The 57671-nt window shown below is 68.8% G+C and carries 48 protein-coding genes (2 of these 48 running past the window's edge); 11 read left to right on the top strand and 37 right to left on the bottom strand.

The genetic code is table 11. The features are described from left to right. From ACK4SG_RS12060 to ACK4SG_RS12050, 3 genes are all read right to left on the bottom strand, one after another. On the bottom strand, positions 1-230 hold the beginning of the coding sequence (locus ACK4SG_RS12060; RefSeq protein WP_409602083.1) for an acetylornithine transaminase. It extends 997 nt beyond the left edge of the window; the window shows 230 of its 1227 coding nt (coding positions 1-230); its start codon is at positions 228-230; its stop codon lies beyond the left edge, outside the window. Further along, positions 230-661, bottom strand: a complete 432-nt coding sequence (locus tag ACK4SG_RS12055) for a VOC family protein (protein WP_072756572.1) — start codon at positions 659-661, stop codon at positions 230-232. Before ACK4SG_RS12055 ends, ACK4SG_RS12060 begins: the two co-directional genes overlap by 1 nt. Before the next feature lie 121 nt (positions 662-782). Then, complete coding sequence (locus tag ACK4SG_RS12050) at positions 783-1604, bottom strand: SDR family oxidoreductase (RefSeq protein ID WP_273388298.1); 822 nt, start codon at positions 1602-1604, stop codon at positions 783-785. A 59-nt stretch (positions 1605-1663) separates the two neighbouring features. On the opposite strand from ACK4SG_RS12050, the gene ACK4SG_RS12045 reads away from it, so the two are divergent. After that, positions 1664-3589, top strand: coding sequence for a bifunctional DedA family/phosphatase PAP2 family protein (locus ACK4SG_RS12045; RefSeq protein ID WP_409602066.1), 1926 nt, complete (start codon positions 1664-1666; stop codon positions 3587-3589). A 36-nt stretch (positions 3590-3625) separates the two neighbouring features. Here ACK4SG_RS12045 and mpl read toward each other — a convergent pair whose 3' ends face one another. Together mpl and ACK4SG_RS12035 are read right to left on the bottom strand one after the other, a co-directional pair. Further along, on the bottom strand, positions 3626-4987 hold the full coding sequence (mpl, locus tag ACK4SG_RS12040) for a UDP-N-acetylmuramate:L-alanyl-gamma-D-glutamyl-meso-diaminopimelate ligase (protein WP_409602064.1): 1362 nt from the start codon (positions 4985-4987) through the stop codon (positions 3626-3628). Positions 4988-5103: 116 nt separating this feature from the next. Beyond that, entirely contained in the window at positions 5104-5682 is a 579-nt protein-coding gene (locus ACK4SG_RS12035; RefSeq protein WP_409602062.1) for an adenylate kinase, read from the bottom strand. A gap of 121 nt (positions 5683-5803) precedes the next feature. Between ACK4SG_RS12035 and ACK4SG_RS12030 the strand changes: the two genes are divergently transcribed. The 3 genes from ACK4SG_RS12030 to ACK4SG_RS12020 all read left to right on the top strand — a co-directional run bounded on the left by ACK4SG_RS12030 (position 5804) and on the right by ACK4SG_RS12020 (position 8237). After that, positions 5804-7057, top strand: a complete 1254-nt coding sequence (locus ACK4SG_RS12030; RefSeq protein ID WP_409602060.1) for a 6-phosphofructokinase — start codon at positions 5804-5806, stop codon at positions 7055-7057. Between the two features lie 58 nt (positions 7058-7115). Further along, positions 7116-7922, top strand: coding sequence for a CsgG/HfaB family protein (locus ACK4SG_RS12025; protein WP_409602058.1), 807 nt, complete (start codon positions 7116-7118; stop codon positions 7920-7922). A gap of 90 nt (positions 7923-8012) precedes the next feature. Then, positions 8013-8237 (top strand): DUF167 domain-containing protein, encoded by a 225-nt coding sequence (locus tag ACK4SG_RS12020; protein WP_409602056.1) that lies wholly within the window; start codon positions 8013-8015, stop codon positions 8235-8237. 6 nt (positions 8238-8243) lie between these two features. Here the strand turns inward: ACK4SG_RS12020 and ACK4SG_RS12015 are convergent, their stop codons facing one another. Then, positions 8244-8750, bottom strand: coding sequence for a hypothetical protein (locus ACK4SG_RS12015; protein WP_409602054.1), 507 nt, complete (start codon positions 8748-8750; stop codon positions 8244-8246). A 249-nt stretch (positions 8751-8999) separates the two neighbouring features. Between ACK4SG_RS12015 and ACK4SG_RS12010 the strand changes: the two genes are divergently transcribed. Continuing rightward, complete coding sequence (locus ACK4SG_RS12010) at positions 9000-11123, top strand: sodium-translocating pyrophosphatase (RefSeq protein WP_409602052.1); 2124 nt, start codon at positions 9000-9002, stop codon at positions 11121-11123. A gap of 218 nt (positions 11124-11341) precedes the next feature. Continuing rightward, positions 11342-12355, top strand: coding sequence for a diguanylate cyclase (locus tag ACK4SG_RS12005; protein ID WP_409602050.1), 1014 nt, complete (start codon positions 11342-11344; stop codon positions 12353-12355). A 348-nt stretch (positions 12356-12703) separates the two neighbouring features. On the opposite strand, the gene sucD is transcribed toward ACK4SG_RS12005, so the two are convergent. Further along, positions 12704-13579 carry a succinate--CoA ligase subunit alpha gene (gene sucD, locus ACK4SG_RS12000; RefSeq protein WP_374556775.1) on the bottom strand — a complete coding sequence of 292 codons (876 nt, stop codon included), beginning with the start codon at positions 13577-13579 and terminating at the stop codon, positions 12704-12706. A 159-nt stretch (positions 13580-13738) separates the two neighbouring features. Then, positions 13739-14908 carry an ADP-forming succinate--CoA ligase subunit beta gene (gene sucC / locus ACK4SG_RS11995; RefSeq protein WP_409602047.1) on the bottom strand — a complete coding sequence of 390 codons (1170 nt, stop codon included), beginning with the start codon at positions 14906-14908 and terminating at the stop codon, positions 13739-13741. 131 nt (positions 14909-15039) lie between these two features. Between sucC and ACK4SG_RS11990 the strand changes: the two genes are divergently transcribed. Beyond that, positions 15040-16662 carry a sensor histidine kinase gene (locus ACK4SG_RS11990; protein WP_409602045.1) on the top strand — a complete coding sequence of 541 codons (1623 nt, stop codon included), beginning with the start codon at positions 15040-15042 and terminating at the stop codon, positions 16660-16662. 371 nt (positions 16663-17033) lie between these two features. Here the strand turns inward: ACK4SG_RS11990 and ACK4SG_RS11985 are convergent, their stop codons facing one another. From ACK4SG_RS11985 to gap, 11 genes are all read right to left on the bottom strand, one after another. Then, positions 17034-17927: a TrmH family RNA methyltransferase gene (locus tag ACK4SG_RS11985; protein ID WP_409602043.1), complete on the bottom strand. Its 894-nt coding sequence runs from the start codon at positions 17925-17927 to the stop codon at positions 17034-17036. Beyond that, positions 17920-21054, bottom strand: a complete 3135-nt coding sequence (locus tag ACK4SG_RS11980) for an efflux RND transporter permease subunit (RefSeq protein WP_409602041.1) — start codon at positions 21052-21054, stop codon at positions 17920-17922. The genes ACK4SG_RS11985 and ACK4SG_RS11980 overlap by 8 nt, the downstream gene beginning before the upstream one ends. A gap of 4 nt (positions 21055-21058) precedes the next feature. Beyond that, the gene (locus ACK4SG_RS11975) at positions 21059-22132 is read right to left on the bottom strand and encodes an efflux RND transporter periplasmic adaptor subunit (RefSeq protein WP_409602039.1); all 1074 of its coding nucleotides are present in this window, start codon (positions 22130-22132) and stop codon (positions 21059-21061) included. 120 nt (positions 22133-22252) lie between these two features. Next, positions 22253-22618, bottom strand: a complete 366-nt coding sequence (locus ACK4SG_RS11970) for a hypothetical protein (protein WP_409602037.1) — start codon at positions 22616-22618, stop codon at positions 22253-22255. Positions 22619-22725: 107 nt separating this feature from the next. After that, positions 22726-23730, bottom strand: a complete 1005-nt coding sequence (locus ACK4SG_RS11965; protein ID WP_409602035.1) for a class I fructose-bisphosphate aldolase — start codon at positions 23728-23730, stop codon at positions 22726-22728. Between the two features lie 69 nt (positions 23731-23799). Next, entirely contained in the window at positions 23800-25281 is a 1482-nt protein-coding gene (pyk, locus tag ACK4SG_RS11960) for a pyruvate kinase (RefSeq protein WP_409602033.1), read from the bottom strand. 89 nt (positions 25282-25370) lie between these two features. Continuing rightward, entirely contained in the window at positions 25371-26549 is a 1179-nt protein-coding gene (locus ACK4SG_RS11955; RefSeq protein ID WP_409602031.1) for a phosphoglycerate kinase, read from the bottom strand. Between the two features lie 222 nt (positions 26550-26771). Further along, positions 26772-28133 carry a DUF3999 domain-containing protein gene (locus ACK4SG_RS11950; RefSeq protein ID WP_409602028.1) on the bottom strand — a complete coding sequence of 454 codons (1362 nt, stop codon included), beginning with the start codon at positions 28131-28133 and terminating at the stop codon, positions 26772-26774. Continuing rightward, positions 28130-30826 (bottom strand): DUF2339 domain-containing protein, encoded by a 2697-nt coding sequence (locus ACK4SG_RS11945; RefSeq protein WP_409602026.1) that lies wholly within the window; start codon positions 30824-30826, stop codon positions 28130-28132. The genes ACK4SG_RS11950 and ACK4SG_RS11945 overlap by 4 nt, the downstream gene beginning before the upstream one ends. Positions 30827-30920: 94 nt before the next feature. Beyond that, positions 30921-32600 (bottom strand): diguanylate cyclase, encoded by a 1680-nt coding sequence (locus tag ACK4SG_RS11940; protein WP_409602024.1) that lies wholly within the window; start codon positions 32598-32600, stop codon positions 30921-30923. Between the two features lie 212 nt (positions 32601-32812). Beyond that, on the bottom strand, positions 32813-33817 hold the full coding sequence (gene gap, locus ACK4SG_RS11935) for a type I glyceraldehyde-3-phosphate dehydrogenase (RefSeq protein ID WP_409602022.1): 1005 nt from the start codon (positions 33815-33817) through the stop codon (positions 32813-32815). Between the two features lie 161 nt (positions 33818-33978). Here gap and ACK4SG_RS11930 point away from each other — a divergent pair, with 161 nt between their 5' ends. Next, complete coding sequence (locus ACK4SG_RS11930) at positions 33979-34611, top strand: OmpW/AlkL family protein (RefSeq protein WP_409602020.1); 633 nt, start codon at positions 33979-33981, stop codon at positions 34609-34611. A 43-nt stretch (positions 34612-34654) separates the two neighbouring features. Beyond that, a complete protein-coding gene (locus ACK4SG_RS11925) occupies positions 34655-35560 on the top strand; it encodes a S1/P1 nuclease (RefSeq protein ID WP_409602018.1) in 906 nt (301 codons plus the stop codon). Between the two features lie 6 nt (positions 35561-35566). On the opposite strand, the gene ACK4SG_RS11920 is transcribed toward ACK4SG_RS11925, so the two are convergent. The 17 genes from ACK4SG_RS11920 to ACK4SG_RS11840 all read right to left on the bottom strand — a co-directional run bounded on the left by ACK4SG_RS11920 (position 35567) and on the right by ACK4SG_RS11840 (position 53308). Further along, a complete protein-coding gene (locus tag ACK4SG_RS11920; RefSeq protein WP_409602016.1) occupies positions 35567-36010 on the bottom strand; it encodes a copper chaperone PCu(A)C in 444 nt (147 codons plus the stop codon). A 23-nt stretch (positions 36011-36033) separates the two neighbouring features. After that, a complete protein-coding gene (locus ACK4SG_RS11915) occupies positions 36034-36180 on the bottom strand; it encodes a hypothetical protein (RefSeq protein WP_409602014.1) in 147 nt (48 codons plus the stop codon). 204 nt (positions 36181-36384) lie between these two features. Continuing rightward, positions 36385-36798 (bottom strand): DUF2946 family protein, encoded by a 414-nt coding sequence (locus tag ACK4SG_RS11910; RefSeq protein ID WP_409602012.1) that lies wholly within the window; start codon positions 36796-36798, stop codon positions 36385-36387. A 25-nt stretch (positions 36799-36823) separates the two neighbouring features. After that, positions 36824-38809, bottom strand: coding sequence for a transketolase (gene tkt / locus ACK4SG_RS11905; RefSeq protein WP_409602011.1), 1986 nt, complete (start codon positions 38807-38809; stop codon positions 36824-36826). A gap of 82 nt (positions 38810-38891) precedes the next feature. Beyond that, entirely contained in the window at positions 38892-39851 is a 960-nt protein-coding gene (locus tag ACK4SG_RS11900) for an alpha/beta hydrolase family esterase (RefSeq protein WP_409602009.1), read from the bottom strand. Between the two features lie 105 nt (positions 39852-39956). After that, positions 39957-41297 carry a dicarboxylate/amino acid:cation symporter gene (locus ACK4SG_RS11895; RefSeq protein WP_409602007.1) on the bottom strand — a complete coding sequence of 447 codons (1341 nt, stop codon included), beginning with the start codon at positions 41295-41297 and terminating at the stop codon, positions 39957-39959. A gap of 48 nt (positions 41298-41345) precedes the next feature. Beyond that, positions 41346-42989, bottom strand: a complete 1644-nt coding sequence (locus tag ACK4SG_RS11890; RefSeq protein ID WP_409602004.1) for a BatD family protein — start codon at positions 42987-42989, stop codon at positions 41346-41348. Beyond that, positions 42986-44764, bottom strand: coding sequence for a tetratricopeptide repeat protein (locus ACK4SG_RS11885; protein WP_409602002.1), 1779 nt, complete (start codon positions 44762-44764; stop codon positions 42986-42988). The genes ACK4SG_RS11890 and ACK4SG_RS11885 overlap by 4 nt, the downstream gene beginning before the upstream one ends. Continuing rightward, positions 44761-45786, bottom strand: coding sequence for a vWA domain-containing protein (locus tag ACK4SG_RS11880; protein ID WP_409602000.1), 1026 nt, complete (start codon positions 45784-45786; stop codon positions 44761-44763). The genes ACK4SG_RS11885 and ACK4SG_RS11880 overlap by 4 nt, the downstream gene beginning before the upstream one ends. Next, complete coding sequence (locus ACK4SG_RS11875) at positions 45783-46241, bottom strand: DUF4381 domain-containing protein (protein WP_409602081.1); 459 nt, start codon at positions 46239-46241, stop codon at positions 45783-45785. Before ACK4SG_RS11875 ends, ACK4SG_RS11880 begins: the two co-directional genes overlap by 4 nt. After that, positions 46241-47185, bottom strand: coding sequence for a DUF58 domain-containing protein (locus ACK4SG_RS11870; RefSeq protein ID WP_409601998.1), 945 nt, complete (start codon positions 47183-47185; stop codon positions 46241-46243). The genes ACK4SG_RS11875 and ACK4SG_RS11870 overlap by 1 nt, the downstream gene beginning before the upstream one ends. A gap of 23 nt (positions 47186-47208) precedes the next feature. Next, positions 47209-48207: an AAA family ATPase gene (locus tag ACK4SG_RS11865; RefSeq protein WP_409602079.1), complete on the bottom strand. Its 999-nt coding sequence runs from the start codon at positions 48205-48207 to the stop codon at positions 47209-47211. Between the two features lie 174 nt (positions 48208-48381). Beyond that, a complete protein-coding gene (locus ACK4SG_RS11860) occupies positions 48382-50403 on the bottom strand; it encodes a type IV pilus secretin PilQ (protein WP_409601996.1) in 2022 nt (673 codons plus the stop codon). Positions 50404-50419: 16 nt separating this feature from the next. Continuing rightward, positions 50420-50950, bottom strand: coding sequence for a pilus assembly protein PilP (locus ACK4SG_RS11855; RefSeq protein ID WP_409601994.1), 531 nt, complete (start codon positions 50948-50950; stop codon positions 50420-50422). Further along, positions 50947-51624 (bottom strand): type 4a pilus biogenesis protein PilO, encoded by a 678-nt coding sequence (locus ACK4SG_RS11850; RefSeq protein ID WP_409601992.1) that lies wholly within the window; start codon positions 51622-51624, stop codon positions 50947-50949. The genes ACK4SG_RS11855 and ACK4SG_RS11850 overlap by 4 nt, the downstream gene beginning before the upstream one ends. Next, entirely contained in the window at positions 51621-52250 is a 630-nt protein-coding gene (locus ACK4SG_RS11845) for a PilN domain-containing protein (protein WP_409601990.1), read from the bottom strand. Before ACK4SG_RS11845 ends, ACK4SG_RS11850 begins: the two co-directional genes overlap by 4 nt. Continuing rightward, positions 52250-53308, bottom strand: a complete 1059-nt coding sequence (locus tag ACK4SG_RS11840) for a pilus assembly protein PilM (protein ID WP_409601988.1) — start codon at positions 53306-53308, stop codon at positions 52250-52252. Before ACK4SG_RS11840 ends, ACK4SG_RS11845 begins: the two co-directional genes overlap by 1 nt. 242 nt (positions 53309-53550) lie before the next feature. On the opposite strand from ACK4SG_RS11840, the gene ACK4SG_RS11835 reads away from it, so the two are divergent. Together ACK4SG_RS11835 and ACK4SG_RS11830 are read left to right on the top strand one after the other, a co-directional pair. Then, a complete protein-coding gene (locus ACK4SG_RS11835; protein ID WP_409601986.1) occupies positions 53551-56043 on the top strand; it encodes a penicillin-binding protein 1A in 2493 nt (830 codons plus the stop codon). Positions 56044-56125: 82 nt separating this feature from the next. Further along, the gene (locus ACK4SG_RS11830; RefSeq protein WP_409601984.1) at positions 56126-56758 is read left to right on the top strand and encodes a hypothetical protein; all 633 of its coding nucleotides are present in this window, start codon (positions 56126-56128) and stop codon (positions 56756-56758) included. Between the two features lie 128 nt (positions 56759-56886). Here ACK4SG_RS11830 and ACK4SG_RS11825 read toward each other — a convergent pair whose 3' ends face one another. Further along, positions 56887-57671 carry the 3' portion of a citrate synthase gene (locus ACK4SG_RS11825; protein WP_409601982.1) on the bottom strand. It continues 505 nt past the right edge of the window, so only the last 785 of its 1290 coding nucleotides appear in the window; its start codon lies off the right edge, out of view; its stop codon occupies positions 56887-56889.

The raw sequence follows: 57671 nt of genomic DNA, 5'->3' as shown, positions 1-57671 counted from the left end.
CTGGTGTGCCACAACCGGCCGGCCTGCTCGACCAGCGCGGCGGTGAGCTCGGGATCGCAATGCCCCAGGCTGCACACCGCGATGCCGGCGGCGAAATCCACGTAATCGCGACCGTTGCTATCCCAGACGCGGGCACCCTGCCCGCGCTCGAGGATCATCGCACGCTGCCGGTAGACTGGCAGCAGCACCTCGCGCCCCAATGCAAGCAGGTCTTGCGTTGCCACGCGCATCACCAGGTGCCAGTGTTCGGCATCGACGCCCACGGCTCCTGCGGCGGCAAGTGGCCGTCCTGGAGCAGCTCGATCGAGATCAGATCGGGCGAGCGCACGAACGCCATGTGGCCATCGCGCGGCGGGCGATTGATGGTATAGCCCATGTCCAACAGGCGCTGGCAGACGGCATAGATGTCCGCAACGCGGAACGCAAGATGGCCGAAGTTACGGGCACTGCCGTAATCCTCGGTATTGCCCTGCGCATCTGGCCAGTTGTAGGTGAGCTCGATCTCGGCGTCCGGGCTTTCATCGGCGGCCAGAAACACCAGGGTGTAGCGGCCCTGCGGATTCTCCATCCGGCGCGTCTCACGCAGCCCTAAGCCCTCGCAATAGAACCGCAGCGAGGCTTCCAGATCACGGACACGCACCATCGTGTGCAGATATTTCATACCAACGCTCCATGGGGGAAGGGAGAAGGCATTTCGATCCAATCAAGGCAACCCCAACGCCGGCCCGCGCGGGCGACGCGTTCGCGCCTTTGCACGCATTCCTGACACCGAAGCGGGGGCTTCAAGCATCGACGTAAAGATCCGGCAGCAATGGCTGGCTGGGGTCCACCGCGTAGTGCGTGAAATCGGTGACACCGGCTTGGCGCAGCACGTCCTCGTCAATCAGGAACTGCCCGCTGAACCCGGCCGCCGGCCGGGTCAGCACCGCATGGGCGGCATCGGCCATGATCTCCGGATGACGCGCATTGGCCCGGCTGACGCCGGGGATCATGTTCAACGCGTCGGTGGCGATCAAGGTGCGCGGCCACAGTGCATTCACCGCCACCCCCTGCGGGCCAAACTCGGCGGCCAGACCAAGGGTGACGAAGCTCATGCCCATCTTGGCCAGGGTGTAGGCGGTATGCGGGCCCCACCACTTCGGATCCAGCGAAGGCGGCGGGCACAGGGTGAGGATGTGCGGGTTGGCAGCCTGCAGCAGATGCGGCAGGCAGGCCTGCGCGCACAGGAAGCTGCCGCGGCTGTTGACCTGCTGCATCAGATCGAAGCGCTTCATCGGCGTGTCCAGCGTGCCGCGCAGCCAGATCGCACTGGCGTTGTTGACCAGGATATCGATCCCGCCGAAGGCGTCCACGGTTGCGGCCACCGCGGCACGCACCTGGTCTTCGTCGCGGATGTCGCATTTGAGCGCCAGCGCGCGACCGCCGGCGTCTTCCACCGCGCGCGCGGCGCTGTGGATGGTGCCCGGCAGCTTGGGATTGGGCACATCGGACTTGGCGGCGATAGCGATGTTGGCACCGTCGCGCGCGGCGCGCAGAGCGATCGCCAGACCAATGCCGCGCGAGGCACCCGTGATGAACAGCGTCTTTCCAGACAAGGTGGACATGGGCATTTCCTGCAGTCGGAAGGCGCCGAAGTGTAACCCCTGCCACCTATAATCGGCCGATGCACAGCGCATGGTTCGACAACACCGTTGCCTGGATCGGCGCACACCCGCAGGCCGCGGGCCTGCTGATTTTTGCCATCGCGTTCTGCGATGCCGTGATCGTGCTGGGCGCGCTGGTGCCGGCACTGCCACTGATGGTGGCGATCGGCGTGCTGATCGGGATGGGCGAAATCGCAGGCCCGTACGCCGTGGCCTGCGCTGCACTGGGTGCGCTGGCGGGTGACGGCTTGAGCTACTGGGTCGGCCGGCGCTGGGGCAACGCCTTACGCAGCGTGTGGCCATTCCGTCGCTACCCGCAGCTGCTGGAGCGCGGCGAGACGCTGTTCCGTCGCAATGCATTCAAGAGCATCCTGATCGCCCGCTATGTGGGCGCGGTACGGCCGTTCGTGCCCGCCATCGCTGGCATGGCAGGCATGCCCCTGCCGCGCTACCTGCAGGCCAGTACCCTGGCCTGTCTGAGCTGGGCGATCCTGTTCCTGCTGCCAGGCTGGGTGCTGGGGCAGGCCTATGAGGCGGTGGCCGCAGTCGCCGACAAACTGGCGCTGGTACTGCTGGGCCTGCTGGCGGTGCTGGCGCTGGCCTGGGCACTGGTGCTGTATGGCTGGCGCTGGTTTGCCAACCACGCCGACAGCCTGCTGGCACGCCTGTTGCGCTGGAGCGACCAGCATCCGCTGCTCGGCCGCTATACCGCGGCACTGATCGACCGTCGGCGACCGGAAACCGCCCCGCTGCTGCTCCTGGCGGTGTGCCTGTTTGCCGTGGCCTGGCTGTGGGGCTGGCTCAGCGCCGCGCTAATGCTGCGCGGCGGCCCGTTGCTGCTGGATCACGACGTCCACGCCTTCATGTTCGCCCTGCGCAATCCGCTGGCGGATCGGATGATGGCCACCCTGGCCACACTGGGCAGCGCGCCGGTGCTGGCAAGCGCCTCGACCGCGGCGCTGCTGTGGCTGCTGTGGCGTCGCCGCTGGCAGGCGGCGGTGCATTGGCTGGTGGCGATCGTGGTGGGACTGGCGCTGACCAAGGGGCTGGAGGCGCTGGTGGACATGCCGCGGCCACCCACGGCGACCGCAGGCTTTGGGTTTCCTTCGATCGCGGTGACCATGACCACGGTCGTGTTCGGTTTCTTCGCGGTGCTGATCGCACGCGAACTGCCGGGCCGACAACGGGTATGGCCGTATCTGCTGACCGGCATCGCCACCGCGCTGGTCGGCTTCGCCCGTCTGTATCTGGGTGCGCACTGGCTCAGCGACATCCTCGGCGGCGTGCTGTTGGGTGCGGCCTGGGTGCTGGTGATCGGCATTGCTTACCGTCGCCGCAGCGAACGTGCGTTCTGGATGCGGCCGCTGGCCTGGACGTTCTACGGCAGCTTCCTGCTGGCCGCGCTATGGGTGGCCCCGCGCAGCGCACCTAAGATGCTGGCGGGTTTCGTGCCACCGCCGCCTGCCGTGGTGGTGAGCCCCGCCGACTGGCAGGCGCATGGCATCGCCGCCGACCGCAACCGCTTCGATCTGGAAATCGCAGGCGACCTCGTGCAGCTGCGGCAGCGGCTTGCGACCACCGGTTGGCAGGTACAGCCCAGCGCCGACTGGCTGGCCGCACTGCGTCTGCTCGACGACGATCTGGCGCCAGCACAGCGCCCGGTGCTGCCGCTGGCACTGGACGCCCATCCAGAGGCGCTGCTGCTGCGCCGCGCCGACCCCGCCCAGCCGGATCGCCTGGAGGTGCTGCGCATCTGGCCAGCCCCGGTACGTCTGGCGGATGGCACCCCGCTGTGGGTGGCGCGCTACGACACCATGCAACTGCAACGCCGGCTGCGTCTGATCACGCTGTGGACACCCGCACCGCCGTCCCACACGCTGCCGTCCGACCTGTACGCACTGGGCGGCACGCAACCGGGCCTACGCGTCCTGCTCCATCCTCGCTAAGCGGCGCCTCGCACGCCCGAGAATGACACGCGCGTTTCAGCGCCCGCCCAGCGCCGCCAGAAACCGCCGCGGCGCGCCATCAAAGCCGCCGTTGGACATGAACACCACGTGGTCGCCCGGCCGCACGCGCTCGGCCAGCGCGGCCAGCAGCGCGTCGGCATCCGCCACCGCGCACCCCCCGCCGCGTAGCGCCGCGATCACCTTGCCAGCGTCCCATGGCAGCTCCGGCCGTGCCAGGAACACCACCGCGTCGGCCAGACCCAGCGAAGGCGCCAGCGCATCAGCGTGCGCCCCCAACCGCATGGAATTGCTGCGCGGCTCCATGGCCACCACGATGCGGGCATCGCCCACCTTGGCACGCAGGCCGGCCAGGGTGGTGGCAATCGCCGTGGGATGGTGAGCGAAATCGTCGTACACGGTGACGCCGCCGTGCGCGCCCACCACTTCCAGCCGGCGCTTGACGCTGCGGAACCCGGCAAGTGCTGGCAGCAGCGCCGCCACGTCCACGCCGGCTGCCGCACACGCCGCCAGCGCCGCCAGGCCATTGAGCACGTTGTGGTCGCCCAGCAGCGGCCAGTCGACGATGCCCAGCTCCCTGCCTTCGCGCAGTACCGCAAAACGGCTGCCGTCGTCGCGCAGCTTGCGCGCGCTCCATTCGAACGAAGCATCGAACCCGAACCGCTCCACCGGCGTCCAGCAACCCATCGCCAGCACCTCGCGCAGGTACGGATCATGGCCATTGACGATCAGCCGGCCGCTGCCGGGCACGGTGCGCACCAGGTGATGGAACTGGCGCTGGATCGCCGCCACATCCGGGAAGATGTCGGCGTGGTCGTATTCCAGATTGTTGAGAATGGCGATGCGCGGCCGGTAGTGGACGAACTTGCTGCGCTTGTCGAAGAACGCGGTGTCGTATTCGTCGGCCTCGACCACGAACTCACGGCCGGTGCCGATGCGCGCCGATACACCGAAATCCTCGGCCACGCCGCCGATCAGAAACCCGGGCGCACGGCCGGCCGCGTCCAGCAGGAACGCCAGCAGCGAGGTGGTGGTGGTTTTCCCGTGGGTGCCGGCCACGGCCAGCGTGGCGCGGCCGGGCAGCACGTGCTCGCTCAGCCACTGCGCGCCGGAGGTGTAGCGCAAACCGGCGTCCAGCACGTGCTCTACCGCCGGGTTGCCACGCGAGAGCGCATTGCCGATCACGACCTCGTCGCAATCCGGCGCGATGTGCTCCGGCGCATAGCCCTGCTTGAGCGCAATCCCCAGCCGCTCCAGCTGGGTGGACATCGGCGGATAGATGTTGGCATCGCTGCCTTCGACGATATGGCCCAAATCGCGCGCCAGCGCGGCCACACCGCCCATGAAGGTACCGGCGATGCCGAGGATGTGGAGTTTCACGTCATGAGCTCCGTAAGGAGTGGAACGACGGGCGCGTCGGGCGCGCGCGTCGCTCCCCGATACTTGCTTGATTGCGGGGCCAGCGCGCAGCCGCCCCGCCTACGTCCATCGGGGCTTTAGCCGACGTCGTGGCCGGGCTGGATCGCTTCCACGATCCGGGTGAACACCTCGTCCAACGATCCCATGCCGTTGACCGTCACCAGCTTGCCGTGCTGGCGGTAGTAGTCGATCACCGGGGCTGTTTTTTCGTCATACACCTTGAGCCGGTGCCGGACCGACTCCGGGCTGTCGTCGTCGCGCCCCTCGGCCTTGGCACGCCCTGCCAGGCGCTCAATGATCTGCTCGTTGTCCACCACCAGCTGCACGGCGGCGTCGAAGGTCTGCCCCAGACTGGCCAGCAGCTGATCCAGCGCGGCGGCCTGGGCCAGATTGCGGGGGTAGCCATCGAGGATGAAACCGGCGCGGGTGTCCTCCCGGGAAAACCGCTCCTTGAGCATGCCCAGCAGGATCTCGTCGCTGACCAGATCGCCGCGCGCCATGACTTCTTTGGCCTGCAGGCCCAGCGGGGTGCCAGCGGCCACTTCGGCACGCAGCAGATCGCCGGTGGAAATATGGGGAACTTGCAGATAGTCCTTCAGCCGCGCCGCCTGGGTGCCCTTGCCTGACCCGGGCGCCCCCAACAGAACCAATCGCATCGAATTACTCCGGTTTTAATGATGGAATGGGGCGGCGCTAGACTGGGCAGGACGCACCCCCGCAACCCGGCCAGCTTACCGCATCCGCCCCCCTCTCCAGCGCATTGCCAAGGACGTCCCCATGCCCGCAGGTACCCTGCTGTATGCTCAGAGCGGCGGCGTCACCGCCGTCATCAATGCCACCGCCTCGGCCGTGCTGCAGGCCGCCCGCGCCCGCCGGGTGCCGGTGCTGGCGGCCCGCAACGGCATCCTGGGCGCCCTGCGCGAGGACCTGCTGGACACCTCCAGCCTCACTGCCGCCCAGATCAAAGGCCTGGCCCACACCCCCGGCGGCGCCTTTGGCAGCTGCCGGCTCAAGTTGAAGTCGCTGACCGAGGACCGCGCCAAATACGAGCGCCTGCTGGCCGTTTTCCGCGCCCACGATGTGCGCTGGTTCCTTTACAACGGCGGCAATGACTCGGCCGACACCGCGCTGAAGGTCTCCCAGCTGGCCGCTGAATACGGCTACCCGCTGACCTGCGTGGGCGTGCCCAAGACCATCGACAACGACCTCGCGGTCACCGACTGCTGCCCCGGCTTTGGCTCGGCGGCCAAATACACCGCCGTGTCCGTGCGCGAGTGCGCGCTCGACGTGGCGGCGATGGCGGAGACCTCGACCCGCGTGTTCATTTACGAAGCCATGGGCCGCCATGCCGGCTGGCTGGCGGCAGCGGCAGGCCTGGCCGGCGAAGGCAAGGACGACGCCCCGCATCTGATCCTGTTCCCGGAGCGGGTATTCGATGAAGCCGACTTCCTGGCTCGGGTCGATGCCGTGGTGAAACGGGTCGGCTATTGCGTGGTGGTGGCCAGTGAGGGCATCCGCACCGCCGACGGCCGATTCGTCGCCGATGCCGGCGGCAAGGACAGTTTCGGCCACACGCAACTGGGCGGGGTGGCGGCGTATCTGGCCGGACGGGTCAAGGACGCCTTGGGCCACAAGGTGCACTGGGCGCTGCCGGACTACCTGCAGCGTTCGGCCCGGCACCTAGCCTCACAGACCGACCTAGACCAGGCGATGGCCGTGGGCCGGGCGGCGGTGGAATGCGCGCTAGCCGGCCAGAACGCGGTGATGCCGGTGATCGTGCGCGACAGCGATACGCCCTACCACTGGCACGTGGATATCGCTCCGCTGTCGCGCATCGCCAACCGCGAAAAGACCATGCCCAAAAATTTCATCCGCAGGGACGGTTACGGCATCACCGCCGCCGCCCGCCGCTACCTGACCCCACTGATCACGGGCGAAGCGTTCCCGCCCTTTGGCCGGAACGGAGTACCGGATTACGTAATGCCCAATCTACGCGCGGTGCGCCGCCAACTGCCGGGCTGGAACACCTGAACACAGCGGTTTAGACTGCCAACTGCAAGCACAGCAACCACCACATCACGGGGACAACATGAAACACGCATTCACCGCCACCACCCTGGCCGTGATCCTGGCCGCCGCCTGCGCGCCGGCGCAGGCGCAGTTCAGCAAGAAGCAGAACGACCCGCAGGGCGCAGCCGCTGGCGCCAATGCGCAAGGCACTGCGGCCAACCTGGAACACTGCGACGAACCGATGGGCACGATCGCCGTCGTCGAGGAGCAGGAAGGCGACTGGTACCGCTACCTGACCACCGACCTGCGCCTGCCGTCCACCATCCCGGTGATCCGCATGCTCATCCAGCAGTCCAACTGCTTCGTGGTGGTGGAGCGCGGCCGCGCCATGCAGAACATGATGCAGGAGCGCGCGCTGCAGGACAGCGGCGAACTCCGCGGCGGCAGCAGCTTCGGCAAGGGCCAGATGGTTGCGGCCGACTACACCGTCAACCCGAGCATCAACTTCTCGCAGAGCAACGCGGGCGGCATTGGCGGCGCGCTGGGCCATTTTGGCGGCGTGCTGGGCGCGGTCGGCGCACTGGCCGGTGGCCTGAAGTTCGGCAAGGCCGAGACCATGCTGACGATGATCGACAACCGCTCCGGCGTGCAGATCGGCGTGGCCATGGGCACGGCGAAGAAGACCAGCTTCGGCATTGGCGTGGGTGGCGGCGGCAGCAACGGCTTCGGCGCGATCGGCGGCTACAGCAACACGCCGGAGGGCAAGACCATCGCGGCCGCATTCGCCGACGCCTACAACAACCTGGTGCGGGCCATGCGCGACTACAAGCCGCAGCAGGTCCAGGGCGGCTTGGGCAAGGGCGGCAAGCTGAAAGTCGGCAACTGATCCCGTTAGACGATGGCAATACCCCTCGAACGCCCGGCATCGCCGGGCGTTCGCTTTTGGAGGCGGTCGCGCCATGCGATCCTGTATGACATGCCCATCCTCCAGGTCAAAGCCAAACCCAACAGCCGCGTCTCGGCCTTGACGCCGCAGGACGACGGCACCTGGCTGGCGCAGCTGAAGTCGCCGCCGGTGGACGGCAAGGCGAACGCGGAGCTGATCGAGCTTGTGGCGCGAAGGTTCGGCTGCGCGAAGTCCGCGGTGGTCATCAAGACCGGCGCCGGCAGCAAGCTCAAGCGGGTGATCGTCCCCGACTGAGGCGGCTCAACGGCAGCTGGCGCCGCCCTCCATCTCCAGCACCACCGCAAAGCGCGGCACCGCGCCCAGCGTGCCGGATCTGGCCGCATCCAATCCCTCCTTGAGGTAGATCCGCGCCTTGCCCTGCGCATCCATCCGCGGCACCGCGGTGTCCGCCGGCTTGCGCCACACCCGCACCACGGCCAGCCGCGAAGGGCACGCGGCACTGGGCACGCGCAGCACGTCGTTGAGCCGCCAGCCGGGCCCCGTTGGTGGCTTCGGCAACTGATCGAGCTCTGCCCGCGCCTGGCAGCGCGCGCCCGTCCGTACGGCGCCCAGCGCATACGGCGCGGCGGCATTGCCGGTGAAGCGGCCTTCGATGCGGGCGCATGCCTCGGGAATGGTCCGCAAGGTGTGCAGCACACCGTCGGCCTGTGGGGGCGCGACGGGCCGGCGGATTTCCGGCGGGGGATCGGCCGCCATCGCGGCCGAGGCCAACAGCAGGCCGGCGCAGGCCATGTGCAGTTGCAGCATCCGAACGGCTCCTTGCTGTAAGGGATGGAGACAGCCTCGCACGTCCCTGCTGAATCGCGACAGCGCCACAGGCCTGCGCTCTGCCTGGTCGATACTGGCCCCTTGCAGGAGCCGGGCCACACCGGGCCGGTCCAAGAGACAGGCGCGCGCGCAAGCCCCGGTGTCTATGCGATAGTCAGACGGTCGCCCGCCCAGGGGTGGGCACGACAACCTGATGTCTTCCATTCGAACACTCCGGGGAGGGGTTTCATGCTGGAGCAATATGGTCTGGAGTTGGCGCTGGGCTGCGCCGTCGTCGCAATCGCTTACGGCCTGTGGGCGGCCGCATGGATCAACCGCCAGCCGGCGGGCAATGAACGCATGCAGGAGATCGCGGGGGCGATCCAGGAAGGCGCGCGTGCGTACCTCAATCGCCAGTACACCACCATCGCCGTCGCCGGCGTGGTGCTGCTGGTGCTGATCGGATACTTCCTGAGCTGGCATACCGCGATCGGCTTCGCGATCGGCGCGGTGCTGTCCGGTGCCGCCGGCTACATCGGCATGAACGTGTCGGTGCGGGCCAACGTGCGCACCGCCGAGGCGGCACGCCAGGGCATGGGCCCGGCGATGAACGTCGCCTTCAAGGGCGGCGCGATCACCGGCATGCTGGTGGTGGGGCTGGGCCTGCTGGGCGTGGCCGGCTACTACACCGTGTTGACTCACCACATGGGCGCGACCCAGGCCGAGGCGCTGCACGCGCTGGTGGGCCTGGCGTTCGGCAGCTCGCTGATCTCGATCTTCGCGCGCTTGGGCGGCGGCATCTTCACCAAGGGCGCCGACGTCGGCGCTGATCTTGTGGGCAAGGTGGAAGCCGGCATCCCCGAGGACGACCCGCGTAACCCGGCGGTGATCGCCGACAACGTGGGCGATAACGTGGGCGACTGCGCCGGCATGGCGGCCGACCTGTTCGAAACCTACGCGGTGACCGTGATCGCCACCATGCTGCTGGGCGGACTGATGGTCGCCACCGTCGGCCAGCACGCGGTGCTGTATCCGCTGGTGCTGGGCGGCGCGTCGATCCTCGCCTCGATCATCGGCGCCTTCTTCGTGAAGGTGTCCGGCAGCAACCCCAACATCATGGGCGCGCTGTACCGCGGGGTGATCGTGTCGGCGGTGCTCGCTGCCATCGCCTTCTACCCGATCACCACCCAGCTGATGGCCGACTCCAGCTTCGGCGCGATGAACCTGTACGGCTGCGCGCTGATCGGCCTGGTGCTGACCGGCGCCATCGTCTGGATCACCGAGTACTACACCGGCACCCAGTACGCGCCGGTGAAGCACGTCGCGCAGGCGTCCACCACCGGCCACGGCACCAACATCATCGCCGGCCTTGGCGTATCGATGAAGTCCACCGCGCTGCCGGTGCTGGCGGTATGTGCCTCGATCCTCGGCGCCTACAAGCTGGGCGGCCTGTACGGCATCGCGATCGCCGCCACGTCGATGCTGTCGATGGCCGGCATGATCGTGGCGCTGGACGCCTACGGCCCGATCACCGACAACGCCGGCGGCATCGCCGAGATGGCGGAGCTGCCGCCGGAGGTGCGCAACGTCACCGACCCGCTGGACGCCGTGGGCAACACCACCAAGGCGGTCACCAAGGGCTACGCCATCGGCTCGGCCGCGCTGGCGGCGCTCGTCCTGTTCGCGGACTACACGCACAACCTGCAGGCCGCGCATCCGGGCATCAACTTCACCTTCGACCTGTCCAACCACATGGTCATCATCGGCCTGCTGATCGGCGGCCTGATCCCGTACCTGTTCGGCGCGATGGCGATGGAAGCCGTAGGCCGCGCGGCGGGCAGCGTGGTGGAGGAAGTGCGCCGCCAGTTCCGCGAGATCAAGGGCATCATGGACGGCAGCGGCAAGCCGCAGTACGACAAAGCGGTGGACATGCTGACCAAGTCGGCGATCAAGGAAATGATCGTGCCCTCGCTGCTGCCGGTCGCGGTGCCGGTGGTGGTTGGCCTGGCGCTGGGCCCGCAGGCGCTGGGCGGGCTGCTGATCGGCACCATTGTCACCGGCATCTTCGTGGCCATCTCGATGACCACCGGCGGCGGTGCATGGGACAACGCCAAGAAGTACATCGAGGACGGCCACTTCGGCGGCAAGGGCTCCGATGCCCACAAGGCCGCGGTGACCGGCGATACCGTCGGCGACCCCTACAAGGACACCGCAGGGCCTGCCGTGAATCCTCTGATCAAGATCATCAACATCGTGGCGCTGCTGATCGTGCCGCTGCTGCCGGTCAGCTCGACCAGCACCACCGCATCCACTCCGCCCGCAGTTCACGCGGCGGCGGATGCCGGCACGGCTGCACCCGCGAACGCGGACTGAAGGCTGTTGCGCACTGCCACTCGGTGGCGGCGGTCTGGACGCGTCTGTTCTGGCTGCCGCCCATCGCGAGTCCGGCACAACGCCGGACTCGTTATGCGAAACACACATGCGTTGGTGCGTTTTCCCGCAAGCTGACCAGGGGAGGTCATCAACATGCAGATTGGGTATATCCGCGGCGCTCGCAAGATCAGGCCGATCACCACCCCGCAACACACGCCATGACACCCCTGCTCTCCCGCATCCGCTTCCGTCTGCGCAACGACTTCCAGCTGGGCATCATCACGGTGTTTGGCGCGATCGGCGTGCTGGCCATCCTGCCGTTCAGCCTGCTGCGATTCGCCCAGGGCAATGCGCTGGCCGGCAGCGTCGATCTGGGGGTGGCATGCGCCATCACCGGTGCTGCGCTGTATGCCTGGATCACCGGCAAGCTTGAGCATGCCGGCCTGGTGATTTCGTTTTGCAACCTGCTCGGCAGCCTATTGGTCGCGTTGCTGCTGGGCAAGACCGGGCTGTACTGGCTGTATGTGGCGCTGCTGGCCAACTTCTTTCTGGCCAATCGCAGGACCGCAGTGCTGCTGGCCTTTCTCGGCATCGTCCTGGCCCAGATGGCGCCCGGCGCTTTCGAGTCTCCGGTGCAACGCGCCAGCGTCATCACAACCCAGTTACTCGTGGCGCTGTTTGCCTACCTGTTCGCACACCGAACCGCGATCCAGCACGCAATGCTGGAAACCCTGGCAAGCCAGGACCCGCTGACCGGCGCCCGGAACCGGCGCGCGATGGAGCAGGAACTGGCGGCTGCCATCGCCGCCAACCAGCGCCGCCCGCGCTCGCTGGCCCTGCTGTTGCTGGATCTCGATCATTTCAAACAGATCAATGACCGGTATGGCCACGACATGGGCGATCAGGTGCTACGCCGCTTCGTGGCCCTGATCCAGTCGCGCACCCGCGCCTGCGACCGGCTGTTCCGCTATGGCGGCGAGGAGTTCGTGTTGCTGCTGGAGGACACCGACGCCGCTGGCGTTGCCACCGTCTTTGCCAGTCTGCGCGCATACGTCCACGCCGAGTTGCGCGTACAGGACGCACCGGTGACGGTCTCGGCGGGTGCCGCCCTGCTGGCACCCGGCGAATCGCGCGAGGCCTGGCTTGCCCGCGCCGACGCCGCGCTGTACCGCGCCAAGCAAGCCGGTCGTGATCGGCTGGAACTGGCGCAACCCCCCGACACATCGGCCTGATCCGGCCGTGAGCCCACGGATCAAGATCATCAGCAACGTGGCGCTGCTGATCGTGCCGCTACTGCCGGTAACCGCCGCACCAGGCCGATAAAGACCACTGCCACCGATGCCGCCGCGATGGCGGCACCGATGTCCGCACCCGCTGACACCGTGGCAGCACCGGCGGCAGATGACGAAGCGACGCCCGACGCGGACGACGCCAAGGCATCCGAGTAAGCCCGCGCCACGCGACACGTAAACGGCGGCCTTCTGGCCGCCGTTTTTTGCACGCCGCCGCGACAGGTTGCCGCCGCCGGAAACGACAAAGGCCGCCCGGAGGCGGCCTTTGCGTTGCGCGCGAGGCGCGACTTACTTGGCAAGACGCGCCGCGATGGCCGCACCCAGATCGCCCGGCGACTTCACCGTGGTGACGCCCGCGGCCTCCATCGCTGCGAACTTGCCTTCGGCCGTGCCCGAGCCGCCCGAGGCGATCGCGCCGGCGTGGCCCATGCGCTTGCCCTTCGGGGCGGACGCACCGGCGATGAAGCCGACGACCGGCTTCTTCACGTGCTGCTTGATGTACTCGGCGCCGGCTTCTTCCGCCGCGCCGCCGATCTCGCCGACCATGATGATGCCTTCGGTCTGCGGATCCTCGTTGAACAGCTTCAGGCAGTCGACGAAGTTCAGGCCGTTGATCGGGTCGCCGCCGATGCCGATGACGGTGGACTGGCCCAGGCCTGCCGCGGTGGTCTGCTTCACGGCTTCATAGGTCAGCGTGCCCGAGCGCGACACGATGCCGATCTTGCCCGGCATGTGGATGTGGCCCGGCATGATGCCGATCTTGCACTCGCCCGGGGTGATGATGCCGGGGCAGTTCGGACCCACCAGCACCACGTCCGGGTGCTGCTTCAGCACGTTCTTGACGCGCAGCATGTCCAGCACCGGGATGCCCTCGGTGATGCACACGATGACCTTGATGCCGGCCGCGGCCGCTTCCAGGATCGCGTCGGCCGCGAACGGCGGCGGGACGTAGATGACGGACGCATCGGCGCCGGTGGCGTCGACGGCCTCGCGCACGGTGTTGAACACCGGCAGCTCGATGTGGGTGGTACCGCCCTTGCCCGGCGTGACGCCGCCGACGACCTGGGTGCCGTATTCCACCATCTGGGTGGCATGGAAGGTGCCCTGCTGGCCGGTGAAGCCCTGCACGATCACCTTGGTGTTCTTGTTGATGAGAACGGACATTGCTGGAAGTTCCTTCGCTGTTCGGATATCGGCCGTTTCGGACGCCTCGGACCAGGCTGGAGCGCCTTGTCCGCCACTGCGTGCCTCCACAACCCCCACCGCGCCGCTTTGCGTCGCGGTCGCCCCCCAGACTGAAGGGGGCTGTAAAACCGCTCTTCGTCAGGCCGCCTTGGCCGCCGCAGCGACAGCCTTGCGGGCACCATCGTTGATGTCGTCGGCCGGGATGATGGCCAGGCCGGACTCGGCCAGCAGCTTCTTGCCCGCCTCGACGTTGGTGCCTTCCAGGCGCACCACGACCGGAACCTTGACGTCCACTTCCTTCACCGCGGCGATGATGCCCTCGGCGATCATGTCGCAGCGGACGATACCGCCGAAGATGTTGACGAAGATCGCCTTCACCTTGTCACTGGACAGGATCAGCTTGAACGCCTCGGTCACGCGCTCCTTGGTGGCACCGCCGCCGACGTCGAGGAAGTTGGCCGGCGCGCCGCCATTGAGGGCGATCACGTCCATGGTGGCCATCGCCAGGCCGGCGCCATTGACCATGCAGCCGATGTTGCCGTCCATGGTCACGTAGTTCAGGTCATGCTCGCTGGCCTTCACCTCGGTCTCGTCCTCCTGCGTGACGTCACGCATGGCGGCGAGATCCTTGTGGCGGAAGGTGGCGTTGTCGTCGGAGTTGACCTTGCCGTCCAGCGCGTACAGGTTGCCGTCATCCAGGATCGCCAGCGGGTTCAGCTCGACCAGCGACAGGTCCTTCTCGTTGAACAGCTTGTACAGGCCGCCCATGATGCCGGCCAGCTGGTTGGACTGCTTGGCGGTCAGGCCCATCTTGAAGCCGATCTCGCGGCCCTGGTAGGGCTGCACGCCCTCGACGTAGTCAACCACCAGGGTGTGGATCTTCTCGGGGGTGTTGGCGGCGACTTCTTCGATGTCGACGCCGCCCTCGCTGGAGACGATGTAGGTGATCGCCTTGCGGTCGCGATCGACCAGCAGCGACAGGTACAGCTCCTTGACGATCTCGCCAGCGGTGGTCACCAGCACCTGGTTGACCGGCAGGGCGACGCCCGCGGACTGGTAGGTGGCCATCCTGGTGCCAAGCATCTTGCCGGCCGCAGCCTGCACATCGTCGGTGGTCTTGCAGAACTTCACACCGCCGGCCTTGCCGCGGCCGCCCGCATGGATCTGGGCCTTGACCATCCAGGGGCCGCTGCCCAGGGATTTGGCCGCTTCGACCGCTTCGTCGGCGCTGGACGCAACGCGCCCGGCCGGAACCGCAATGCCGTAATCGGCAAACAACTGCTTCGCCTGATATTCGTGGAAATTCATGGATCACCCGGGGAGAGGACGGACGCTCCGCGCCACCGGAAGGGTCGGTCCGGCGCGGGCGGCCCGGCATTTTAGCGTGTTGCGGCGCGGCATGCTTTGGGCCCGGCCGACTTCCCGCATACTCGTCCCCCATGGCCCCGTCCCCCCAGACCGCCGACGTCCCCGCCCACGTCCCCGCCGACCCGCACGCCGCACTCCGGCGCGAACTCTATTTCTTCACCCTGTACCGGGTGTTCGAGGCGGCGCTGCTCTGCTTCACGGTGTTCGGCCCGGTCGGGGAGCTGTTCGGCCAGCCACGCCACCCGCTGCTGGCCGCCGCCGCGGCGCTGGCGTATGGGTTGGGCGCACTGGTCCTGTTCGTCACGGGGCGCCGGGGCGCCGTGGAAAGCCAGGTGGCGGCGGGCGTGGCCGGCGACATCCTGGTCACCGCGCTGGCGATGCACGCCCTGCCGGGTGTGAGCTCCGGCATCGCCATGATGCTGCTGTTCAACGTGGGCGCGGCGGCCCTGCTGCTGCCCCTGCGCGGCGGATTGGCGGTGGCGGCGGCGGCCAGCCTGGCCCTGCTGGCGCAATACGCATGGACGTTGCTGGCAGGCGAGCCCGACGCCCGCCCGGCGGTCGAGGTGGTGATGTTCGCCATCAGCTATCTGGCCCTGGCCACGCTGACCAGCCTGCTGGGCCGGCAGCTGCGTGCCAGCCAGGCCCTGGCCGAACAACGCGGCAGCCAGGTCGCCAACCTGGCCGAAGTCAACGAGCTGATCATCCGCCGCATGCGCACCGGCGTGCTGCTGGTGGACGGCGAGGGCGAGATCCGCCTGGCCAACGAGGCGGCCATGCTGCAGCTTGGGGATGCCGGCGAAGGCCGGCGCCTGCTGGCCACCGCCGCGCCCGCGCTGGACGCCCGCCTGCGCCGCTGGGAGAGCGACGGCCACAACGACCCCACCCCGCTCCAGCTGGCACCGGACCTGCCCGAGGTGCTGCCGCGTTTCGCCCGTCTGCTGGCCGAAGACGACCAGGTGCTGGTGTTCCTGGACGATGCCGAGCTGGCCTCGCGCCGCGCGGAAAGCCTGACCTTGGCCACGCTGGGCCGGTTTTCGGCCAGCCTGGCCCACGAAATCCGCAATCCGCTGGCGGCCATCAGCTACGCCACCCAGCTGCTGGAGGAATCCCGCGAGATTCCCGAAGCCGACCGCCGCCTGCTGGAGATCATCTACCAGCAGACCCGGCGCATGAACGGCATCGTGGAAAACGTACTGGGGCTGGCCCGGCGCGAACGTGCCCAGCCGGAGCACGTGGACCTGGCCGAGTTCGCGCGCCAGTTCGTGGCCGACTACCGCAACAGCCATCCGCTGGAGCAGGACCAGCTGGACGCGCACACGGACGGCCGCCCCGTTCCCTGCCTGGTGGACCGCCGCCAGCTGCAGCAGATCGTCACCGTGCTGGTGCACAACGCGCTGGTCTATGGCCGCATGCCCGGCCAGCCCGCCCGCGTCGGCCTGCATGTGCACCGTGATGAGCGCGACGCGCCCGTGCTGGACGTTCAGGACCATGGTCCCGGCATTCCCGAAGGCGTGGCCAGCCAGCTGTTCCGGCCGTTCTTCACCACGTCCGGCCATGGCACCGGGCTGGGGCTCTACATCGCCCGCGAGATGTGCCTGGCCAACCAGGCCACACTGTCTTACGTACCCGTGCCTGCCGGCGGGGCGTGCTTCCGCATTCGCCTGGCCGGTGCCCGCGCCATCACCACGGGCTAGGCAATCCCCGAACAATCCGGAGATTCCCATCGGCCACGGATGGCCGATCCCGCATCGATGGCGCAGGCGATGGATGCGTGTGAGCCCAGCCCGGACAGGCGCCGGGCTGGGCGAGGACTGACAATGCCGGGATGACGTTGTTCAGGGCCTTTCTGGCGAGCCTCCGTCGAATCAGAGGCCGCATCAGCCGGGAATGGCCTGCCCGCGCAACATCCGTGCAAGCGACTGCGTTCCCGGCACCGGGGCAGGACATGCCGGGACGCGACGCGGGCCGACATACCCGGCAAGGCCGTGCTCGTGCCTTCCACGCAGGCGAGCGGCACCGTCATCGCATCACCGGAGCGGGCGCCCATGCGGGATAGCAGGTATCCTCACTTCCGCTGGGCCCAGGCTGCCAGCAGCACTGCGGTGGCCGCAGCCACGTTGAGGCTCTCCACCGCGCCGGTGCCGGGGATCGACAGGCGCAGGTCGCAGGCCGCCGCCAGCGCCGGCGACATGCCCTCGCCTTCCGCGCCCAGCACGTAGATCAATCGCTGCGGCAACGGGGTGGCGAACAGATCGGCGCCGCCGCGCACCACGGTGGCGGCAAGCTGGAAGCCGGCGCCGCGCAGCTGGGCAAGGCTGTTGTCCTCGCGGCCCAGCCGCACCAGCGGTACCGCTTCCGCGCCACCCTCGGCCACCCGCGCCGCCGCGCCGGACAGCGCCAGCGTGGAATGCTTGGGCAGCAGGATGGCGGCGATGCCGAAATGCGCCGCGCTGCGCAGAATCGCGCCCAGGTTGTGCGGATTGCCCACGCCGTCCAGCCACAGCGCGCACTGCGGCCCGGCCGGCAGGTCGCGCAGCCAGGTCGACAGCGGCAGCGGCTCCTCGCGCAGCACCTCGGCGACCACGCCTTCGTGGTGCGCGCTCGCGGCGAGCTTTTGCAAGTCGCCGTCCTCGACCACGCGATAGCCGACCCGGTTCGCCACGCACCACTTCAACATCGGTTGCAGTTGCGGAATGCGCGACTCCAGCAGGTAGAGCTTGCGCAGCGCCTGCGGGCGGCGCTGGAACATCGCGCGCACGGCGTTCAGGCCGTAAAGGCGCAGCTCGGCGTCGCGGCGCTCGCGCGCCGGATGCGCCGGCGTGTCGTCCGCCGGCAGGCCGGAGGGCTCCGCGACAGGACGGGCCTCATTGCGACGCGGGGCGCGCCGGGGTGGCGTGCCCTGGCGTGGCGGGCGCGGGCCACGCGGCGTCCAGGGGGAATTTCCGTCGCGATCACGCATGGCCGCCCACCCGCGGGGTCTCCGCTTCGAGTGTCTCCAGTGTGTGGGCCAGCTCCTCCGGCGAACGCGTGTACTTCGCCAGCACGGCATAGAACGCCGGGACGACGAACAGCGACAGCAGGGTGGAGAAGGCGACGCCGAAGATGACCACGATGCCGATGGTCGCACGGCTGGCCGAACCCGGGCCACCGAACACCACCAGCGGCACTGCGCCCATCACCGTGGCGATGGATGTCATCAGGATCGGCCGCAGGCGCACACCCGCCGCTTCGACGATGGCAGCGTGGATGCTGCGGCCCTCATCGCGCAGCTGGTTGGCGAACTCCACGATCAGGATGCCGTTCTTCGCCGCCAGCCCTACCAGCATCACGATGCCGATCTGCGAGAACAGATTGACGGTACCGCCGGTGATCCACAGCCCCAGCAACGCGCCCAGCACGCCCAGCGGGACGGTGAGCATGATCACCAGCGGATGCAGGAAGCTCTCGAACTGCGCGGCCAGCGCGAGGTACACGATCAGCAGCGCCAGCGCGAAGGTCACCAGCACTTCGCCACCGGACTGCTGCAGCTCGCGCGACTCGCCCTTCCAGCTGATCTGCGCGTAATCCGGCAGCGATGCGCGCGCGGTCTGCTGCGCCCACGCCACCGCATCGCCCAGCGGATAGCCGGGCGCCAGGCGGGCGCTGAGGGTGATCGAGCGCAGGCGGTTGAAGCGGTTCAGCGTGCCCGGCTCGGCGATCTCTTTCAGCGTGACCAGGTTGGACAGTGGCACCAGCGCCCCGTCGCGGCCACGCACCTGCAGCGCCTCCAGTGCCGCCACCGAATCACGCCCCTTGCGGTCGGCCTGCAGCTTGACGTCGTACTCCTCGCCGTTGTCCACGAAGGTGGTCACGCGCCGGCCGCCCATCATGGTTTCCAGCGCCTTGCCGATCTCGGTGGCCGACACGCCGAGGTCGGATGCGCGGGCGCGATCCACCACCACGCGCATCTGCGGGCGGGTTTCCTTGTAGTCGGAATCCGGGCCGAGGAAGCCGGGGTTGTCCGCCATCTTCGCCAGCATGATGTCGCGCCACTGCGCAAGCTCCTTGTAGTCCGGCCCGCCCAGCACCAGCTGGAACGGCTGGCCGCGGGTGCGCACCAGGCCACCACCGGCCTGCGTGCGCACGCGCACGCCGGTCAGGCCGGCGAATTTCTTCTCCAGCTCGCCCGCCAGCTCCACGGTGCTCTTGTCGCGCCGGTCCCACGGCTGCAGGAAGATCATCGCGCGGCCGGTGTGCATTTCCTCGCTGGCGCCATAGCTGCCCGGCACGCGCGGATTGGCCCGCAGGATGGGCTTGTCCGGGCCGGTCTCGTTGGCCAGGATCGCCTCGACCTGCTTCATCTGGCCGACCGTGTAGTCGAAGCCGGCGCCTTCCGGGGCCTCCATCGACAGCTGGAACGCGCCGCGATCCTCGGTGGGCGCCAGCTCGCTGGGCAGCAGCTTGAACAGCAGCACCAGCGCCACCACCGCCGCCGCCATCAGGCCCGCGAACAACCCGATGCGGTGGACGTGGCGATCCAGCACCCCGCGGTAGCCTGCGGCCAGGCGCTGGAAACGCGCGTTGATCCACTCGCTGACGCGATTGCCGTGCACCGCGTGTGGCCCGGTATGCGGGCGCAGCAGCTTGCTGGCCATCATCGGCGTCAGCGTCAGCGCGACGAACGCCGAAATGGCCACCGCCGCGGCCAGCGCCACCGACAGCTCGCGGAACAGCCGACCGGTGTTGCCCTGCAGGAAGCCCACCGGCAGGAACACCGCCACCAGCACGGCGGTGGTGGCCAATACCGCGAACGCCACCTGTGCGGTGCCCCGCTTGGCGGCAACCAGCGCCGGTTCGCCCAGGTCCACGCGGCGCTGGATGTTCTCCACCACCACGATGGCGTCGTCCACCACCAGGCCGATGCACAGCACCAGCGCCAGCAGGGTCAGCAGGTTGATCGAGAACCCGAAGGCGTACAGCGCGATGAAGGACGCCACCACGCAGACCGGTACCGTCACCGCCGGGATCAGCGCCGCACGCACGCTGCCCAGGAACAGCCAGATCACCACCAGCACCAGCACGATGGCTTCCAGCAGCGTCTCGTAGACGCGCTCCACCGCGGCCGAGATGAAGGTGGTGCTGTCGTAGGCCACGTAGATGTCGGTGCCCTTCGGCAGGGTTGGACGGATGCGGTCGGCCTCGGCCTTGGCCGCGTCCGCGACCTCGAGGCTGTTGGCGGTCGAGGTCTTGACGATGCCGATGCCCATCGCCGGCTCGCCATTGCTGTGGTAGTACGCACGGCGCTCGGTGGACTCCAGCGCCACCCGGGCCACGTCGCCAAGGCGCACCACGTAACCATCGCGCCCCTTGCCCAGCGGCATCTGCGCGAACTGTTCGGGGCTGGTGTAGTCGCGCGCCACGCGCAGGATGAAGTCGCGCTGGGTGGACTCCAGGCGCCCGGCGCCCAGCTCCACGTTTTCCGCGCGCAGCGCATTTTCCACGTCGCTGGCGGTGAGGCCGCGCGCGGCCAGCTTGTCGCCGTCCAGCCAGATCCGCATCGCGTAGCGCTGGCTGCCGCCGAGGAACACGCGCGCCACGCCCTGCAGGCTGGAGAACCGGTCCACCAGGTAGCGCTGCGCGTAGTCCGACATCTGCATCTGGTCCATCGTGGTGGACCGCAGGTTGAACCAGATGATGGCGTCGGAATCCGCCTCCACCTTGCTGATCTCGGGCGCGTCGGCCTCTTCCGGCAGGCGGTCGACGACGCGGCTCACCGCGTTGCGCACGTCGTTGGCGGCGGCCTCGATGTCGCGGGTGGCGTAAAACTCGATGCTGATCCGCGAGCTGCCGTTCTGGCTGTTGGAATCGATCGTGTTGATGCCTTCGATACCGGCCAGCGCGTCTTCCAGCGGCTTGGTGATGCGGGTTTCCACCACGCCGGCGGAAGCGCCGGGGTAGTTCACCTGCACCGATACGATCGGCGGGTCGATTGCCGGCAGCTCGCGCAGGGTCAGGCGCAGGAAGGACATGGTGCCCAGCACGATGAGCAGCAGGCTCATCACCACGGCCAGCACCGGCCGCTTGATGGAAAGATCGGACAGCTTCATGGCGTCAGCCCCTCGCCGGCGCGGCGGCCTTGGCGTCGACCACCTTCGCGCCCGGCTGCAGCTTGCCGGTACCTTCCACCACGATGCGGTCGCCGGCGCGGAGGCCCTCGCGCAGCATCACCTTGCCGGGGATCCGGCCGCCCACCACCACGTCGGCCTTCTCCACGGTGCCGTCGTCCATCACGCGCCAGACGAAGGTCTCGGTACCGATCTGCTGCACGGCCAGCTCGGGCACCACCAGCGCCTGCCGGGTGGCGCGCACCAGCGCGACGTCCACCAGCATGCCCGGGCGCAGCAAGCGCTCCGGATTGGGGAAATCGCCGCGCACGGTGGCCGCGCGGGTGCCCGCATCGAGGCGGGCCGCCACGGTGGCGACGCGGCCCTCGAACGTCCGGCCGGGCCAGGCGCCAGCGCGGCCCTCCAGCGGCTGGCCCGGCGCCACGCCGGCCAGCTCGGTTTCCGGCACCGGGAAATCCACGTACACGCGGGCGATGTCGTCCAGCGTGGCGATGACCGTGCCCGGCGTCACCAGCGCACCGGGGCTGACCTGGCGGAGGCCCAGCACGCCGGCAAACGGCGCACGGATCACCCGGTCGGCGAGATTGGCGCGGATCTGCGCAACCTGCGCGCGGGCGGCATCCCGGGTGGCGCGGGCGGTGTCGATCGCAGCGCGCGCCACCAGCTGCTGCCCGCCCAGCTGCTGCAGCCGCGCGAGCTGCGCCTCGGCATCCCTGGCTTGCGCCTGCGCGGAGGCCAGCAGCGCGTCCTGCTGCTGGCCGCTGAGGGTCACCAGCGGCGCGCCCTTTGCGACGGCCTGGCCGCTCTCGAAATGCACCTGCTTAACGGTCTCGCTGACCTTCGCCGTGACGGTGACCGCCTCGCGGGCATGCACGGTGCCCAGCGCGCGCAGGGTGTCGTCCCAAGGCTGTTCGCGGACCGTCTGCAGTTCGACCGGCACCGGCTGGTTGCCGCGATTGCCGCCGGGGCCAGCGCCCGCGGTGCCCTGCTTGCCGCAGGCGGACAATCCACAGAGGGCCACGAAGACCAAGGGCATGGCGCGCAGGCGGATCGACGGCATGGGAGAACTCGGTGCGGGGGGGCTCGCGATTCTAGCCGCCACGCAGGGGGGTCTCCCTGTGCCATCGGCTGGGCCGGCCCGCGTCAACAGGGGGCACGCCCAAGCGTTACGAGGAAGCACTCAGGGCGGATGCAGCCCCAACCACGCCGCCAGGGCCAGCAGCGCGAGCACGACCAGCACCCGGCGCGGACTGCCGGGCGGATCGCCCATCTCCACGGTGGGCGGGCGCTTGTGCGCCTGCCAGGCCGCGACGCCGGCCTGCACGCGGGGCGCCTGCTGCCGGGCCTGTTCCGCGACGTTCGCCAGCGCCCTGGAAACGCGGGCTTCACCGTCGTGCCGGGCCACGGCGGCCTGGGCCTGGGCTTCCTGCACTGCACGCCGCAGCGCGGGCATACCGGCTTCGCGCAGCAATCGCAGCGCCTGCGCCTTGTCGCCCTGCGCCAGCGCCTGCTTCACCTGCGCGGCCAGAAGATCCGTCGTCGACATTGCCCGCCCCTGTTCCGATGCGGCGAGGATACGCTGCCGTCCCAGCTCCGGAAACACGGACGCCGGCACAAGGCCGGCGTCCGTTGGCGGTGCAATGCCCGGAGGACTCAGCCCTCCCACTGCCCCAGCGCCGCCAGGCCATTGGCCTTGGCGCGCTCGAACACGGTCTGCTGGGCCTTGGCGTAGTTGCCCTGCATGTCCTGCGCCCACAGCTTCAGCGCCGCCTGCTGCATGGCGCGGCCGTAGGAGAACGACAGAGGCCACGGGTTCGGACCCATGCGGTTCATCGCGTCGAGGTGCGCGGTGGCGTCCTCGTCGCTCTGGCCGCCGGACAGGAACACGATGCCCGGCAGGATGGCCGGCACCGCCGACTTCAGGCACATCAGGGTGGACTCGGCCACTTCCTCGACGCTGGCCTGCTCCGGGCAATCCTTGCCCGGCACGACCATCGACGCCTTCAGGATGGTGCCCTCCAGCATCACGTTCTGGTTGTACAGGGCGTCGAACAGCGCACGCAGGGTGACCTCGGTGACCTCGTAGCAGGTCTCGATGTCGTGGTCGCCGTCCATCAGCACCTCGGGCTCGACCATCGGCACCAGGCCCTGCTCCTGGCACAGCGCCGCATAGCGTGCCAACGCGTGGGCGTTGGCCTCGATGCAGGTGCCGGAGGGCATGTCCTCGCCAATGGTGATGACCGCACGCCACTTGGCGAAGCGGGCGCCAAGCTTGTAGTACTCGGCCAGGCGCTCGCGCAGGCCATCCAGGCCCTCGGTGACCAGCTCGCCCGGGAAGCCGGCCAGCGGATGGGTGCCCTTGTCCACCTTGATGCCCGGGATCATGCCGTGATCCGCCATGTACTTGGCGAACGGCACGCCGTCACGGGTGGACTGGCGGATGGTCTCGTCGAACAGGATCGCCCCGGAGATGTACTGATTCAGGTTGGGCGTGGTCAGCAGCAGCTCGCGGTAGGCACGGCGGGTTTCCTCGGTGCACGGGATGCCCACTGCATCAAAACGCTTCTTGCAGGTGCTGTTGGACTCGTCGATGGCGATGATGCCCTTGCCCGGGGCAACCATGGCGCGGGCGGTTTCGGCAAGTTGTTCGATGCTCATGGCGTGCGGCTCGACTGACGGCGGGAAGCGGCAATTATAGCGGCGCCACCGTGCCGGTAGCCGGCCAGGCTAGAGCTCCCCCAACCCGGTGGCGTGCCCGTCCGGGCCGATCTCCAGCAACCGCAGGGTATTGGTCGCGCCGTGGGTCTGCATGTGCTCGCCGCTGGTGAACACCACGCGGTCGCCGGGGCTCAGCAAGCCGGCTTCGACCAGCAGGCGGATGCTGCCGCGGGCGGCTTCACGCGGGGTCTGGCCGCGGCTGTCGTACTCCATCGGAAACACGTCACGCATCAGCGCCATGCGCCGGCGCGCGGCGGCATGGTGGGAAAACGCGAAGATCGGCACCGAGGAGCGGAACCGCGACAGGTAGCGGGCGGTGCCGCCGGACTCGGTCATGGCCACCACCGCGCGCACGCCGATGTGTTCGCACAGGAACATGGTGGCCATCGCGATGGCCTGGTCGGCACGCTCCAGGCCGCGCCGGGCCTTTTCGAAATCGGTTTCGAACGCAAACTGGCGCTCGGCCCCGCGGCAGATCCGCGCCATCGTCTCCACGGCGCGCGCCGGCCAGCTGCCGGCGGCGGACTCCTGCGACAGCATCACCGCGTCGGTACCGTCGATGACCGCGTTGGCGACGTCCAGCACCTCGGCGCGGGTGGGCATCGGGCTGTCCACCATCGACTGCAGCATCTGGGTGGCAGTGATCACCACCTTCTCGCGCGCCACCGCCTCGCGGATGATCTTCTTCTGCAGCCCGGGCAGCTCGGCATCGCCGATTTCCACGCCAAGATCGCCGCGGGCCACCATCACCACGTCACTGGCGTCGACGATCTCGGCCAGGTTCTCGATCGCCTCGGCGCGCTCGATCTTCGCCACCAGCGCCGCATTGCTGCCATGCGCCCTGGCCACCCGCCGCGCCTCGTGCATGTCCTCGGCACTACGGCAGAACGACACGGCGATGAAGTCCACCCCCATCCCGGCGGCCACCGCGATCAGCTCGCGGTCACGCTCGGTGATCGCGCCCAGCGACAGCCCGCCGCCCTGCTTGTTCAAACCCTTGCGGTTGGACAGCACGCCGTCGTTGAGCACCGTGGTGATGATGCGCTCGCCCTCCACCGCATCAACCTGAAGCTGCACCAGCCCATCGTCCAGCAACAGCACATCGCCCGGCGCGACGTCGGCCGGCAGTTCGAGGTAGCTGACGCCCACCTGGCTGGCATCGCCGGGCGGCGCGTCCAGGCTCGCTACCAGGTCGAAGCGGGCACCGGCCTTGAGCTGCACCTTGCCGTCGGCAAAGGTCTCGATGCGGATCTTCGGGCCCGGCAGGTCGGCCAGGATGCCGACCTCGCGGCCGATCTTGGCCGCCATCGCGCGCACCGCCTCGCCGCGCGCGACCTGCGCGGACGGATCGCCGTGCGAGAAGTTCAGCCGCACCACGTCCACGCCGGCACGCAGCACCGCCTCCAGCACCTCGGGCGGATCCGTGGCCGGCCCCAGGGTGGCGACGATGCGGGTGTGGCGGGGTTGTTCGGGCGTGGCGACAGCAGTCATGGGGCGCGGGATCGTCTTGCGTGGGATTTACCCCACGCTACCACGGCGTTGCGCCGCGCGAACGACAACTCCGTGTCCTGCAATCGACTTCAGCCGGCCCGGGCCTGCAGCGCGGCGACCGCCGGCAGGGTCTTGCCTTCCAGGAACTCCAGGAACGCACCACCGCCGGTGGAGATGTAGCTCACCTGCTCGGCAATGCCGAACTTGTCCACTGCCGCCAGGGTGTCGCCGCCGCCGGCGATCGAGAACGCCTTTGACGCCGCAATCGCGCGCGCCACCGCCTCGGTGCCGGCCGCAAACGCGTCGAACTCGAACACGCCCACCGGGCCGTTCCACACCACGGTCCCGGCCTTGGCGATGAGCTCCGCATAGCGCGCGGCGGTGGCCGGGCCGATGTCCAGGATCATGTCGTCCGCGCCCACAGCGTCCACCGCCTTGACGGTGGCCGGGGCATCGGCGGCGAACGCCGGCGCGACCACCACGTCGAGCGGCAGCGGGATGTCCGCACCGCGCGCATGCGCATCCGCCATGATCTGCTTCGCGGTGTCGAGCAGGTCCAGCTCCACCAGCGACTTGCCAACGCCGTGTCCCCGCGCGGCGATGAAGGTGTTGGCGATGCCGCCGCCGACGATCAGCTGGTCCACCTTGCCCACCAGGTTGCCCAGCAGTGCCAGCTTGGTGCTGACCTTGCTGCCGGCCACGATGGCCAGCAGTGGCCGCGCCGGATGCTCCAGCGCCTTGCCCAGCGCATCCAGCTCGGCCATCAGCAGCGGGCCGCCGCAGGCCACCGGCGCAAACCGGATCACCCCGTGGGTGGACGCCTGGGCGCGATGCGCGGTACCGAAGGCATCCATCACGAACACATCACACAGCGCCGCGTATTTCTTCGCCAGCGCTTCGTCGTCGGCCTTCTCGCCGACATTCATGCGGCAGTTTTCCAGCAGCACCAGCTGGCCAGGCGCCACCGCCACACCGTCCAGATAGTCACGCACCAGCGGCACCGGCCGCCCCAGCAGTTCGGCCAGCCGCGCTGCCACCGGGGCCAGCGAATCCGCCTGGCTCCACACGCCTTCCTTGGGCCGCCCCAGATGCGACATCACCATCACCGCCGCGCCTTTTTCCAGTGCCTGCCGCAAGGTGGGCAGCGACGCCAGGATGCGCTGCTCGGAGGTGATGCGTCCGGACTCGTCGATCGGCACGTTGAGGTCCTGCCGGATCAGCACGCGCTTGCCGGCAAGGTCGAGATCGGTCATGCGGAGGATGGACATGGGGCGTTCCTGCGTGGGCGAAGGTGCCTATTGTCCGGGCAGCCGCGGGGCGCCGCAAACCGCGCCGCGGGCACCGATCGTGCGCCGCGTGCGGGTACAGGGATCAGGCCAACGTCATCCCTCCAGAACGTGGAAAAGCGCTGCTTGCACAATGGGCCAGCGCCCCTTGGTGCCGCCTTGGCTGGTACGTCAACGACCGAAGGCGTGAACCGGGCGATCGTTCTATTCCGCCCTGCTGCGCAGCAGGCTGATCGCCAACCCCGCCACCAGCGCCGCGCCGGCCACCAGCAGCGCCCACAGCAACCAGCGCGTCCAGTCGGCGCGCGGCAGCGGTTGCAGCGCAGCTTCGCCGGCCTGCTGCTGGCGCGGCCCAAGCGTGGCGGCCGCAGGCTGCCAGTCCTTGCCGCGCGCAACGCGCAGGGCATCGACCAGTTGCGGCAGTGGCGACGCCGGCCGCATGGCGCGCGCGCTGCCGGCCAGCAGGGCGAACGGTGGGCGCCCTTCGGCGAGGAACACCACGGTCTCCGGGCGGTAGCCCAGACGCAGCCGTGGCGCCTCGATGGCGCTGCCATCGCGCGTGCGCAGCCGCCACTGGCGGTCGCGCGACAGGCCATGCAGCGGCTGTGGCGGCGAGCGGCTGGATTGCCCACCGCTGTCCACGCGGTAGGCCACCCATGGCGCCGCCGCTTCCTGCCATGCGGCATCGGTGCCATCGCGGCTTTCAAGTAGCCAGCTGTGCGTGCTGTTGCCGGCGGCTGCCACGTCGACGGCTTCGACCGGGAAGCGCCCGTCCAGCGCGAAGTCGAAGGCCACGCCATCACGGACTTCGACCCGATGGCCGCGCAGTTCTTCCCATTGCAGCGCCGGCGCGGCCACGTGCCCGGCCAGCTCTGCGCGTACGCCGGTCAGCGCCAGCGGCGCCGGCTGGCGCGCACTCGGTTGCAGGCGCAAGTACTTCGCGCGCACGCTCGGCAAAGCAATACGGTCTTCGACGATGCGATGCTCGCCGTTGCGCAACTGCACCAGCCGGCCATCCGGCTCAATCTCGCGCCACTGCCGCAGGTCGTCGGAGGCGCTGACGCGGTACCCGCGATCGAAAGCTTGCGCATCCGACCAGGCGAAGCGCAACGCCACCAGCGGCTCGCGCAGATGGCTGGCGTCGATGACAAACCGGCCGTCGCCGTCCACAACGGCACTTGCATCGCGCAGCTCGACCCGACGCAGGCTGCCGTCGCTGGCGACCTCGCTGATCGCGGCGATATCCAGCCCCGCCGCGCCAGCATCGCCCGGCAGCGGGAACCACGGCAGTGCGACGCTGTCACCCGCCTGCGCCAGCGGCGCGTCGGGCGGGAACACGGCGGTGGCGACGGGTGCGCCGTCCGCGTTGACCACCACCAGGTCGCGCAACGACGGCGACTGCAGCTGCCGATACACGTCGCGATCCAGCACCACCCGGTAGGCACCGCCATCGGCGCGTTCCAGCACCAACGGCCAACGGCCGGCGTAGTCGTCGGCGGTCGCCGCCAGCGCAACCAGCGGCAGGCCCAGCAACCACGCCCAGCGCGGCATGCGGATCGTCTTCATGCGGATACCTCCAACAGCCCATCGTCAGCGCGCTTCGGCGGCGCCGGCGCGAAGTAACCCACGCCCGTGCACAGCAGCCCGTAGGCGATGAACGAGCCGATGCCGAGCAGGTTGCCCAGGTGCTGCCGATCCACCAGAACGAGTTTCGCCAGCACCACGCCCATCAGCAGCGCGCCGGCCAGCCACAGCATGCGCTGGCCGCGCTTCGATCCCACCACCCAGCCGATCACGCCAAGCACGCTCCAGGTGACGGTGAGGCTGGTCTGCGCCAGGCTGGTCGACAGCAGGCCGTCACTCCACGGCAGGCCACCCCAGTGGTGCACGGCGCGCAGCACCAGCGCGGTCACCCACGCGAAGGCCAGCGCCGCCAGCAGCACGATGCGGCGCGGCGGCAGCGTGCGCGCATCGCCCAACTGCCAGCGCAGCGCCAGCACCAGCGTGGCGAGTTGCGCCAGCTCCAGCGGATTGAACAGCGGCAGCCACGGCAGCGGCGCGGGATTGCCTGCCTGGAACAATGCGCCCAGCCACCACAGCGCCAGCAGCGCGAACACCACCGCAAGCAGCCGCTTGCGCCAGCCGTCGAACAGGTCGCCCAGCGGCGCCGAGACCCACCGGCTGCGCAGCAGCGCCAAGGCTGCCGTCGCCAGCCATGGCAGCGCGACCAGCGCGATGCGCCAGCCCTCGCCCATCCCATCGAACCGCCCCGGCAGCCACGCCAGCAACAGGCTGGCCGCCAGCGGCCAGACCAGCCACATCACGAATTGCGCGACCGGCGCCAGCGCCTTGTCGTTGCTGTCGCGCAGGCACAGCAGCGCACGCAGGCCCAGCAGCACATAGACCAACCACGCCCAGAGGCCATCGCCGGCGAACGGCTGCTGGTGCGCCGCGCTCTGCCACAACGCCAGCGGCACCGCCGCGGCCAGCGCCGCCAGCGTCGTCCACGCCAGCGCGCGCGCCGCGCTGCGGCGATGCGCTTCCGCCGCCAGCCAACCGGTGAGGGCGGCGAAGGCGAGCAGCGCGTCGGGCATGCTGGCGCTGGCGATGAAGGCGTCGATCTCGTGCACGCCATTGCCCAGCCACCACAGCAGCGCCCAACCGTAGTACGCACCGGCGATGTCGTCGCGCCGCTCGGCGCGATACGCCCACGCGCTGGCGAAGCCGGCGATTGCGATCAGCAGGGCCCCCATGAAGCCGGCATTGGCGAACATCGTTCCACCGCTCGCCGCGCCGTCGGCCTGGCCGATGGCGAACGCGACCGCCGCAGCCAACTGCAGGCCGGCGCCGGTGAACTGCGGCAGCCGCCGTTGCCGGCGCAGTCCCAGCCAGGCCAAGCCCGCACCCTCCAGCGCGAACACGCTGGCAGTCACGCGCGCCGACAGCGCCAGCGGTACCGCCAGGGTGGCGAAGGCCACCGCCAGCATGGCGTAGGACTGCACCAGCACACCGTAGTCGCGACGCTGCCGCAGCCACCACGCCAGCGCGGCGTACAGCGCGCCAAGACCCAACGCGCAGAACGCCAGCGGCATGCGCTGGCCCTCCAGCAACCCGGCCTGCAGCGAAAACGCCACCAGCGGCACGCCGAACAGCAGGCAGCCGTCGATCACATCGCGCCGCCCGGACGGCTGGCGACGTGCGAACAGCAGCGGGATCGCCAGATAAAACAGGTAGAACAGCACCAGGAACGGCTGCGTGCTGGCGTACTTCTCAGGCGCGTAATCCAGCACACCCCAGGCCGTGCCGATGCCGAAGGTGAACGCGAAGCCCAGCAGGTTGAGCAGCCGCCACGCCTTGCGCCAGGCAATACCAACGATGGCCGCGTTCAGCACCGCGTAGTAGGAGAACAGCGCGACATGACTGCCGCTGCCGGTGGACAACCAGATCGGCGCAAGGAAGCCGGCCAGCAGCGCGAACACCGCCAGCGCTTTCGCATCCTGCAGCACCGCCAGCATGCCCGCGCCCGCCACCAGCACGATGCTGAGCGCGAAGGCCACGTCCGCCGGCAGGAAGCCGAACACCTTGAACGCCGCGAACACCACCAACAACAACACGCCGATGGCACCGCCCTGCACGCTCAAGGCGAAGCTGCGGTGGCTCTCGCGCTTGCGCCAGGCGAATGCCAGCGCGCCCAGTGCGGCGGCGGCAACCCCGGCCAGGCGCAGCTCCGGCGGCATCGTCAGCCAGCCCTGGTCGGCGGCGTATTTCAGCAGCGCGGCGACGCCGGCGAACAGCACCAGCATGCCGATCTTCACCGGCACGTTGCCCACACTGAACCAGCGTTTCACCGCGCGGACAGCGACGGTGAAGATGTCGGGACGCGACGGCGACGGCTGGACGGGGCGCGGCGGCGGCGCAGGGTCCGGCACTGGCGGCGGCGAACCGGGGAGCGCCGTGATCTCACGCGGGCGCGTCGTTTCCGCCCTGGCAGCCGGCACATCGGCCGGCGATGGCGCAGGCGTTGCCGGCTGTGCCTGCAGCGTCGCTGGCGGCGCCGGTGGCGGTACGTCTGGCTGCGCCCGCTCACCCGGGGCGGTGGCTTGCCCCGCAGGTGCAGCCGCCCGTCGGCGCAGCTGCGCCACCTCCGTTTCCAGGTCGGCGACGCGACGCTTGAGCCCGGACACCGAGACCAGCGCCACGATCAACAAAACCGGCACCGCCAGAATCGCGAGCACCAGCAACCCGATCAGACCCCCCATACCTGTCCCCATTGCCCGCCAATATGGCTGACGCCACCCGCAGGATACCGGTGGCAGCATGCCGCCACATCCATCCCGCCCGCAGCCGTCCTGTTCAGGCGCTCACGCCGTCGCCACCGGCCGCCTTGGCCCGGTACAGGGCCGCGTCGGCTCGCTTGAGGAGGTCTTCCAGTTCCTCGTCCTCAAGGGTCAACGTCGCCACGCCCACGCTGACCGTCAGCCGCCGCTTGGGCGAGCCGGCATGGGCGATATCCGCATCGCGCACGCGCTGACAGATACGCCGGGCCACCAGCATCGCCTGCGCGTGGGTGGTGTCGGGCAGGAACACGGTGAACTCCTCGCCACCAGGGCGGGCCAGCACATCATCGGCGTGCAGCAACGCGCTTCGAACCGCCCCGGCGAAGCGGCGCAATGCATTGTCGCCAGCGGCATGACCATACAGGTCGTTGTAGAGCTTGAAATGGTCGATATCCAGGGCCAGCACGGCCAGCGGCTGGCCACTGGCTCGGGCCTGCTGCCACAGCCGCTCGCCGGCCTCGGTAAAGCCGCGGTAGTTGAGACAGCCCGTCATGGCGTCGGTACGGCTCAGCCGGTCCAGCTCCGCCACCGCGTTACGCAGGGATTCGGTACGCGTGGCGATCTCGTGTTCGCGTTCGTCCAACACGATCTTGAGCTCGGCGAACGCGGCGTTCATGCGCGCGCCCAGCTCGCCGATGCCAGCGGCCAGCGGCTTCAGTTCAGCGGGCATGGCATCGACCTGCGCCGGATCGATCTGGCCACCCAGCGCATAACCGCGCAGGCTGGCCAGCAGGGTGCCGATGCCGCGCCCCAGCCACCGACGCTGCCACCACAGCGACCATGCCACGCCCACCAGGCAGACCAGCACCAGCGCCACCACCACCACAATCCGCGGCAGCATGGCATCCCACAGCTGCTGCTGTGGCGCCACCAGCACCAGGGTCCAGCCGTTACGCAGGGCCAGCGCCTCCGCATAGGCCAGGCCGCCATCCCGCAGCAGGCCTGCCCGCGGCACCGACGCCCGCGCGGGGACGGGCGCCCGGGCCAGCCGCCGCAATGCCTCGCCCTGGGCGCCGGCATCGTCCAGCATCTGCCAAGGCAAACCAGCCCCGGCATGCAACACGCGGTTGTGCTGATCGATCAGCAGCAAAAGCAAGCCGCGCCGGGCCAGGCTGTCGGCGCTGGTGCCGATGAGCCTGGATACCGGGATCTCCGCCAGGAGCGCCCCCTCGAAGCGGTTGCCACGCAGCACGGGGGCCGCCAGACCGATCACAGGCTCACGCCCGTAGACGCGCTGCCGGTAGATGCCGGACACCTGCGGCCGGAACTGCGCGCGCAGGGACTGGAACCAGTCTTCCCCAGCGAACAGGTCGGCAATGGCGGGCAAGGTGTTGCCGCCCCGGTCACGGGCCGCGACCACGTCCCCCGAGGCGTTCACCTGCAGGGCGCTCAGCATCCCGGGATAGACGTACAGCAGGCGCGACAGCTCGTCGGTACTGGACTGCCCGTCTTCCGACAGCCGGTCTGCAAGCAGGCGCACGCTGGCAAGCAGGGCGTCCAGCTGGTCGTCGATGCTGCTGGCGGCAAGGCGCGCGTTGGCGGCAAGGCGCAGCAGCAGATCCTCGCGCCCGCGTTGCCATTGGCTGGACAACAGAACGCCAGCGAACAACAGCATGGGCAACACCGCAGTGAGCACCAGCGCCTGCGCCAGGCGCGTGCGCAGGCTCCAGCCGGGGGGCGCTGTTGACTCGCTCATCAATACCGCCTTCTATCACATGGCCGCCGGGCGAACAGCCCCGGCCCGGCCTGACTTGAAGCGCGCCCATCAAGCCGTGGCCCCGCCCCTTTCGCGTCTGCGGGCAGGCACCCGCCGCCCCCCAATCCCTGCAGGCCACGCAAACGCCGCGTGCCGATGCGCCGGGCCCCGCACGCGGCGGGGCCCAGGCGATCCATCCCGTTCCGTTAGGCTTACCTGCCGGCCATCACCCGGATCATCTCCAGGCACTTGTTGGAATAACCCCACTCGTTGTCGTACCAGCTGACCAGCTTGACGAAGGTGTCGTCCAGCGCAATGCCGGCCTCGGCGTCGAAGATGCTGGTGCGGGCATCGCCGCGGAAATCGGTGGCGACCACCTTGTCCTCGGTGTAACCCAGAATGCCCTTGAGCGCGCCTTCGCTCTGCGCCTTCATCTCCGCGCAGATTTCGGCGTAGGTGGCCGGCCGCTCCAGCTCCACGGTCAGGTCGACCACCGACACGTCGCTGGTCGGCACCCGGAAGCTCATGCCGGTGAGCTTCTTGTTCAGCTCCGGAATCACCACGCCCACCGCCTTGGCCGCGCCCGTGCTGGACGGAATGATGTTTTCCAGGATGCCGCGGCCACCGCGCCAGTCCTTGTTGGACGGGCCATCGACGGTCTTCTGGGTGGCGGTGGCGGCATGCACGGTGGTCATCAGGCCGCGCTTGATGCCCCATTTGTCGTTCAGCACCTTGGCGATCGGCGCCAGGCAGTTGGTGGTGCAGGAGGCATTGGAGATCACCTCCTCACCGGCGTACTTGGTGTGGTTGACGCCATATACGAACATCGGCGTGGCGTCCTTCGACGGCGCCGACATCAGCACCTTTTTCGCGCCGGCGGCGATGTGCTTGCGCGCGGTCTCGTCGGTCAGGAACAGGCCGGTGGACTCCAGCACCACGTCGGCGCCGACGGCATCCCACTTCAGGTTGGCCGGGTCGCGCTCGGCGGTCAGGCGGATGGTCTTGCCGTTCACCACCAGCTGGCCGTTCTCGACCTTCACGTCGCCATCGAAGCGGCCGTGCACGGAGTCGTAGCGCAGCATGTAGGCCAGGTAGTCCGGTTCCAACAGGTCGTTGATGCCGACGATCTCGATATCGTCGCCGAAGTTCTGCACCGCCGCGCGGAACACGCAGCGCCCGATGCGACCGAAACCGTTGATGCCGACCTTGATGGCCATGGAACGAGACTCCTGACGGGGTTGGGCAAACCTGCATTCTACCGGATCGCCCCGACGCACCCGCCGGGGCCCATTTGATCCCGATCAATACAGAGGCGAATGGGCGGATGGATCATTTGTTTCAGTTGAAACAAACCCGTTCCCACAACAGGAGTCCTGCCATGCAGCTGTCCCGCCTCGTCCTCGCCAGCGCCCTTGCCCTGGCCGCCAGCCCCGCCCTCGCCCAGTCCGCCGGTACCTGGACCGTCGGCGTCGGCGTCCACAACGTCGCGCCCAAGTCCAACAACGGCACCTTGGTCGGCACCCCGCTGGGTGACCTGAAGATGGATGTAGGCAATAACGCCCGCCCGACCGTCACCGCCGAGTACTTCCTGAAGGACAACCTGGGCGTGGAAGTGCTCGCCGCGCTGCCGTTCCAGCACGACATCAACGTGGTGGGCGTGGGCAAGGTGGGCTCCACCAAGCACCTGCCGCCGACCGTGTCGCTGCAGTATCACTTCGGCACGGGCAAGGTGCGGCCGTTCATCGGCGCCGGCGTGAACTACACCCGCTTCTTCAGCACCAAGTCTGCAGGCCCGATCGCCGGCACCTCGCTGTCGCTGTCGGATTCCTGGGGCCTGGCCGGCCATGTCGGCGTCGATTTCCAGCTGAGCGACAAAGGCGCGCTGCGCATCGACTACCGCATGATCGACATCGACACGAAGGTCAAGCTGAACGGCGCGAACCTGGGCACCCGCAACACCGTCAACATCGACCCGTCGGTGTACGGCGTCGCCTACGTGTTCTCGTTCTGATCCAGTCATCCGGTGGCAACCATGCCGGGGTATCCTCCCCGGCATGGCCGTCCGACTCCGTTTCCGCCCGCTACTTGCCGCCGCCCTGCTCTGTCTGGGCGTTTCCTCCACCGCACTGGCGTGGTCGCGCCTGGGACATGCCATGGTGGGCGAGATCGCCCAGCGCCATCTCGACCCCAAGGCCCGCGCCGAAGTCGACCGCCTGCTGGCCGGCGAGCCGTACCCCAATCTTGGCGGGGTGGCCTCCTGGGCCGATGACCTGCGCAACACCGACCCCGAGCTGTTCCGGCAAACCTCGCGCTGGCACTACATCAATGCCAAGGGTGGCGGCTGCGGCTTCGACCTGGACCGCGACTGCCCGGACGGCAACTGCGTGGTCGGGGCCATCGAAAAACAGCTGGCCATCCTGGGGGATCACACCCAGCCGGAAGCGGCCAGGCGCAATGCGCTGAAGTTTGTGGTGCATTTCGTCGGCGACGTGCACCAGCCGATGCACGCCGGCAACCGTCCGGACGCTGGCGGCAACCAGTACCAGATCAGCCTGCGGACCCGGATTTCGCCGGAAGCCTACGCCGCGAAAAACTATGTGAACGGCGTGATGGGCACCAACCTGCACGCCATCTGGGACTATTACATCCTCGCCAGCAAACCGCTGCCGGTGCTGGATTACATCGCCCAGCTCGACCAGGCGCTGACGCCTGGCCCGTATGAAACCCGGGTGTCGCCCGGCGAACCCCTGGCCTGGGCCGGGGAGTCCTGCCGGCTGATCGATGCCAAGGGGCTGTATCCGCCCGACAACTCGCACATCCTCACCGACGCCTATCTGGACAGCATGCGCCCGCTGGCGGAGGAACGGGTGCGGCTGGCAGGCGAGCGCCTGGCGCGTCTGCTGAACCAGGCCATTGGCGATGCGCCGCAGGGCGCGGCCCCGATGGGGCACGCGCCCTGAGGGCTCTCAGGCACCCGCGCCCAGCGCGCGGACGTCGAATCGCACCGTGACCCGCCCGCCACGCTGGAACACCAGCGTGGCATCGAAGTGGTCGCCCGGTGCCAGCGCGCGCCGCGGGTTGATCAGCATCAGGTGGTAGCCGCCGGGCTTGAGCTCCAGCCTGCCATGGGCGGGCACCACCACGCCGTCGGGCATCGCGCGCATCCGCATCACGCCGCCATCGTTGCGCATCTGGTGGATTTCCACCCGTGCGGCAGCGTCGCTCTCTACCCGCAGCAGGGTGTCCGGCTGGTCGCCGTCGTTCACCAGGGTCAGGAAACCACCCGCCACGGGCGCCGCCGCCGGAGTGGCGCGTGCCCAGGCGTCCTGCACGCGCACGCCGGGCGTCCCGGCGAACGCGACGCCGACCGCCAGCAGCAGCGCGGCGGCGAGAGACCATCGTCGTTGCATCGTCGTTCTCCTCGTTATTGGATTCATGGGGTCAGGATGTCGTCGCGGTCCAGCAGGTGCAGTGGGCGGCAGTCGCCGCCCGGCCGGGACAGTACCGCCATGCCCAGCACCACGCACCAGCCCAACAGCCAGAACGCGACGGCGCCCAGAAAGTACAGGAAGTCGTGCATCGCACCCACTCCGTTCAGTAAGTGACATTCGGCTTCAGCCAGAGGCTGCGTACCGGCTTATTGATCCGCACGGGCATCGCCGGGTAGCCGAAATCGGCGTTGCCGGCCAGGTTCAGATGCTCGCTGAAGGCGCCGAATTGGCTCTAAATCACAGGCGAAGACCAGGCAGCGAGCGTCTCATCGGTGCCCATACAACGGGTGATTTCAGAGCAGGATTGGCGGCCCGCGGGCACCCAGCCCGCGCAGGCAGAGGGCGGCGTGCGGGACGGCACTGCCGCGTGCTGGCAGCAGTGCGCGCGGCAGCATCGGCAACAGCCAGGCAAGCACCGCCAGCAACAGCGGCGCCAGCGAGGACAGCAGCGGGCAGTAGACGCAAACGTCGCCCGGCAGCGTGCCGCCGGCGGGCGCGGGCCCCTTGCCCGCGCCTTCGTCGAACAGGCGGGCGGGCTTGGCCCAGGTCAACCCATCCGTCGTGCACAGCGCCAGCACCGCATCCGGCGCACCCGCTACACGGCTCTCCAGCCAGCGGCTGACCGTTGGCATCACCGACACCAGCAGGATGGCCGCCAGCGCCAGGCGGGCCATCCAGAGCTGGAACGGGCGGGAGCGCAGGATCATGGCGGAGGGCAGTCTAGCGCACCGGTCAGAGCGCGCGGACGGTCTCGACCAAACGCTCGACTGTCAGCCCGAAATGCGGGAACAGCGCCTCGGCGGGCGCACTGGCACCGAACGTGTCGATGCCCAGCACCGCGCCATCCAGACCCACGTACTGGCGCCAGAACCCGGTGACGCCCGCTTCCACGGCGACGCGCTTGCGGCAGGCCTTCGGCAGTACCGACTCGCGGTAGGCCGCATCCTGGCGCTCGAACACCTCCACCGACGGCATCGACACCACCCGCACCGTCTCGCCCAGCATTGCCGCCGCCTGCATCGCCAGCCCGACCTCGCTGCCGGTGGCAATCAGGATGACCTCCGGTGCGCCCACGCTGTCCTTGAGCACATAGCCGCCGCGGGCGATGGCCGCCACCTGCGCATCGGTACGCGCCTGGTGGGCCAGATTCTGGCGGCTGAACACCAGGCAGGAGGGGCCGTTGGTGCGGGTGATGGCCGCTTTCCAGGCCACCGCGGACTCGACCGCATCGCAGGGACGCCAGACGTCGTTGTTGGGGATGTAGCGCAGCGAGGCCAGATGTTCCACCGGCTGATGGGTGGGGCCGTCCTCACCCAAGCCGATGGAGTCGTGGGTGTAGACGTGGATCGCGCGGATGCCCATCAGCGCGCTCATCCGCACCGCGTTGCGGGCGTAATCGCTGAACACGAGGAAGGTGGCGTCATACGGAATGAAGCCGCCATGCAGTGCCAGCCCGTTGCTGATGGCGCTCATGCCGAACTCGCGCACGCCGTAGTACACGTAGTTGGCATCCGGATCGCGGCGGGTCACCGACTTGCTGCCCTTCCACAGGGTCAGGTTGGAATGGGCCAGATCGGCCGAACCACCCACCAGCTCCGGCAGCTGCGGGGCGAACGCTTCGATGGCGTTCTGCGAGGCCTTGCGGCTGGCGATGACCGGGCCCTCTTGCTGCAGTTTGGCGATGAAGGCGTCGGCGGCGGCATCGAAACCGGCCGGCAGCACGCCGGACAGGCGGCGCTCGAATTCAGCGGCCGCCTCCGGGTACGCGCCCTTGTAGGCGGCAAAGCGCGCGTTCCATTCGGCTTCGGCGGCGGCGCGGTCGCGCGCGCGCCAGCCGGCGTAGATGGCCGGCGGAATCTCGAACGGTGCGTGCGGCCAGCCCAGCGCCTCGCGGGTGGCCTGCACCTCGTCCTTGCCCAGCGGCGCGCCGTGGCTGGATTCCTTGCCGGCCTTGTTGGGTGAGCCAAACCCGATCGTGGTGCGGCAGCAGATCAGGGTCGGGCGATCCGTGGACGTCAGCGCCGTCTCGATGGCGGTCCTGATTTCCACCGGGTCGTGGCCATCCACGTTGCGGATCACGTTCCAGCCGTAGGCCTCGAAGCGCTTGGGCGTGTCGTCGGTGAACCAGCCGTCGGTATTGCCGTCGATGCTGATGTGGTTGTCGTCCCAGAACGCCACCAGCTTGCCCAGGCCCCAGGTGCCGGCCAGCGACGCCGCTTCGTGGCTGATGCCTTCCATCAGGCAGCCGTCGCCCAGAAACACCCAGGTGCGGTGATCGACGATGGTGTGCCCGTCACGGTTGTAGCGCTGCGCCAGCAGTTTCTCGGCCAGCGCCATGCCCACCGCATTGGCCAGCCCCTGCCCCAGCGGGCCGGTGGTGGTTTCCACGCCGGGCGTGACGTGGTTCTCCGGGTGGCCCGGGGTGCGGCTGCCCAGCTGGCGGAAGCGCTTCAGCTCGTCGATCGGCAGATCAAAGCCGGCCAGATGCAGCAACGCGTACTGCAGCATCGACCCGTGGCCGTTGGACAGCACGAAGCGGTCGCGGTCGGCCCAGCCCGGATTGGCCGGATTCACCTTCAGGAAGTCGTTCCAGAGCACTTCGGCGATGTCGGCCATGCCCATCGGCATACCGGGATGGCCGGAGTTGGCGGCCTGCACCGCATCGATGGCAAGGAAACGGATGGCGTTGGCGAGGTCGCGGCGGCTGGGCGTCGTCATGGCGTGGGGCAAGGCGGAGGGAGCCCCTATTGTCCCATCTCCGACGGGGCGCTGTCGCGACTGCCCCGAGCGAGCGTCGCGATCAGTGGTTGTATTGCGTGCGCCGCTGGTGGCGCTGGAAGAAACTCCACATCTGATCGGTGGTGCTGAAGCGGTCGGTGCTGGGCCCGAGGAACAGCGGCATGACCGCGGGGGCACCGGCCCACTGGTGCCCGACGCCATCCAGTGCACAGTAGGTCACCTCGTTGCTGCCACAGCCGCCGAAGGTCTTGCAGACAGCCGGGGCGCTGGCGTAACTCACCGTGGTGGTATCACTGCAATGGTTGCGTCGCGCCAACCGGCGCGCCAGATCGACCACCGGCGGCCGATAGACACCTTCGGTGGTGCCGCCATCCCAGGGGGAGCGTGGATCCCTGGTGCCGTGGATGAGCAGGATCGGCGTGGGTTGCGTGTCCGGGCAATTGGCGTCGGTGATGGCACCGCCGGTCACCGCGTAGGCGGTAAAAGCATCCGGCTCGACGCAGGCAATGTGATGGGCCAGGAAAGCGCCGTTGGAAAAGCCGGCGACGTACTTGCGGGTGGTATCGATGGCGTAGTTCGATTCGATCTTGGCGACCATGTCATTGATGAAGCCGACATCGTCGATGTTCTCCTTCATCGGGCGACCGCAACAGCGATCGGCGTTCCACATGCGCGCGACGCCATCCGGATAGGCGACGATGACGCCATAGCGATCCGCCAGGTTATCGAAGCGGGTGAGCTTTTCCATGCCGGCACCATCGCTCAGCGCAGGATGCAGCGCCACCAGCAGCGGAACCGGCTTGCCGGAGTAGCTCGCCGGCACATAGAGGCGATAGGTGCGTACGAGACCGCCGGACTTGATTGCATACGTATTGGACGGGAGGCTGCTGTCGTCACTGCGGCTGAATCGGGCCTGGGCGGAACCGGCACAGGCCGCCAGTACCAGCAGGGTGACGAGGACCACCCACCACGTCCGCCCTTGAGTCGATCCGCGGGCCAACGCCTTCTTTGCTTTGCTCATCACCAATCCACCCCAAAACGCATGGTGACTTCGATAACGCTGCCATCCCGGCGCGGCAAGCGGTCACTGTGCAGCGCCGTGACACCTTGGACGACATCAAACCCCTTAGCGCACGATATCGTCCAGCTTCTCCGCAACGGCATCATCCAGATCCTGCTGGCCGCTCTGCTTGGCGACCACCACCGCCATCGCCAGATCGCCGGTCACGTTGAGTGAGGTGCGGCACATGTCGAGGAACGTGTTGACGCCGAGGATGATGCCGATGCCCTCGGGCTTTAAGCCCACGATGCCGCAGATCATCGCGATCACCGGCAGCGAGCCCGACGGGATGCTGGCGGTGCCGATGCCCCCGAGGATGCACAGCACCAGCACCAGCACCTGCTCGCCCAGCGGTAGGTGCATGCCGTAGACCTGCGCCAGAAACAGCACCGTGATGCCCTCGAACAGCGCCGAGCCGTGGTGGCTGGCCGATGCGCCCACGGTCAGCACGAACCGGCTGATCTTGCGCGGCAGCTTGAGGTTTTCCTCGCCCACCCGCAGCGTCACCGGCAGCGTCGCCGCCGACGAAGCGGTGGCAAACGCGGTCAGCGAGGCTTCCTGCGCACCGCGAAAAAAGGCGCGGACGCTCATGCCCCCCATGAACTTCACCCACAGTGGCAGCACCACAAAGCCGTGGATGGCCAGCGCCAGCACCACGGTGAGCACGAACCACCCCAACCCGACCAGCACCTCCCAGCCCATCTGCGCGCACAGGATGAACATGAAGCAGGCCACCGCGTAGGGCGCCAGCTTCACGAACATGCCAATCAGGTGCATGCACACTTCGAACAGGCCGTGCAGGACGTTCTTGAACGCCTGCGTCCCCGGCGTGGGCCGCATCACCAGGCCGACGCCGAACATCAGCGCGAAGAACACGATCCCCAGTTTCTTACTGTCATCGCCCATGGCGCCCACGATGTTGTGCGGAACGATGTTGACGATGATGTCGACCAGGCGCAGCTCCCGGCCTTTTTCGACGATGGTGGTGGTCTTGTCGGCATTGCTGCTCAAGGCCTGCTCGACCAGTGCCGGGTCCATGTGCACACCCGGCTGCAACAGGTTGGCCATGACCAGACCGATCAGCACCGCGATGCCGGTCACCACCGCGGTGTAGGTCAGCGTGCGCCAGCCCAGCCGGCCAAGGCTGGCCACATCGCCCAGTTCGGCCACACCCAGCACCAGCGCCGAGAAGATCAGCGGCACCACCATCATGAACAGCAGGTTGAGGAAGATGGTGCCGAACGGCCGCGCCGCGTAGTCGATCACCATCCGCACCCACTCGGCATCGGGTGCCACCAAGTGCACGGCAATCCCCAGCAGGGTGCCCAGCAGAAAGCCGATCCCCACTTTCAGATGCAGGGGCATGCCCTTGGCAGGCGCGGGGGTTGCGGTCTCGGTCGTGTGCATGGCGTGCTCGCGGGACGTGCAAACCCGCAGCTTAGCAAACGCCGCCCCTCACCTCTGCGGGTAGAGCGGCGGCAGCAGGGATGCCGCATCTTCCCCGGCGCGCTTGCGGCGAAGCCCTCCGGCAAACGCCGTGCGCAGCTGCCGCACGGCCGCCTGCGGATCGCCATCGCCCCAGCGCGCGGCCTGCAGCGCCCGCACCGCGGCCACCTGCGCGGGATCATCGAGTACGCGGCACAGGCCATCCAGATCGACGCCCGCCTCCGCCACCAGCGCCTGCGCGATCAGCCCGAGGTCATCGCCGCGCAGCGCCACCGCCAGCGGCAGCGCGGCCGATGCCGGTGCCCCCCGGGCGCCGGACGCGCCCGATGCAGCGTCGCGGACACGCCGCTGTCGCACCACGACCAAGACCGTGATCACAGCCGCGATCGCGGCCAGCACCAGCCCCCCCCACACCCAGCGCAGGTCCAGTGCAACTGGTGGGGACGGCGCCCGCGCCGGGGCGGCAGGCGTGGGTACGCGCGCGGACACCGGCAGCCCCGGCTTCGCCGCCGGGACGGACCCGGCCGCAGGCGCCACCTGTAACCGCAGCGGAGGCAACATGGCCGTGCGCGGTGCGCCGGCGACAGCATCCCACCAGGCCATGCGGGGGCCGGGGATGACGGACGTGCCGGGGCGGATGGGCACCAGTGCGATGCGCCGCCGAACCACGGTCCGCGGGCGCCCCTCGACAAACTGCTCCTCCACCTGCGGCGGATCGGCAAACGCCTGCACGCCGGAAACGTCGGGCAATGTGATCGCCGGAACCTGTGCGGCGGTGGCGCCGTCGGCCACCAGCTCGATCTCGACCTCGGCCGCCTGCCCAGCGAAGGCTTGCCGCGGCGCTTTGAGATAGCGCAAGGACAAGCCCCGCAGCGGCAACCACGGCTGCGGCGCGGCGGCCGGGATCGGCCGCACATCCAACCGCACCGCCGGCGCGGCCGCGGACACCGGGCGGCGGTCGTCTCCGAACATCGGGCCACCGTAGCCGCTGCCGGCGACGCCGTTCAGCCGCGCGCCCGGCAGCACCAGTGGGCCGCTGCGCTCGGGCACCAGCAGGAAGCGCCGTTCCACCACGCTGTAGACGCGTCCGCCCAGCAGGCGCTGGTAGGTGATGTCTTCGCCAACGCGCTGCAGGCTGGCAATAGGGGGGCTGTCCAGGTCCAGCTGGCCGGACAGCAGCGGGATCGCGTAATGCAGCCGCACCGTCACGCCCACCGCCTGCTGCACGTAGGGTTGTCGCGCATCCACGGCCATCTCCACGAACACGTCCGCGTCTGCGCTGGCTGGCCGCACCGCGGGCTCCAGCACCACCAGTCGCAGCGGCGCGGTGCTGGCGGTACCCACGCGCAGCGCCGGGATGCTGACCAGGCCGGGCGCACGCGGGCGCAGGCCGACCGAGAACAGCGAGGTGCGGCGCGCCCGTCCGTTCACCAGCTCAAAGCTGCGGCGGACGCTTTGCCCGCCAAGGTCGAACTGCGTGCGCAATGGGGCGTAGTCGATCTCGGCCACGTCCTGGTCGGTGCTGATGTTCAGCGCCACCGTTTCGCCATAGGTGATTTCCGCCCGATCCAGCCAGGCGCGCGTCTGCGCCGACACGGCCGGCGCGATCACCGCAAGCAGCAGGCAGACCTGCCAGGCAAAACGGCGCATCATGGGGATTCGCCCTCCCGACGACGCTGCGCTTCCAGTTGGAAGCGCGCACGCAGCAGCGCGCCCGGATCATCCGGGACGCGCTGCAACCAGGCCGCGTTGGCCAGCCGGCGCTCGCGCTGCGCCTCGGTTTCCTGCGGTTGCCCAGGCGCCGGCGCGGCCGCAGCCGGCTTGCTGCCCTGCTGCCGGCGCAGCGCCTCCTGCATGCGCTGGCGTTGGGCGGCATCGGCTTGCGCCTGGCGCGCTGCGGCATCGGCCGGCGTCTGCGGCGGAGGCGGGGGCGATCCGGCCTGCCGGGATTCGGGGCTTGCCGGCGCGGGCGGCGGCGCCTGCCGCTGGCCCGCATCCTGCGCGCCCGACGACCGACTGCCGCCCTGCTGACTCTGCTGACTCTGCTGACTCTGCTGACTCTGCTGACTCTGCTGACTCTGCTGGTTCTGCTGGTTCTGCTGGTTTTGCTGCTGGCGGGCGCGCATCACCCGTGCGCGGTTTTCCACGGCATCACGCATGCCAGGTTGCAGTCGCAGCGCGCGGTCGTAAGCGGCAATGGCCTCGTCGTAACGCCCGGCTCGGGCCAGCGCATTGCCAAGGTTGTACTGGGCATCGGCGCCCGGCACGGTGGAGAACTGCTCGATCGCACGCGGGTAATCGCCCTGCCGGTAAGCAGCAATGCCAGCCTGCAACCGCGCATACGCCAGTTGGTCCGCGCGCCGCCACAGGGTGCCGGCCTGCGGCGCGGCCGCCTGCGCCCGTGCCGGCGACATCGGCAGCCACAACACGCAGGCCATCAACACGGCCAGCGCGCCGCCGCGACGGAACAGCGGCAACAGGCAGAGCAGCACCAGCGGCAGCAGCCAGCCTCCATCATCCCGCCATTGCAGGCCGCCACTTTTCTTAGCGGCCGCAGCACCCGCACGGGCAGGCGACAGTACCCCCAGCGCGCGCAGGTCGGTATCGCCCGCGGCCAGCGTCTGATACTGCCCGCCGCCGGCCAGCGCCAGTGCGCGCAGCGACGGCGCATCCAGCCGGGCCTGGGCCAGGCCGGAGGGCGTCTGGTAGACACCCCCCGTGGGCGAGCCCAGCCCAAGCACCGAGACGCGATATCCGGCCGAGGCCGCGCGCGCGGCAGCCGTGATGGCCCGGGCATCGGCGTGATCGGTCATCAGCAGGATCTCGCCTTGCGCAAACCCTGCCTGCGCCAGCAAGCGTTGCGACCAGGCGATGGCGCGGTCGGCGCGCTGGCCATCGGCCGGCATCACGTCTGGCGACAGCGCATCCAGGAACAGGGCGACGTTGGCCGCATCGTCGGTCAGCGGTGCGACGGTGAAGGCATCATCCGCAAATGCCACCAGGGCCACCTGCCCGCCAGCGCGTTCGCGCAGTAGTCGGGCCAACTTCGCACGCGCCTGTGCCAGCCGCGTTGGCGGCAGGTCCCGCGCCTGCATCGCCTGCGACAGGTCCAGCGCCACCACCAACGGCTGACGGCTTTCCCACAGCGGTTGCACCTGCTTGCGGAACGCAGGTCCGGCCAATGCCAGGATCGCCAGCACCGCGCCCAGCCAGGCCAGACCGCGGGTCCATCCGCGCCGCGCATCGCGCGGCTGGGCACCCTCCAGCAAGTAAGGCAGCAGGTGTGGATCGACCGCATCCGCCCACGTCGGGCGGGCGGACGCACGCCGCCGCCATCGCCAGGCCGCCAGCAGCAGTACCGGCAACGCCAGCAGCCACCACGGGCGCAGGAAGTGGAACTGCAGCAGCGCCGACGACAGCCCGTTCATGCCCGGCGCCTCCGCCAGGCCAGCGCCAGCAGGCCCAGCGCCAGGCCCGCGCCCAGCGGCCACGGGTAACGTTCAATGCGCGGCCGTAGCACCTGTCCGGCGCGCCGGGTCGGTTCCAGCCGGTCGATTTCGGCATAGATGCCGGCCAGTTCGTCCGCCGCTCGGGCGCGGAAGAAGCGCCCGCCGGTCAGCGCCGCGATGCGTGCCAGCCCGGCTTCGTCCACCTCGTCACCGCCACCCATCGGCAGGCGGAAGCCAAACACGGACACGCTGCCGCCATCACCCCCGAAGGCGATGGTGTGGATCCGCACGCCGGCATCGCGGGCGATCGCCGCGGCTTTCTCCGGCTCCAGCACGCCGGCGGTGTTGACGCCGTCGGTCAGTACGATCAGCACCCGCGGCGGTGCTCCCACCGCCTGCGCCGGCTGCGCCTGCAGTCGCTTCACCGCCAGCGCAATGGCATCGCCCAGCGCGGTGGCGCGGCCAGCCAGCCCCACCACCGTCGCGTCCAGCTGCTGGCGCACGCTGGCAAGATCCGCCGTCAGCGGCGTCAGCGCATAAGCGCGGTCGCCGAACACGATCAGCCCGATGCGGTCGCCGACGCGGCGTTTGAGGAAATCGGCCAGCACGGCCTTTGCTGCTGTCAGGCGATCCACGACGCGGCCACCCAGCGCCATGTCTTCCTCGCCCATGCTGGCGGACAGATCCACCGCCAGCATCAATTCACGACCCGCCTGCGGCGGTGCGACCGGCGGCCCCAGCACCTGCGGGCGCGCCGCGGCGACGCACAGCAGGCTCCAGGCCAGCAAGGCAAGCCAGGGAAACCGGCGCGACCGGGCTGGCCCTTCACCACCGCCGGCGACTTGGCGCAGGCGCTGCCGCCACGGCACGCGCAGGGCCGCGGTATCGTCCATTTCGGCGGCGCGCCCCCCTATCCGCAGCAGCCAAGGCAGCGGGATCGCCAGCAGCATCCACGGCCAGGCGAACCCATCGAATCCCGCCAATGCATCGGTCAGCATCATCCAGACATCCAGTCCAGGAACCGGCGGCGCGCCACCTCGCGCAACGCGGCCACCTCGGCGGGGTCTACCGTGGGCCGGAAGGCGCCATCACGCAGCAGCGCACCCGGCCCCTGCAGAAAAACGGGTGACGGCAGGCCGGCGTCGAGGAAACGCAGCCATGCCTCACCCTCTAGGCGATCCGCCCGCGGGTCGATCCGCCGGGCAGCACGCCGCAGCAACTCGGAGATTGCCGCCACTTGCGCAGTCGGTGTCTTGGCCGCAGCCAGCGTGGCATCGAACAGCACCACCATCGCCCGCCGGCGGCGCCAGCGGCGGTGCCACCACCACGCCCCCGCCATGGCCACCGCGCACGCGATGGCGAAGACCACCCACCAGCCCGGCGCGGGCGGCCACCAGCCCGGCGCGACACCGGGATGCACGTCCTTCAATGGCAGGGCGGCAGCCGATGGCGTGATCACCGCACCGCACTCCGGGTTGGCCCATCCAGCAGGCCCAGCCATGCGTCGCTGGGCGCATCGCTGGACAGGGCCATTGCGCGGATGCGCTGGCCCCGCAACAGGGCCTGCGCCTCGTCCAATGGCGTTTGGAATGCCTGCTGCCAGCGCTGCCGGACCGCCGGCGACGCCAGCTCCAGCACCACCCGCTCTCCTTCCACCGAAAACGGCAGACGCGCTTGCGGCGGCTGGCGCTCCAGCGGATCGGTCAGCAGCAGGACGCAGGCATCATGGTGCTGGCCCAAGCCTGCCCACAGCGCAACCGGCACAGCGAGGACACTGGCGGGATCTGCTAGCACGATCACCCGAGCGCCCGGCCGCAGCAGCCGGCGCGCGTGCTCCAGCGCCACGGGCAGGCCGGCGTCGTCTTGCGGTGGGCGTGCGTACCAGCGGGTCAGTGCGTCCAGGACCCGGAGCGCACCGCGGGCTCCGGAGGCCGACGGCACCGCGGCGTCCTGCCCACCGCCGCGCAGTGCGGCAATGCGGTCGCCGTCATGTACGGCCGTCCACGCCGCCAGTGCGCCGGCGCGCGCGGCCTGCACTGATTTGAATCGCGTCCGGGTGCCGAAATACAGCGCCGGCGCGGTATCGGCGACCAGCAAGGTCAACCGCTCGCGCTCGGCCTGGAACAGCTTCGTATGGGCCTTGCCGCTGCGGGCGGTGAGGCGCCAATCGATATGGCGGGCATCGTCACCGGCGGCATATTCGCGCGACTCGGCGTATTCCATGCCACGGCCACGCAGGTTCGACAGCGCATGGCCCTGTACCCCGTGGCGACCCCGGCGCGGCGGACGTCGCCCCTGCACCAGCGCACGCAGCGCCACCAGATCGGCCAGGCGTGGGGCGACGCCGGCATCGACCGCCGCGGCTTCCACCTCCATCGCGGGACGCGCGCTTTCGACCATGGCGGTTCCGGGTGGCCCCGACCTCAGGGCAGCGGCACCAGCCGCAGCAGATCGTGCACCAGCCGTTCGCCGTCCCAGCCTTCGGCGGTGGCCTCGAAGCTTGGCAGCACGCGATGACGCAACACGTCCGGCGCCACCGCGCGCACATCCTCGGGGGTGACGAAATCCCGCCCTTCCAGCCATGCGCGGGCCCGCGCGCAGCGTTCCAGCGCGATCGAACCGCGCGGACTGGCGCCCCAGGCGATACGCCGCGCCAGCGCGGCGTCATAGCGCTGCGGGCTGCGCGAGGCCAGCACCAGCTCGATCAGATAGCGCTCCAGCGCCGGCGCCATGTGCAGATCCAGCACCGCGCGACGCGCAGCAAACACATCGGCCTGCGCGATGCGCGCAACCGGTGCGGCTGCGGCCCGCAACGCGTCACGGGCCCGCTCACGCGCCAGCCGCAGGATCTCCGTCTCCGCCTCCGCCTGCGGATAGCCGATGCGGACGTGCATCAGGAAGCGGTCCAGCTGCGCCTCGGGCAGCGGGAAGGTGCCTTCCTGCTCGATCGGGTTCTGGGTGGCCATGACCAGAAACAGCGGTGGCAGCGGATAGGTAGTACGGCCCACCGTCACCTGCCGCTCGCCCATTGCCTCCAGCAGGGCCGACTGCACCTTCGCAGGCGCCCGGTTGATCTCATCTGCCAGCAGGATCGAATGGAAGATCGGGCCTGGTTGGAATTCGAACCGGCCGTCCTGCGGCCGCCAGATCTCGGTGCCGGTCAGGTCGGCCGGCAACAGATCGGGGGTGAACTGGACCCGCGCGAAATCCGCCTCCAGCCGCGCGGCCAGGGCGCGGATGGCCGTGGTCTTGGCCAGCCCGGGCGCACCCTCCACCAGCAGATGACCATCAGCCAACAGGGCGATCAACAGGCGTTCCACCAGCGCGGCCTGGCCCACGATTTCGGTGGCCAGCGCGTCATGCAGGCCGCGGAAGGCGGCGTGCAGGCGCGCATTGTCTGGCGGCAGTGTAGGCATCTCCATCGACGATTCCTCGGGCATGGATGGATTGGACAAGCGGCAGCGGCAAAGGTTCGCACGTCGGTGGATACCGCGCATGGGCGGCCTGCCAGGGTCTTTGCGGCTACGGCGCCGGCCACGCACAAACGAAACGGGAGCCTTGCGGCTCCCGTTCCTGACCACGAACCTCCACCCGCATCAGTGCTGCGCGACGCGCATCACCTTCGGGGTCACGAAGACCAGCAGCTCGGCCTTGCTCTTGGTGCGGTTCTTGTTGCGGAACAGGTTGCCGAGCAGCGGGATGTCGCCGAGGAACGGCACCTTGGAGATATCGGAGGTGTCGCTGAACTCGTAGACGCCGCCGATCACCACAGTCTGACCGTCCTCGACCAGCACCGCGGTGTTGACCTCGCGACGGGCGATCTGCGGCACTTCGCCGAAGCTGCCCAGGCTGATGAAGCCGTCCAGCTCGTCCTTCTTCACGCCCATGTTCAGGAACACACGGCCATCGTTGGTGATGGTCGGGGTGACCTTCAGCTCCAGCAGCGCTTCCTTGAACTGCACGGTGGGCACGTTGCCGCCCTGGCCACCGGACACGGTGAGATAACCGATTTCCTTGCCCTGCCGGATCACCGCTTCCTTCTGGTTGCTGGTGACGATGCGCGGGTTGGAGATCACCTCGCCGCGGCCCTGGGTCTGGATGGCCGACAGTTCGACGTCCAGCAGGTAGCCGGCGTTGAGGATGGACAGCGCCAGCGAGCCGGCGTTGGCACCGGTCAACGCCGCCGGCAGGTTGCTCATCAGCCCGCGGGTGATGCTTGATGCCACAGGTACGGGAGGCGTGGGAGCAGAGCCGACCCGACCACCATCAATCCAAGCATTTACTGCATCCGTGTATGTCTTCTGGAGTTCAGCATTCTGTCGAGCGGCAGCGGCATCTGCATTTCGATTTGCAGAATTCGCTTCCAGATTCCCACTGAAATACGTGTTGTCCTTGCTGCCGCTGATGCCGAACTTCGCGCCCAGCTCACGCGCCACGCTCTCGTTGGCGATCACGATGCGCGCTTCGATCACCACCTGGTCAACCGGCTTGTCGAGCTGCTGGACCAGGTTCTTGATGTTGGCCACGCGTTGCGGAATGTCGATCACCAGCAGCGTGTTGGTACGCTTGTCGTAGCTGATGCTGCCGCGACCGGACAGGAAGCCGCGATCCTGGGCGTTCTGGCCCTGCTGCACGCCTTGCTGCTGGTTGCCCTTGCTCTCCTCGGTGAGCAAGCGGGCGATGTCCTCGGCGTTGGCATAGTTGACCGGGATGTATTCGGTCACCTTTTCCGCACGCTCCTCCAGGTTGATGCGGGCATCCTCCTTGGCCTGTTCGAAGTCGGCGATCTCCTTCTGCGGGGCCACCCACACCACGTTGCCGCTGCGGCGCTTGTCCAGTGACTTGGCCTGCAGGACGAGATCCAGCGCCTGATCCCACGGCACGTTGACCAGACGCAGGGTGACATTGCCCTGCACGGTGTCGGCAGCCACGATATTGAGGTTGGATTCGTCGGCGATCAGCTGCAGGACGGTGCGCACCGGGACGTCCTGGAAATTGAAGGTGACCGGCTTGCCGCTGTAGCGGACCGCGGCATCACTGCCGGTGGCCCCCATGCCGGTGGCACCCACCGCGGCAGGCGCGCCCTGCGCCTTGGCCACCGCCGGCGCGGCGACGCGCGGGACGATCTCGACGATGTATTCATTGCCGCGCTGATAGGCCATCGACTCGAACAGGCCGGTGGTGCCCAGTACCAGCTGTGCGCCATTGCTGGTCGCGCGCGCGTCGATGCGCTGCACCGGGGTGGCGAAGTCAGTGACGTTGATCGGACGCTGCAGGGCCGCCGGCAGCTGCGCATTGCCGATGTCGACGACCACGCTGGACCCCATGTTGCGCAGGTCGGGCGCGGCACCGTCGCCGGAGAAGCGCAGGATCAGCTTGCCGGCCCCACCGTCGCCGCGCTTGAAGTCGATTGCCGACACGGTGACCGCATCGGGCGTGCGCTTGGCCGGATCGGCCATGGCGCCGGTCGCGGACTGGCCCATGCCGGCCAGCACGGTGGTCGCGGGCAGCGCGCCCGCGCCGGCTGCATAGAGGCTGGCCGCAAGGCCGGCTGCAAGGGCCCCGAGGGGCAAGGGACGCCGGATGGACAGCGTTTGCTTGGCGTTGGTGACGGTCATCGGTCTATTCCCCAAATCAATTGTCTTCGAGCGCCAGCTTGGCGGGACGTTCCAGCCAGCCACCTGCGCCATCCGGAACCAGTTCGACCAGTTCAATCCGGTCTTCGTACACGGCGGTCACCCGGCCGTCGCTTTGCCCCATGTAGACCCCCGGCTGGACGCGATAGGTCACCTTGTCGGGCGCCATGACCAGGGCCACCAGGTTCTTGCCGCTCCCCAGCGTGCCGACCATCTTCAGGCTGTCCAGCGCGAACATCTCCAGGGTCTGCTTGCGGCGGCCCGGATCCGGACGCGGGCCACTGCCGGCGCCTTCGCCACTGAAGGCCTGGTCGAAGGGGTCGCGCATGTTCTGCGCGGTGTATTCAAACGTCTCGAACTGCTGCATGACCGGCAGCGGCTCCAGCGGCGGGGCGGGCTTGGCCTTGACCTCGGCCACCCACTTCTCGAGATCCCCGCGGCCGTCGCCGCAGGCGGACAGCAGCCCGCACAGCACCACCACCATGGCCAGGCCCGGGAGTCGACGCATCAATGACAGGCGCATGGTCACTTGCCCCCCTGCTTGGCCGCGGCGGCGGCTTCGGATTGTGCCGCCTCGTCTTCGTCCAGGTAGCGATAGGTCTTGACCGTGCCGGCCAGTTCCAGTGCGCTGTTGGCGCCGATGCGCGCATTCGGGTTGTCCTTGGACTTCTTCGGCTGCAGCGAGATGTCGTGCATCGTCATGATGACCACCCGGGGCAGCGACGCCACGCCGCTGACGAAGGCACCGAACTGGTGGTAGGTGCCCACCATCCGCAGCATGATCGGTTTCTCGGCATAGAACTCCTGCTTGGCCTCGGGGCCGGGCTGGAACAGGTCGTTCTGGATGCCGGTGGCCAGCGCGGTCTGCGAGATGTCCACAATGAGGTCGGGCATCTCGGTCTTGCTGGGCAGCTGGCGCAGCATCTGCTGCAACTGCTGCTCCATCTGCGCCAGTTGCTGCTTGAGCGGCTCGAGGTTGGCGGCGCGGCCCTGCTTGGTCTCGAACTCGGTCCGCAGGTCGGCTTCCTGCGCCTCCAGGCCCTTGAGTTCGTCGCGCTTGCCGCTGACCACCAGGAACCAGGCCAGCACCACCAGCAGCAGCGCCACCAGTCCGCAGAACACCAGTTGGGCCTCGCGCGGCCAACCACCGATGTTGTTGATATCCAGCTCGCGAAGATTGATTTTCTTCTTGTTGTTGCTCACGACGCGGTACCTCCGGCGGCGGGCGCGGCGGGCTTGGTGGCCGGCGCGGGCTTGGCAACCTCGCCGTCCTCGTCCTTCGGTGCGTTCGGGTTGGCCAGCTTGACCTTGAGGGTGAACTCGTAGGGCAAGCCGGTGTTGCCTTCCTTCGCCTCGATTACGTTGAGGTCGGGGTTGGTCATCCAGCCGGAACTCTCCAGATTGCGCATGTAGGTCGAGACGCGCGCGTTGGACTGTGAACGGCCGTTCAAGGTGAGGATGTCGCCCTCCTGCTTGATCGAAGTCAGGGCCACGCCATCGGGGATGGTGCGAACCAGCGAGTCGAACAGGTGGACCATCTGCGAACGATTGGCCTGCAGTTTCTCGATGACGTCCTTGCGCGCCAGCAGCTTGGCCTTCTTCTGGTCCAGCGCCTCGATCTCCTTGATCTGGGCGTCAACCTTGGTGATCTCGCCGCGCAGGTACTCGTTGCGGGCCGTCTGGGTGGAGATGCGCCCGCTGTAGAAGCTGACGATCAGCACCGACAGCAGCACGCCCGCCACGACGGCAAGGCCGAGCATCCCGATGAATTCCTTCTGCCGGGCCTTGCGGCGCTCTTCGCGCCACGGGAGGAGGTTGATCCGTGCCATCAGTCGAAGCTCCTCAGTGCGAGCCCGCAGGCGATCATGAGCGCGGGAGCGTCCTGGGCCAGCGCGTGCGCCTGCACCCGTGGCCCCAGGGTCATCTGTGCCAGCGGGTTGGCCATCACGCTCGGGATGCCCAGCTGTTCCTCGACCATCCCGGCGATCCCCGGGATCGAGGCGCAGCCACCGGCCAGCACGACCTGGTCGACGCGGTTGAATTCACTGCCGGCGTAGAAGAACTGCAGCAGGCGGCTGACCTGCTGGACCATCGCCTCCTTGAACGGATCGAGCACTTCGATCTCGTAGCTCTCCGGCAACCCGCCCTGGCGCTTGGCCAGGCCGGCTTCCTCGTAGCTGAGGCTGTAACGGCGCATCACCTCGTCGGTGAGCTGCTTGCCGCCAAATACGTTCTCGCGGGTGTAGATGCTGCGACCGCCGCGCAGGACGTTGAGCGTAGTCATGGTGGCGCCAACGTCAATCAGGGCCACCAGGCCATCGCGGGGCACGTTGAGCGTGGGCGCCATCAGCGCGAAGGCGTTCTCGATGCAGAACGCCTCGACGTCGATGACCTTGGCGGTCAGGCCGCCCAGTTCCAGCGCCGAGGCCCGCATCTCCACGTTCTCGGAACGCGAGGCCGCCAGCAGCACCTGCACCATCTCGCTGTTGCCGGGCATCGGTCCCAGCACCTCGAAATCGAGGTTCACTTCCTCGACCGGGTACGGGATGTAGTTGACCGCCTCGAGTTCGATCTGGGACTCCATCTCGTCCTCGTCCAGCGCGGCCGGCATGGCGATCACCTTGGTGATGACCGAGGAGCCCGACACCGCGGCGGCGGCATTCTTCACCTTGGTGCCGGAACGGGCCACGGCGCGGCGGATCGCCTCACCCACGGCCTCGACCTCGACCAGATTCTTCTCGACCACGGCATTCGGCGGCAGCGGCTCCACCGCGTAGTGCTCCACCCGGTAGCGGTCGCCGGTCCGCGCAAGCTGCAGCAGCTTGACCGCGGTCGAACTGATGTCCACGCCGATCAACGGCGGTTGTGTCTTCGTCCCCAGACCCACGGTATCTCCCCTTGCCACGGGCGCTTACGCGCACTAGGTGCTGTGCTACATGAATAACGGACTTTTCACGCCAAGGCAACCGGTTTACACCGGCTGCCCGTCCGTGCATGCGTCGTTCCGCCCTGCCCGCCCCCCCCTTCTACGCGTACACCGAAGGAAAGCGGCCACCCCCGTGGGCCGGTCGTCGCCGGCGCCTACTCTATACTCCGCAGCCTCGTTTGCTGCAATCGGAATCTGCACCAATGCCCCGTCTTCCCCGCCTGCTGCGCTGGCTGCTGCTGGCCGCCACCTCCGCCTGTCTGGCCGGACTGGTGGCCCTGGGCATCATGGTCTACGCGGTCAACGCGCGCCTGCCGGACGTGCAGACGCTGCGCTTGATCGAGCTGCAGGAACCCCTGTACGTCTATGCCCGGGACGGCCGCCTGATCGGCCTGTTCGGCGAAATGCGGCGTTATCCGGTGGACATCCGCAAGGTGCCGGCGCGGGTCAAGCAGGCCTTTCTGGCCGCCGAGGACGCGAATTTCTACGAGCACAACGGCATCGACGTGAAAGGCGTGCTGCGGGCAGTCTGGCTGCTGGCCAAGACCGGCGGGCAGGAGCGCGTGGCCGGCGGCTCCACCATCACCCAGCAGGTGGCCAAGCAGTTCTTCCTGAGCTCGGAATACAGCTTCCGCCGCAAGTTCGCCGAAATGCTGCTGGCAATGAAGATGGAGCGCGAGCTGAGCAAGGATGAGATCTTCGAGCTGTACCTCAACAAGAGCTTTTTTGGCAATCGTGCCTACGGCATCGGCGCCGCCGCCGAGTACTACTACGGCAAGACCCTCGACCAGCTGAGCTTGGACGAAGCCGCCACCCTGGCCGGCATCCCCAAGTTCCCGTCCAGCGGCAATCCCATCGGCAACCCCGAACGCGCCCGCCTGCGTCGCGACAACTACATCCTGCCGCGCATGGCCGCGCTGGGCTTCGTCAGCCAGGCCGAGGTGGAGGCGGCCCGCCAGGTGCCGATGCATGCCGCGCCGCACGAGCCAAAGATCGAGGTGTACGCCCCCTACGTGGCCGAAATGGTGCGCCAGCAGATGGTGGAACGTTTCGGCGGCGACGTCCTCACCAAGGGCTACCACGTCACCACCACCATCGACCCGACGCTGCAGGCCGCGGCCGACAGCGCCGTGGTGGAAGGCATGCGGGTCTATGACCACCGCCACGGCTGGCGCACTCCGGAGCAGTCCGTGCAGATCCCGGAAGGTGCGGACGATGCCGCCATCGGCCGCCTGGCGCGCGCCATCCCCGCCCAGAACGGCCTGCTGCCAGCCGTGGTCACCGGCAGCACCGGCGGCGCGCTGCAGGTGGTGCTGGCGGACGGCACCGCCTTGTCACTTGCCGGGCCGGCCATCGCCTGGACCGGCAAGCCTGCAGCCGCGTTGGCCCAGCGTGGCGACGTGGTGCGGGTTCGCCGGCTGCCGTCTGACAAACCGGATGCACCGGCCCGCTGGGAGCTGGATCAGATCCCGCGCGCCCAGGTGGCGCTGGTCTCGCTGGATGCCGACACCGGCGCCCTGCGGGCGCTGGTGGGCGGCTACAGCTTCGCAGGCAACAAGTTCAACCGCGCCACCCAGGCGCGCCGCCAGCCCGGCTCAAGCTTCAAGCCTTTCCTGTATGCCGCGGCCTTCGAGCGCGGCTTCAACCCGGCATCGATCGTGCTGGACGCCCCGGTGGTCTTCAAGGATCGCCGCGGCCACGAGTGGCGCCCGCAGAACGACTCCGGGAACTTCGCCGGCCCGATGCGCATCCGTGAGGCGCTGGTGCAGTCGCGCAACTTGGTCTCGGTGCGTCTGCTGGATGCCATCGGCGTGGACTATGCCCGCCGCTACATCAGCCACTTCGGCTTCGACGAGGCCAGTCTCCCGCCCAACCTGTCGATGTCGCTGGGTACGGCCTCGCTGACCCCGCTGTCGGTGGCGCGCGGCTACACCGCCTTCGCCAACGGCGGGTTCCTGGTCACCCCGTGGGTGATCGACACCGTTCGCGACCGCGACGGCCACGAGATCTTCAAGGAAACGCCCGCCGTCGCCTGCCCGGCCTGCGCCGCCACCGCGACTGCCACGGACGTCGCCACCGCCACGCAGGGCAACACGGTGGACGGGTTCAACCTCGGTCCTGCCGGCGCAGCGCCCGCGCCCACGCCCACGCAACCCTCCGGCACGCCGGCACAGGCCGCAGCGCCACTGGCGCCCGGCCAGCCGGTCGCCCCCCGCGCCATCGATCCACGGGTGGCCTGGCAGCTGGCCTCGATGATGCGCGACGTGGTCAAGCGCGGCACCGCCACCGCCGCACGGGTCCTCAACCGCGAGGACGTCGGCGGCAAGACCGGCTCCACCAACGACCACCGCGACGCCTGGTTCTCCGGCTTCGGCGGCCCGTTCGTGACCACCGTGTGGGTGGGCCGCGACGATTTCCGTTCGCTGGGCTACCGCGAGTACGGCGGCAAGGCGGCGCTGCCGATCTGGATCAGCTACATGCAGACCGCGCTGAAGGACCAGCCAGAGCGCCTGCCGCCTCCGCCGGCGGGCATGGTGCAGGTCAGCGTCAGCGCCAACGGCCGGCTGCTGCCCGGCGGCGAGGGCGGCATCGTTGAGTGGATCAAGGCGGAAGACCTGCAGCGCATGGAAGAAGATGCACTGACCGAGCCGGAGACCGACGCGGCGCCGGCCGAGGAATCGTTCGACATCTTCTGATCCACCGCCTCCCGATCGCCGGCACGGGCACACCCCGGCCGGCTGGGGTAGAGTCGGGGCAGGCCGACGTGGAGACAGCGCGATGACGGATAACCGCCAGCACGCCCACCTGCATGCCCTGACGCGCACGCGTGAACGCCGCCAGCGGCTGGCCTACGAGGCCGCCCGGCTGATGGCCGAAGGCGGTATCCGCGACTTCCGGATGGCCAAGCGCAAGGCCGCGCAACGGCTTGGCATCTTCGACGACGCCTCTCTACCGCGGAACCGCGAAATCGAGGACGCGCTGCGCGCCTACCAGCGGCTGTTCCGGGGCGACCGACAGCAGGCTGACCTGCGCCACCGACGCGAAGCCGCCCTGCGCGCCCTGGTGTTTTTCGCGGCGTTCCAGCCCCGCCTGGTGGGCCCGGTGCTGGACGGCACCGCCGACGCGCATTCGCCGGTGCTGCTGCACCTGCACAGCGACGAGCCCGAGGCGATACCGCGCTGGCTGGACGACCAGGGCATCCCTGCGCAAGCCCGCACCCGGCGACTGCGGCTGGACCGCGAGCGCGAGGCCGAGGTGCCAGCGTGGCTGTTCGGCGCGGAGGGGTTGGGATTCGAGGCGCTGGTGCTGCCACTGGATGGGCTGCGCCAGGCGCCACTGTCGGCGATTGACGACAGGCCGATGCGGCGCGCCTCCGAAGCACAGCTACGCATGCTGCTGGCGGACGATTGAAGCCGCGGGAACGCGTATCGGCCCATTGGCTCGTGGGCCGCGTTTGCGCCCGCCATGCCGGGCCATGGCGCACAAAAAGAAAACGCCCCTTGCGGGGCGTTTTCCATCGTGGGTGACACGGCGCCGGTTCAGCGCTTGCCCATGTCCACGTAGTCGCGCCGGGCGGCGCCGGTGTAGATCTGGCGCGGGCGGCCGATGCGGCTCTCCGGGTCTTCCTGCTGCTCCAGCCAGTGGCTGACCCAGCCGGCGGTGCGGGCGATGGCGAACATCACCGTGAACATCTCCACCGGGATGCCCAGCGCCTTGTAGATGATGCCGCTGTAGAAATCCACGTTGGGGTAAAGCTTGCGCTGGATGAAGTAGTCGTCCTTCAGCGCCGCCTCTTCCAGGCGCACCGCCACTTCCAGCAGCGGGTCGTTGACGTTGAGCGCGCCCAGTACGTCGTGGGTCATCTTGCGCACCAGCGCCGCGCGCGGGTCGTAGTTCTTGTAGACGCGGTGGCCAAAGCCCATCAAGCGGAAGCCGGACTCCTTGTCCTTGGCCTTGTCGACCGCCGACTTCACGTTCTCCGGCTTGCCGATCTCGGCCAGCATCTTCAGCACGGCCTCGTTGGCACCGCCGTGCGCCGGGCCCCACAGCGCGGCCACGCCGGCGGCGACGCTGACGTACGGGTTGGCGCCGGTGGAACCGACCAGACGGACGGTGGAGGTAGAAGCGTTCTGCTCGTGGTCGGCGTGCAGGATGAACAGCAGGTCCATCGCCTTGGCGGCGACCGGGTTCAGCTGCAAGGGCTCGCTCGGCACTTCCATCATCATGTGCAGGAAGCGCGTGGTGTAGTCGAGGTTGTTGCGCGGGTAGCGGATCGGCCAGCCGATCGAATAGCGGTGGCAGGCCGCGGCGATGGTGGGCACCT

The sequence above is a fragment of the Thermomonas sp. genome (assembly GCF_046293095.1).
Classification (GTDB): Bacteria; Pseudomonadota; Gammaproteobacteria; order Xanthomonadales; family Xanthomonadaceae; genus Thermomonas.
Note: the sequence above shows the minus strand (reverse complement) of the source record. Positions and strands in the feature narration are given on the sequence as shown.

Excerpts from the sequence above, each read along its gene's own strand:
- ACK4SG_RS11880 (WP_409602000.1), bottom strand. The coding sequence starts at position 45,786 with ATGATGCTGACCGATGCATTGGCGGGATTCGATGGGTTCGCCTGGCCG.
- ACK4SG_RS11845 (WP_409601990.1), bottom strand. The coding sequence starts at position 52,250 with ATGGCACGGATCAACCTCCTCCCGTGGCGCGAAGAGCGCCGCAAGGCC.
- ACK4SG_RS11925 (WP_409602018.1), top strand. The coding sequence starts at position 34,655 with ATGGCCGTCCGACTCCGTTTCCGCCCGCTACTTGCCGCCGCCCTGCTC.
- ACK4SG_RS12015 (WP_409602054.1), bottom strand. The coding sequence starts at position 8,750 with ATGCTGCAACTGCACATGGCCTGCGCCGGCCTGCTGTTGGCCTCGGCC.
- ACK4SG_RS11895 (WP_409602007.1), bottom strand. The coding sequence starts at position 41,297 with ATGCACACGACCGAGACCGCAACCCCCGCGCCTGCCAAGGGCATGCCC.
- ACK4SG_RS11990 (WP_409602045.1), top strand. The coding sequence starts at position 15,040 with ATGGCCCCGTCCCCCCAGACCGCCGACGTCCCCGCCCACGTCCCCGCC.
- sucD (WP_374556775.1), bottom strand. The coding sequence starts at position 13,579 with ATGTCCGTTCTCATCAACAAGAACACCAAGGTGATCGTGCAGGGCTTC.
- ACK4SG_RS11970 (WP_409602037.1), bottom strand. The coding sequence starts at position 22,618 with ATGTCGACGACGGATCTTCTGGCCGCGCAGGTGAAGCAGGCGCTGGCG.
- ACK4SG_RS11940 (WP_409602024.1), bottom strand. The coding sequence starts at position 32,600 with ATGAGCGAGTCAACAGCGCCCCCCGGCTGGAGCCTGCGCACGCGCCTG.
- ACK4SG_RS12035 (WP_409602062.1), bottom strand. The coding sequence starts at position 5,682 with ATGCGATTGGTTCTGTTGGGGGCGCCCGGGTCAGGCAAGGGCACCCAG.
- ACK4SG_RS12045 (WP_409602066.1), top strand. The coding sequence starts at position 1,664 with ATGCACAGCGCATGGTTCGACAACACCGTTGCCTGGATCGGCGCACAC.
- ACK4SG_RS11915 (WP_409602014.1), bottom strand. The coding sequence starts at position 36,180 with ATGCACGACTTCCTGTACTTTCTGGGCGCCGTCGCGTTCTGGCTGTTG.
- ACK4SG_RS11900 (WP_409602009.1), bottom strand. The coding sequence starts at position 39,851 with ATGAGCAAAGCAAAGAAGGCGTTGGCCCGCGGATCGACTCAAGGGCGG.
- ACK4SG_RS12020 (WP_409602056.1), top strand. The coding sequence starts at position 8,013 with ATGCCCATCCTCCAGGTCAAAGCCAAACCCAACAGCCGCGTCTCGGCC.
- ACK4SG_RS11930 (WP_409602020.1), top strand. The coding sequence starts at position 33,979 with ATGCAGCTGTCCCGCCTCGTCCTCGCCAGCGCCCTTGCCCTGGCCGCC.
- ACK4SG_RS11955 (WP_409602031.1), bottom strand. The coding sequence starts at position 26,549 with ATGTCCATCCTCCGCATGACCGATCTCGACCTTGCCGGCAAGCGCGTG.
- pyk (WP_409602033.1), bottom strand. The coding sequence starts at position 25,281 with ATGACTGCTGTCGCCACGCCCGAACAACCCCGCCACACCCGCATCGTC.
- ACK4SG_RS11835 (WP_409601986.1), top strand. The coding sequence starts at position 53,551 with ATGCCCCGTCTTCCCCGCCTGCTGCGCTGGCTGCTGCTGGCCGCCACC.
- ACK4SG_RS11965 (WP_409602035.1), bottom strand. The coding sequence starts at position 23,730 with ATGAGCATCGAACAACTTGCCGAAACCGCCCGCGCCATGGTTGCCCCG.
- ACK4SG_RS12005 (WP_409602050.1), top strand. The coding sequence starts at position 11,342 with ATGACACCCCTGCTCTCCCGCATCCGCTTCCGTCTGCGCAACGACTTC.
- ACK4SG_RS11910 (WP_409602012.1), bottom strand. The coding sequence starts at position 36,798 with ATGATCCTGCGCTCCCGCCCGTTCCAGCTCTGGATGGCCCGCCTGGCG.
- sucC (WP_409602047.1), bottom strand. The coding sequence starts at position 14,908 with ATGAATTTCCACGAATATCAGGCGAAGCAGTTGTTTGCCGATTACGGC.
- ACK4SG_RS11920 (WP_409602016.1), bottom strand. The coding sequence starts at position 36,010 with ATGCAACGACGATGGTCTCTCGCCGCCGCGCTGCTGCTGGCGGTCGGC.
- ACK4SG_RS11870 (WP_409601998.1), bottom strand. The coding sequence starts at position 47,185 with ATGGTCGAAAGCGCGCGTCCCGCGATGGAGGTGGAAGCCGCGGCGGTC.
- ACK4SG_RS11950 (WP_409602028.1), bottom strand. The coding sequence starts at position 28,133 with ATGAAGACGATCCGCATGCCGCGCTGGGCGTGGTTGCTGGGCCTGCCG.
- ACK4SG_RS11885 (WP_409602002.1), bottom strand. The coding sequence starts at position 44,764 with ATGAACGGGCTGTCGTCGGCGCTGCTGCAGTTCCACTTCCTGCGCCCG.
- ACK4SG_RS12055 (WP_072756572.1), bottom strand. The coding sequence starts at position 661 with ATGAAATATCTGCACACGATGGTGCGTGTCCGTGATCTGGAAGCCTCG.
- ACK4SG_RS11865 (WP_409602079.1), bottom strand. The coding sequence starts at position 48,207 with ATGGAGATGCCTACACTGCCGCCAGACAATGCGCGCCTGCACGCCGCC.
- ACK4SG_RS11830 (WP_409601984.1), top strand. The coding sequence starts at position 56,126 with ATGACGGATAACCGCCAGCACGCCCACCTGCATGCCCTGACGCGCACG.
- ACK4SG_RS12050 (WP_273388298.1), bottom strand. The coding sequence starts at position 1,604 with ATGTCCACCTTGTCTGGAAAGACGCTGTTCATCACGGGTGCCTCGCGC.
- ACK4SG_RS11890 (WP_409602004.1), bottom strand. The coding sequence starts at position 42,989 with ATGATGCGCCGTTTTGCCTGGCAGGTCTGCCTGCTGCTTGCGGTGATC.
- ACK4SG_RS11985 (WP_409602043.1), bottom strand. The coding sequence starts at position 17,927 with ATGCGTGATCGCGACGGAAATTCCCCCTGGACGCCGCGTGGCCCGCGC.
- gap (WP_409602022.1), bottom strand. The coding sequence starts at position 33,817 with ATGGCCATCAAGGTCGGCATCAACGGTTTCGGTCGCATCGGGCGCTGC.
- ACK4SG_RS12030 (WP_409602060.1), top strand. The coding sequence starts at position 5,804 with ATGCCCGCAGGTACCCTGCTGTATGCTCAGAGCGGCGGCGTCACCGCC.
- ACK4SG_RS11975 (WP_409602039.1), bottom strand. The coding sequence starts at position 22,132 with ATGCCGTCGATCCGCCTGCGCGCCATGCCCTTGGTCTTCGTGGCCCTC.
- ACK4SG_RS11980 (WP_409602041.1), bottom strand. The coding sequence starts at position 21,054 with ATGAAGCTGTCCGATCTTTCCATCAAGCGGCCGGTGCTGGCCGTGGTG.
- ACK4SG_RS12010 (WP_409602052.1), top strand. The coding sequence starts at position 9,000 with ATGCTGGAGCAATATGGTCTGGAGTTGGCGCTGGGCTGCGCCGTCGTC.
- ACK4SG_RS12025 (WP_409602058.1), top strand. The coding sequence starts at position 7,116 with ATGAAACACGCATTCACCGCCACCACCCTGGCCGTGATCCTGGCCGCC.
- ACK4SG_RS11860 (WP_409601996.1), bottom strand. The coding sequence starts at position 50,403 with ATGACCGTCACCAACGCCAAGCAAACGCTGTCCATCCGGCGTCCCTTG.
- tkt (WP_409602011.1), bottom strand. The coding sequence starts at position 38,809 with ATGACGACGCCCAGCCGCCGCGACCTCGCCAACGCCATCCGTTTCCTT.
- ACK4SG_RS11945 (WP_409602026.1), bottom strand. The coding sequence starts at position 30,826 with ATGGGGGGTCTGATCGGGTTGCTGGTGCTCGCGATTCTGGCGGTGCCG.